The sequence below is a fragment of the Colwellia sp. MEBiC06753 genome (assembly GCF_053470325.1).
On record NZ_JBQMTM010000026.1, the window covers coordinates 1 to 55161 of the forward strand.

51 protein-coding genes are annotated in these 55161 nt (G+C 39.1%); 9 read left to right on the forward strand and 42 right to left on the reverse strand.

Annotation, left to right across the window (positions count from 1 at the left end; translation table 11 throughout):
• On the reverse strand, positions 1–13360 hold a 13360-nt coding region (locus ACOB82_RS16460; RefSeq protein WP_448214082.1), incomplete at its 3' end, for a calcium-binding protein.
• A 190-nt stretch (positions 13361–13550) separates the two neighbouring features.
• Here ACOB82_RS16460 and ACOB82_RS16465 point away from each other — a divergent pair.
• Together ACOB82_RS16465 and ACOB82_RS16470 are read left to right on the forward strand one after the other, a co-directional pair.
• Positions 13551–14126, forward strand: coding sequence for a tetratricopeptide repeat protein (locus ACOB82_RS16465; RefSeq protein WP_448214083.1), 576 nt, complete (start codon positions 13551–13553; stop codon positions 14124–14126).
• Positions 14126–14455 carry a hypothetical protein gene (locus ACOB82_RS16470; RefSeq protein ID WP_448214084.1) on the forward strand — a complete coding sequence of 110 codons (330 nt, stop codon included), beginning with the start codon at positions 14126–14128 and terminating at the stop codon, positions 14453–14455. The genes ACOB82_RS16465 and ACOB82_RS16470 overlap by 1 nt, the downstream gene beginning before the upstream one ends.
• A 30-nt stretch (positions 14456–14485) precedes the next feature.
• Here the strand turns inward: ACOB82_RS16470 and ACOB82_RS16475 are convergent, their stop codons facing one another.
• The 29 genes from ACOB82_RS16475 to ACOB82_RS16615 all read right to left on the reverse strand — a co-directional run bounded on the left by ACOB82_RS16475 (position 14486) and on the right by ACOB82_RS16615 (position 37655).
• Positions 14486–15169 (reverse strand): sigma-70 family RNA polymerase sigma factor, encoded by a 684-nt coding sequence (locus tag ACOB82_RS16475; RefSeq protein ID WP_448214085.1) that lies wholly within the window; start codon positions 15167–15169, stop codon positions 14486–14488.
• 12 nt (positions 15170–15181) lie between these two features.
• Positions 15182–15913 (reverse strand): flagellar type III secretion system pore protein FliP, encoded by a 732-nt coding sequence (fliP, locus tag ACOB82_RS16480; RefSeq protein WP_448214086.1) that lies wholly within the window; start codon positions 15911–15913, stop codon positions 15182–15184.
• Between the two features lie 3 nt (positions 15914–15916).
• Positions 15917–16216 (reverse strand): hypothetical protein, encoded by a 300-nt coding sequence (locus ACOB82_RS16485; protein ID WP_448214087.1) that lies wholly within the window; start codon positions 16214–16216, stop codon positions 15917–15919.
• Positions 16217–16528, reverse strand: coding sequence for a FliM/FliN family flagellar motor switch protein (locus ACOB82_RS16490; protein ID WP_448214088.1), 312 nt, complete (start codon positions 16526–16528; stop codon positions 16217–16219).
• Positions 16529–16530: 2 nt separating this feature from the next.
• Positions 16531–17271: a FliM/FliN family flagellar motor C-terminal domain-containing protein gene (locus tag ACOB82_RS16495; protein WP_448214089.1), complete on the reverse strand. Its 741-nt coding sequence runs from the start codon at positions 17269–17271 to the stop codon at positions 16531–16533.
• 1 nt (position 17272) lies between these two features.
• Entirely contained in the window at positions 17273–18448 is a 1176-nt protein-coding gene (flgF, locus tag ACOB82_RS16500; protein WP_448214090.1) for a flagellar basal-body rod protein FlgF, read from the reverse strand.
• Positions 18449–18457: 9 nt separating this feature from the next.
• Positions 18458–18871: a flagellar hook assembly protein FlgD gene (locus ACOB82_RS16505; protein ID WP_448214091.1), complete on the reverse strand. Its 414-nt coding sequence runs from the start codon at positions 18869–18871 to the stop codon at positions 18458–18460.
• A gap of 8 nt (positions 18872–18879) precedes the next feature.
• Positions 18880–19728: a hypothetical protein gene (locus tag ACOB82_RS16510; protein WP_448214092.1), complete on the reverse strand. Its 849-nt coding sequence runs from the start codon at positions 19726–19728 to the stop codon at positions 18880–18882.
• Between the two features lie 10 nt (positions 19729–19738).
• A complete protein-coding gene (locus tag ACOB82_RS16515; RefSeq protein ID WP_448214093.1) occupies positions 19739–20176 on the reverse strand; it encodes a hypothetical protein in 438 nt (145 codons plus the stop codon).
• Positions 20169–21494, reverse strand: a complete 1326-nt coding sequence (locus ACOB82_RS16520; protein ID WP_448214094.1) for a FliI/YscN family ATPase — start codon at positions 21492–21494, stop codon at positions 20169–20171. Before ACOB82_RS16520 ends, ACOB82_RS16515 begins: the two co-directional genes overlap by 8 nt.
• A 2-nt stretch (positions 21495–21496) precedes the next feature.
• Positions 21497–22189, reverse strand: a complete 693-nt coding sequence (locus ACOB82_RS16525; RefSeq protein ID WP_448214095.1) for a FliH/SctL family protein — start codon at positions 22187–22189, stop codon at positions 21497–21499.
• On the reverse strand, positions 22179–22523 hold the full coding sequence (locus ACOB82_RS16530; protein ID WP_448214096.1) for a hypothetical protein: 345 nt from the start codon (positions 22521–22523) through the stop codon (positions 22179–22181). Before ACOB82_RS16530 ends, ACOB82_RS16525 begins: the two co-directional genes overlap by 11 nt.
• Before the next feature lie 26 nt (positions 22524–22549).
• Positions 22550–23923: a flagellar basal-body MS-ring/collar protein FliF gene (gene fliF, locus ACOB82_RS16535; RefSeq protein ID WP_448214097.1), complete on the reverse strand. Its 1374-nt coding sequence runs from the start codon at positions 23921–23923 to the stop codon at positions 22550–22552.
• 20 nt (positions 23924–23943) lie between these two features.
• Positions 23944–24267 carry a flagellar hook-basal body complex protein FliE gene (fliE, locus tag ACOB82_RS16540; RefSeq protein ID WP_448214098.1) on the reverse strand — a complete coding sequence of 108 codons (324 nt, stop codon included), beginning with the start codon at positions 24265–24267 and terminating at the stop codon, positions 23944–23946.
• A 12-nt stretch (positions 24268–24279) separates the two neighbouring features.
• A complete protein-coding gene (locus ACOB82_RS16545) occupies positions 24280–24690 on the reverse strand; it encodes a flagellar basal body rod C-terminal domain-containing protein (protein ID WP_448214099.1) in 411 nt (136 codons plus the stop codon).
• A gap of 1 nt (position 24691) precedes the next feature.
• Entirely contained in the window at positions 24692–25054 is a 363-nt protein-coding gene (locus ACOB82_RS16550; RefSeq protein ID WP_448214100.1) for a hypothetical protein, read from the reverse strand.
• A 12-nt stretch (positions 25055–25066) separates the two neighbouring features.
• A complete protein-coding gene (locus ACOB82_RS16555; protein WP_448214101.1) occupies positions 25067–26191 on the reverse strand; it encodes a flagellar basal body P-ring protein FlgI in 1125 nt (374 codons plus the stop codon).
• Positions 26191–26763 (reverse strand): flagellar basal body L-ring protein FlgH, encoded by a 573-nt coding sequence (locus tag ACOB82_RS16560; RefSeq protein ID WP_448214102.1) that lies wholly within the window; start codon positions 26761–26763, stop codon positions 26191–26193. Before ACOB82_RS16560 ends, ACOB82_RS16555 begins: the two co-directional genes overlap by 1 nt.
• Positions 26756–27649: a flagellar basal body P-ring formation chaperone FlgA gene (flgA, locus tag ACOB82_RS16565; RefSeq protein WP_448214103.1), complete on the reverse strand. Its 894-nt coding sequence runs from the start codon at positions 27647–27649 to the stop codon at positions 26756–26758. The genes ACOB82_RS16560 and flgA overlap by 8 nt, the downstream gene beginning before the upstream one ends.
• A 7-nt stretch (positions 27650–27656) precedes the next feature.
• Positions 27657–28430 (reverse strand): flagellar hook-basal body protein, encoded by a 774-nt coding sequence (locus ACOB82_RS16570; RefSeq protein WP_448214104.1) that lies wholly within the window; start codon positions 28428–28430, stop codon positions 27657–27659.
• A 2-nt stretch (positions 28431–28432) separates the two neighbouring features.
• Positions 28433–29119 carry a flagellar hook-basal body complex protein gene (locus ACOB82_RS16575; RefSeq protein WP_448214105.1) on the reverse strand — a complete coding sequence of 229 codons (687 nt, stop codon included), beginning with the start codon at positions 29117–29119 and terminating at the stop codon, positions 28433–28435.
• Positions 29116–31167: a flagellar biosynthesis protein FlhA gene (locus ACOB82_RS16580; RefSeq protein ID WP_448214106.1), complete on the reverse strand. Its 2052-nt coding sequence runs from the start codon at positions 31165–31167 to the stop codon at positions 29116–29118. The genes ACOB82_RS16575 and ACOB82_RS16580 overlap by 4 nt, the downstream gene beginning before the upstream one ends.
• Positions 31167–32234, reverse strand: a complete 1068-nt coding sequence (locus tag ACOB82_RS16585) for an EscU/YscU/HrcU family type III secretion system export apparatus switch protein (RefSeq protein ID WP_448214107.1) — start codon at positions 32232–32234, stop codon at positions 31167–31169. Before ACOB82_RS16585 ends, ACOB82_RS16580 begins: the two co-directional genes overlap by 1 nt.
• 4 nt (positions 32235–32238) lie before the next feature.
• Positions 32239–32985, reverse strand: coding sequence for a flagellar biosynthetic protein FliR (locus tag ACOB82_RS16590; protein ID WP_448214108.1), 747 nt, complete (start codon positions 32983–32985; stop codon positions 32239–32241).
• Complete coding sequence (locus tag ACOB82_RS16595) at positions 32985–33245, reverse strand: flagellar biosynthetic protein FliQ (protein WP_448214109.1); 261 nt, start codon at positions 33243–33245, stop codon at positions 32985–32987. Before ACOB82_RS16595 ends, ACOB82_RS16590 begins: the two co-directional genes overlap by 1 nt.
• A 1-nt stretch (position 33246) precedes the next feature.
• On the reverse strand, positions 33247–34368 hold the full coding sequence (locus ACOB82_RS16600; RefSeq protein WP_448214110.1) for a tetratricopeptide repeat protein: 1122 nt from the start codon (positions 34366–34368) through the stop codon (positions 33247–33249).
• Positions 34369–34779: 411 nt separating this feature from the next.
• Positions 34780–35754, reverse strand: a complete 975-nt coding sequence (locus ACOB82_RS16605) for an acyltransferase (RefSeq protein ID WP_448214111.1) — start codon at positions 35752–35754, stop codon at positions 34780–34782.
• 161 nt (positions 35755–35915) lie between these two features.
• Entirely contained in the window at positions 35916–36545 is a 630-nt protein-coding gene (locus tag ACOB82_RS16610; protein WP_448214112.1) for a class I SAM-dependent methyltransferase, read from the reverse strand.
• Between the two features lie 216 nt (positions 36546–36761).
• Positions 36762–37655, reverse strand: a complete 894-nt coding sequence (locus ACOB82_RS16615) for an IS3 family transposase (protein ID WP_448214133.1) — start codon at positions 37653–37655, stop codon at positions 36762–36764.
• A 55-nt stretch (positions 37656–37710) separates the two neighbouring features.
• Between ACOB82_RS16615 and ACOB82_RS16620 the strand changes: the two genes are divergently transcribed.
• Entirely contained in the window at positions 37711–38871 is a 1161-nt protein-coding gene (locus ACOB82_RS16620) for an IS30 family transposase (protein WP_448214113.1), read from the forward strand.
• On the opposite strand, the gene ACOB82_RS16625 is transcribed toward ACOB82_RS16620, so the two are convergent.
• Positions 38833–39141, reverse strand: a complete 309-nt coding sequence (locus ACOB82_RS16625) for a transposase (protein WP_448214114.1) — start codon at positions 39139–39141, stop codon at positions 38833–38835. The genes ACOB82_RS16620 and ACOB82_RS16625 overlap by 39 nt on opposite strands.
• Positions 39142–39193: 52 nt before the next feature.
• A complete protein-coding gene (locus ACOB82_RS16630) occupies positions 39194–39826 on the reverse strand; it encodes a putative Ig domain-containing protein (protein WP_448214134.1) in 633 nt (210 codons plus the stop codon).
• Positions 39827–40100: 274 nt separating this feature from the next.
• Here ACOB82_RS16630 and ACOB82_RS16635 point away from each other — a divergent pair, with 274 nt between their 5' ends.
• Positions 40101–40451, forward strand: coding sequence for a hypothetical protein (locus ACOB82_RS16635; protein WP_448214115.1), 351 nt, complete (start codon positions 40101–40103; stop codon positions 40449–40451).
• Between the two features lie 2 nt (positions 40452–40453).
• On the opposite strand, the gene ACOB82_RS16640 is transcribed toward ACOB82_RS16635, so the two are convergent.
• The 6 genes from ACOB82_RS16640 to ACOB82_RS16665 all read right to left on the reverse strand — a co-directional run bounded on the left by ACOB82_RS16640 (position 40454) and on the right by ACOB82_RS16665 (position 47639).
• Complete coding sequence (locus ACOB82_RS16640; RefSeq protein WP_448214116.1) at positions 40454–43021, reverse strand: protein kinase domain-containing protein; 2568 nt, start codon at positions 43019–43021, stop codon at positions 40454–40456.
• Positions 43014–44030 (reverse strand): FHA domain-containing protein, encoded by a 1017-nt coding sequence (locus ACOB82_RS16645; protein ID WP_448214117.1) that lies wholly within the window; start codon positions 44028–44030, stop codon positions 43014–43016. Before ACOB82_RS16645 ends, ACOB82_RS16640 begins: the two co-directional genes overlap by 8 nt.
• A 316-nt stretch (positions 44031–44346) precedes the next feature.
• Complete coding sequence (locus ACOB82_RS16650) at positions 44347–44790, reverse strand: hypothetical protein (RefSeq protein ID WP_448214118.1); 444 nt, start codon at positions 44788–44790, stop codon at positions 44347–44349.
• A gap of 110 nt (positions 44791–44900) precedes the next feature.
• Complete coding sequence (locus tag ACOB82_RS16655) at positions 44901–45371, reverse strand: hypothetical protein (protein WP_448214119.1); 471 nt, start codon at positions 45369–45371, stop codon at positions 44901–44903.
• 26 nt (positions 45372–45397) lie between these two features.
• Positions 45398–45907, reverse strand: coding sequence for an Lcl C-terminal domain-containing protein (locus ACOB82_RS16660; protein ID WP_448214120.1), 510 nt, complete (start codon positions 45905–45907; stop codon positions 45398–45400).
• 16 nt (positions 45908–45923) lie between these two features.
• Complete coding sequence (locus ACOB82_RS16665) at positions 45924–47639, reverse strand: PKD domain-containing protein (protein ID WP_448214121.1); 1716 nt, start codon at positions 47637–47639, stop codon at positions 45924–45926.
• Between the two features lie 282 nt (positions 47640–47921).
• Here ACOB82_RS16665 and ACOB82_RS16670 point away from each other — a divergent pair, with 282 nt between their 5' ends.
• Entirely contained in the window at positions 47922–48167 is a 246-nt protein-coding gene (locus ACOB82_RS16670; RefSeq protein ID WP_448214122.1) for a helix-turn-helix domain-containing protein, read from the forward strand.
• Positions 48168–48188: 21 nt separating this feature from the next.
• On the opposite strand, the gene ACOB82_RS16675 is transcribed toward ACOB82_RS16670, so the two are convergent.
• The gene (locus tag ACOB82_RS16675; RefSeq protein ID WP_448214124.1) at positions 48189–48425 is read right to left on the reverse strand and encodes a hypothetical protein; all 237 of its coding nucleotides are present in this window, start codon (positions 48423–48425) and stop codon (positions 48189–48191) included.
• A gap of 907 nt (positions 48426–49332) precedes the next feature.
• Between ACOB82_RS16675 and ACOB82_RS16680 the strand changes: the two genes are divergently transcribed.
• Both ACOB82_RS16680 and ACOB82_RS16685 read left to right on the forward strand, forming a co-directional pair.
• Entirely contained in the window at positions 49333–49746 is a 414-nt protein-coding gene (locus ACOB82_RS16680; protein ID WP_448214125.1) for a hypothetical protein, read from the forward strand.
• A 2-nt stretch (positions 49747–49748) separates the two neighbouring features.
• Positions 49749–50810, forward strand: coding sequence for a hypothetical protein (locus tag ACOB82_RS16685; RefSeq protein ID WP_448214126.1), 1062 nt, complete (start codon positions 49749–49751; stop codon positions 50808–50810).
• A 435-nt stretch (positions 50811–51245) separates the two neighbouring features.
• Here ACOB82_RS16685 and ACOB82_RS16690 read toward each other — a convergent pair whose 3' ends face one another.
• Complete coding sequence (locus tag ACOB82_RS16690) at positions 51246–51590, reverse strand: hypothetical protein (RefSeq protein WP_448214127.1); 345 nt, start codon at positions 51588–51590, stop codon at positions 51246–51248.
• A 77-nt stretch (positions 51591–51667) separates the two neighbouring features.
• On the opposite strand from ACOB82_RS16690, the gene ACOB82_RS16695 reads away from it, so the two are divergent.
• On the forward strand, positions 51668–51823 hold the full coding sequence (locus ACOB82_RS16695; protein ID WP_448214128.1) for a hypothetical protein: 156 nt from the start codon (positions 51668–51670) through the stop codon (positions 51821–51823).
• Between the two features lie 289 nt (positions 51824–52112).
• Here the strand turns inward: ACOB82_RS16695 and ACOB82_RS16700 are convergent, their stop codons facing one another.
• Positions 52113–52421, reverse strand: a complete 309-nt coding sequence (locus ACOB82_RS16700) for a helix-turn-helix transcriptional regulator (protein WP_448214129.1) — start codon at positions 52419–52421, stop codon at positions 52113–52115.
• Positions 52422–52648: 227 nt separating this feature from the next.
• Here ACOB82_RS16700 and ACOB82_RS16705 point away from each other — a divergent pair, with 227 nt between their 5' ends.
• The gene (locus ACOB82_RS16705; RefSeq protein ID WP_448214130.1) at positions 52649–52876 is read left to right on the forward strand and encodes an AbrB/MazE/SpoVT family DNA-binding domain-containing protein; all 228 of its coding nucleotides are present in this window, start codon (positions 52649–52651) and stop codon (positions 52874–52876) included.
• Between the two features lie 126 nt (positions 52877–53002).
• Here the strand turns inward: ACOB82_RS16705 and ACOB82_RS16710 are convergent, their stop codons facing one another.
• The gene (locus ACOB82_RS16710) at positions 53003–53560 is read right to left on the reverse strand and encodes a hypothetical protein (RefSeq protein ID WP_448214132.1); all 558 of its coding nucleotides are present in this window, start codon (positions 53558–53560) and stop codon (positions 53003–53005) included.
• Positions 53561–55161 lie beyond the last annotated feature (1601 nt).

A 55161-nucleotide genomic window follows, 5' to 3' on the forward strand; every position in this document is an offset into this window, starting at 1 on the left:
TGGCAGAATACCAACCTTTAACTGTAATTGAGTCGCTACTGGAAATCTTGAGTGTTAAGTCTTCACCGTGTACTTCAGCTACTACATTTTCAGGTAATATCCCTTCACCTAAAATAATTCTATCGTTCAAGTCCCCTTGGTCATCAATCACATCATGACCATCACCGAGGTTGAAGTAGTAAGTAGTGGTGTTCTCACCGCCTATAATCGTGTCATTGCCTTTACCGCCCAAATAGCTAATTGGGGTGGTCATTGCACTGTGATCCCAATTATCATCTCCATCTGTACCAATAATAGTTGTGCGATTTCCTAAGGTTGTTTGCCCCCATGTGGTTCCGTCAGCAAAGTCAATATATTCAATTCGATGTTCCCATCCATTGGCAGAATACCAACCTTTAACTGTAATTGAGTCGCTACTGGAAATCTTGAGTGTTAAGTCTTCACCGTGTACTTCAGCTACTACATTTTCAGGTAATATCCCTTCACCTAAAATAATTCTATCGTTAAAGTCCCCTTGGTCATCAATCACATCATGACCATCACCGAGATTAAAATAGTACGTTGTCGTGCTTCCACCGCCTATGAACGTGTCATTCCCTTTACCACCTAAATAGCTAATTGGCGTGGTCATTGCACTGTGATCCCAAGTGTCATCACCGTCTGTACCAACAATTTCAATTGTCTCAGCAGATACTGGTTCGGACATAGATTGTGTCGAACCTTCTTGAATCGTTGATTCTTCTATCGAAAAAGAGGAGAACACAGTTGGCGATTGAGCTAATGAAGCTTCCGTGGAGTTAGCTAGTAAATCATCTCCACCAAAGCTACTATTGAGGGGTATTCCGCCTTTATCTTCAAATAACAAAGTTAATGTAATGTCAGTACTCTGGAACTCTTGGCCATTATTAAGTGGATCATAAGAATCCGTAGCCCTAATCGTTAAAGTACCTTGTCCACCATTACTGACATTTTCAATTTTAATTGTATTTGATGCTGTATAATCTATAACCGTAACGCCACCAGGAATACTTTTACTGACAATATAATAAGTTAGGTTACTGTCCCCCCCATCGTCTTCAAAAAGAGAGTTTAAATATATCGTAGTACCGCTACTGGCTTCTCCTTGAGGGATATTTATAGTAGTGCTAGCCCCGCTTTGTAATTTTGGTGGTGTATCCATATGCATTACTACGGTGGCAGATGTTTTAAGTCCATCTTCATCTTCCACTACAACAGTGAAATCATGGCTGCCTGAACTGAAATCAGTACTCGTACCAATGACTCTATCTCTAGCAGCGTTAATACTTAAACTGGAGTGAGTTACACTGACAATTTTAATTTTAGAAGGATCACCATCAACATCTGTAAAATAAGCAGGAATATTCATTGAAATATTAGTACTATGGCTTTGATATCTGATAATTTTGCCACTTTCAATTTTGCCTCGCCCTACAACTTCGCCATTAGCACGTAAACTTGGCGCCACTAATAGCTCTCTAACGTCAAATTCAAAACCACCTGAAAGCTCAGCTCCTTGGTCATCTTCAATGACATAACTAACGTAATAATTATTAACAACTGTTGGTTCACCAAATATCCTCAATGCATATTCAATCGGCTCTCCAGCAGGAGTATTCAACTTATAAAAGTTATAATTTAGCCCTGTTGGTAAGCCACTTATCGATTTGAGATTTAATGATGAAGAATTAGGGTCTACGAAAGTAAACAGCTTATCGTATGGTTCGTTTTTGAAAACAGACTGTTTAGGTATTCCACTACCAATAGGAGGCACATTAACGTTAAACACTAATGTTTTTGTAGCAAAGTTACCGTCGGGGTCAGTGACTTTGACAGCTACGTGAATCTGCTTATCTGTGCCGCCATCACTAATTGCCGTAATAGTATTTCCCTGCACCGAATATTCAGCGTTTGATGCAGACTCAACTTCAAAAATCAATGTATTAATAGAATCATCATCATTTACATAGAGGTCATTGATATTTAATGTAAAAGGCTTATCCTTTTCAACACTATTGTATTTATATCCATTAATAACGGGAATGGCGCTTCTTATCTCAAAATTTATTGTTCCTGTAAGAACACCACCTTGTAAATCTGAAACGGTATAGCTAACACTTGGACTACCTTTTACTTCAGGCGTACCTGAAATATTAAGAGCCCATTCATTTGGCTCAGAGCCATACTTATTCCATGAAGCGGTAAGTCCTTGTGGCAACGAGTTATTAATTTGTTGCAAATTTATAGATAAATTGTCAGGTGATGTATCATAGAAATACCATGTTTGATTGAAGTCCTCTCCAACTCTTCCTAAACCACTTGCAGGAATACTAATTCTAGGAGGAGTATTGACACGAAATGTTGCTGTATCAGACTTACTAGCACCAAAGCTGTCTTCTACATATAAATTAACTGTAACAAAAGAACTTGTCGTTGTTACCGTAACAGTATTTCCAGTTCGAGTGTAACCACTACCATCTAGAACTGTAACCGTATACGGGGCAGTAAAACCATCATCAACAATGACAAACGAATTAGCACTTAATGTCGTAGCGATACCTTTTTGTATATCCCTAGACACTGGTTCAATTACATCAGGCACTGGATTATTTACATTAATTGTATAACTAATTTCACCAGATTCATCCGCCATATCAGTTGCAGCAATACGAATAATATTGTTAATACTTATATGTTGACCCGAAGTTGGCCTTCCACTAAAGCTGATAATATAGCTTTTGCCAGAGCCATTTGTATTAAATGGTGTTAGCGTATAGTTCAACCAACTTGGTTTCTCGATTTCTAATGCTAATTCTTCAACTTGTGCACTATCAAGGTCGCTTACGAGAATTTCAAATGCTACTGATTGACCAATGTCAATATTATTTGGCACAGAGCCACTGTACAAAGACACAACTGGTTTATTATTTGCGATAGGATGAGCAGTAACAGTGAATGTATCTCCATTATTAAGAAACTCATTCTTAATTTGATCATCACCTATTACCTCAACAAAGAACTCTTGTACAATGGACTGACCACCGTTAAAAATAGAATGTAAAAAATCAATGGTAACATCCCCGTTGTTGCTAATCATGAGCCAATCTATTGAGTCGCCTAGTGATTTTGGTGGGCCTGCATTAATTGCTTTAACATTTATTTTTGTAATAGTACCTTCGTAGTCAATATTAGAAATAATTGACACACTACTACTTCCCGACCCAGTCTCATGAATCGTAAAGCTAGTACCAGATACAATTGGCGGAGTATCTTGTTGAACGTTTATAACATGTGTTTCACTTATAGGTACATCCGTTATTGATTCACCTTCTTTTAATTTTTGCTGAGCATATATTTCGAAACGACCATTGTTGGCATTCGACAATATCGGATAATTAACATGCATATTACCATTTTCAAAGTATACACCTGAACCGCCACCGATTATTGGCGAATCACTCATAGGAATCACAATGGGTTCTTCAGATAAATTACTACTGAAATATTTAACAATATAGATTAATTCATCATTATTAATATCTTCGAATGGTGGAAAGGTAAATGAACCAACCCCATTAAATTTAACGGTTAAATTAGTCAATATATCACTAGGGATTCGGGGCTTAGCATCCAAACTTAAAGCTATTTGAAACTCTCGAAGTAACTCGCGATTTCCTGCTTCTTCCGATAAATAAACATTTACGCTCAATTCACGAATTGGAATATCAATATTTGCTGATTCAACTATTGATATTATGTTGTTTACACTTTCACTTCTCAACAATTGACCACCAAACTCTAAAACAGGCTGAGAGCTGTTTACCATGGTGTTATCAATCACTTCAAAAATGATATTTTCTGTGTCTCCTTCGATTAAGCTGAATAGGTCTAGCTCATCAATACCATTTTGTCGAAGAAAAATATTACTATCTGGAATATTAATTTCAAATGGCATCGATTTGATGTTCAATTTAAATATCCCTTCTTTTACCCCGTCAAATGCGCGTATCGTAATGGTGGCTTGTTCACCAAAAATCTCTTTAGGTACTTTTACTCCATCAGGGGTTCTTACAATAAGCTCTGTCGTCAAGCTATTATATTCAACAACTAACCAATTGCTTATATCGGGAACAATGTTACCTTCCACATTATTAGAAAGCGTTATGGAACTGACCTCAAAAGATAATTTCTTTTCTTCTGGGTCTTCTATGAGTGATTTTAAGTCGAATATTAGCGGTCCGTATGCTTCTCCTCCCACAAACCTTGGAACATCCCCAAAGTCATTTCCTTCTTTAAAGCGAGGACTTAAATCTTTTCGAACTGGAACAACAATTGGCAATAATGTGAAATGCCCGTCAGCAGTTTTTGATTCCGTAGCTTTTATTGCAAAATAAACGTCTTTATCTGCAAGCGAGTCTGATACGTTCCCTATTGACTCAACTACAAGTTTAGCTGGACTGCCTTGTAGATAACTTTCATTTAATCGAAAGTATGGAACTACGCTAATGTCATCAGGATCCACAACAGGATTTTGAACTCCATTTTCAGGTAAGCTCTCTCCTATTCCCAAAGGATAAGCGACTAACTCAAAGTTCAGTTCATCTCCTTCTGCATCAAAAAATACATTTGCTACTTCACCTAAGTCATATTCATATCGAAAACCTGTAGAAGCAGGATAATATTCAAGGCCTTCAAACGCAGGATTCAAAGTTGGCGCAGTATTTTCATTTAATACAATGCTACCGGTGTAACCATTAAGTACGCGCATACTGCGGCGGTTACCCATTTCGTCATAGCTATATTCGATACCCGACAGGACTTTGTTCTCGTTCTCGACTCGACCATCAAGCACCAGTACTTGATGCAATCGGTTATTTGAGTCGTAGAACATACGCGTTTCTTCGTGAGTTAACTCACCAATGGCATTAACAACATAACGCTCTTCGGTTTTGACTTTACCCGTCGCGTCATAAGTAAACTCGGTATAACTTTTGTTTTCTGAATTTGTTATACGTTTTACCTTGCCATTAGCGTAATATGTATAGGAAATAACACCTTCTGGGTTGGCATTATCATCGTTACCTAAATCGATGCTTTGTGATATTTGCTGACCATTTTCATAGCGATAATCGTACTTATTCCCCCCTAAATCATTAACCGTTACTAAACGCCCGAAGTAATCGTAAATACGTGAAATATTACCAAGTTCACCGTTGCTTAGTTTGTCATAGCTTAAACTTGTTTGATTACCCCTGACATCATACTCGTAACTCATGCCAACACCTTCCGGCGAACGAGTAAATATAACCTGACCTTGGCTATTAAATTGGCTGTAGTACTCATTCCCTAACGCATTGCGCTGTAAGATTCGGTTGCCTAATGAATCATATTCATAGTCATTGAGTTTTTGATAAGCTAATTGGTTGGATACATCAAGACGGATATCTCCCGTCTCAATCACTTGACCCAATAAATTAACTTTATTGGAAGTGACATAGCCGTTAGCATGTTGTGTTGCGACTTGCTCGCCATAGACGTTATATGCACGTGACGTGACGTTGCCAAGCTCATCAAATGACTGGGATAATTGACCTACTGCTGTGTATTGGTGGATTTTAAAGTGGCCTAACGAATCTTCAGAGGCAATTAGGCGCCCTTTAACATCGTAATAATTTTTAAATGTTGGCCGTAAAGTGAAAGTATCTCCCTGCTCATCCACCGCATTAACTAACGGCCTGATTTCTTGTTCTAATAAATTTTGCGCATTGTATTCGTAATTTATCGTGTAACCGTTGGCATCAGTGCGGCTGGTTAAGTTACCCCAACGGTCAAACGTTTGATTAATGGTTGTACGACTATCTCCAACATAATAACCTGCTTGATGTTGCGTTTCCATACGTCCAAGCTTGTCATAACTAAAGCTTGTCGCCCCTTCGGTCACACTAGATTGCTGGACAACATTTCCTTGTAAGTCATAGCGGTAATATGTCGCTACGCCATTTCCCGAATTACTTTCAATCAGCTGACCTGCTGCATTATATTTAAAGTACTCTTGTAAAGGTTGGGCTTGAGTTGCCGTAAATAAACTATCAGCGCTATCACCTCTAAAAATTAATTCACCATAGCCGTTATAAAGAGACTCTTGACGTGCATCAACTCCAATCACTTGTCGCTGGTTATCTAAGCGGAAACGCTCTACGCTAACTTGTTGCCCCGCATCATCATAAAGAAATTTGCTGACCGCTGTTTTATCATCACCATTAACAGACGCAAACGCCCAATTAGCGTATTGTTTATTTACCGTTTGCCCGTCTGTTAGGTAAAACTGTCCATAGCTTTTGATTAAATTACCATCTTTGTCAGAAACACTTAATAAAACAGACATTTCGTCGTAACCATTAAATGACACTGCTTTCGTACTAGTTAGTATTCCCGATTGACTATCAAAACTTAGCCAATCTGGTAATGTTACAGTTTCACTTCTAACCCCAAAGCCATCATCAGAGAATGTTTTAACAAGCTGTAAGCTATAGACATAATCCAATGGAGCTTCTTGATAGATATTTTCTTGGCGGATTAACCGCCCTGCATGGTCGTACTCATAATTGGCCTGATGACCTTGTGCATCTATCGTTGATACCAACTGCCCTCTAGCATTAAAGAACTGCTGATTAACGCGATTCTCACCCACCTCAAGTGAGAGTGTAGCTTCATCGCCTGTGCCTACGATGCTATTTCCGCTAACCACACGTGCAACATTGCCATACACGTCATAATGCTTCTCGGTCGTTAACTGCGTTTGATGAAAATCTCCAGCACTCCAACCATTGTGCAGTTGGGTATCGCTTATTAATGTTTCTGTTTGCGGGCCTGACATTGACACCACACGCCCCATGGCATCAAGTTTATAACCTGTCACATCACCTTTATCGGTGACTTTAACGATATTGCCCGCTCCGTCATATTCAGTCACTAATAATGCCGTCGCTTGTGACTCACTAAGTTTACTAGTGCCATACACCGAAATGTCATTACCGGATGCGCCGCTGTTTTCCGTAAAAATAAAAACACTTAAATTAATTTGGCTCTCGTGGGTACGCTGACCTAATTTATCGTATTCATAGATCCATTGACGGTCGCTTTGACTCGCACGTGGGCTTAAGTCCTTTAAGGCACGATGAGTTACATCGGTCATCGCATCAGCGTATTCGATATAGCTCGCCACTTGATCAAACTCATCGTATTGCCACTCGCTGACATAACCTAACGCGTCGACCATATAACTGCGACGACCTAAATTATCGTAAAAATACTGAGTAATCGCGCTTTCTTGAGTTGAAATCGCTTCTGTTACCGTTGCTAATTCTCCATATTGAGTGTACGTATATGTTGTTACAGGTGATGCATTGTACGAAGTTACAGAGCCATCATTTTGTATTCTACTGACCGAAACTTGCGGCTGCGTGACCGCCATTTTTTGGCCCAAAGCATTGTATTCAGTAATGATGGTGCGTTTATCATTGATTGTATCCAATTGCATAGCTATATCAGCGAGTGACAATGCATTACCTGCTTGCCAGTTGGCAATCGCGTCTAAATCAAGTGGTTGACCATAGCGCGTGATCGCAACCTGCTGATCTAGCGCGTCATACGTATACTCAGTAACATATCCTAATGCATCGATATCATGGGTAAGCATGCCTAACGCATCATAGATCTTATACGTATAGATGCTGCCGTCACCCGTAATGATTTGATTGACCACCGCATTTCCTAAACCATCAAATGTAACCACTGATGATGTACTAGGACTACCTACAGCTTCTGGTTGACCAGAAAAAATTTGGCGACCGAGTGAGTCGTAAGTAAACGTATGTATCATTGGTGCAAGTACTGTAACTGTTGCAAAATCAGCTACAGCGCTGTCAGTAATATACCCTGACGTGCTCGTACTAACATTACCCATCGCATCATAGGTAAACGATTTAACCAAACGAACATTATTTAAGGTTTGGTATTGGTTGTTACCTGCATCGACTAACACTTCCTTAAGTGACGGCCCCACTTCACGCGCTAATTGACCTTCAGCGTCGTAGGTATAATGCCAAGTTTCACCTCTTTTATCGGTGTAACTGGCCTTTAAGCCGTTATCAAAGTACGCCCAACTTTCGGTATGCTCTAATGCATCAGTGATACGTTTGATTTGACCGGCACCTGTGTATACCGTATTCGTAATACGATCGTCTGCTGACTCTACCGGTAGATAAGTATCTAACTGAGCCGTTGTCATTGTGCCTGAGCTAAAGCTATCACGCAGCGTGGTAGGCATCTCTGAAACTGAGCTCAGTGGTACTTTATAATCAATTTGTCTGATCAGTTGCCCTGCACTGTTATAGGTATTTTCCGTCAGGTAACCTTGCTCGTTTACACTATAACGCACACGTCCCGCACCATCATACAATAGCCATGACTGGCGATCTTTATCACTGCGATATTGGGTTAAGTCCGTACTGGCATCAATCTCTGCGAGAGTTAATGCCACAGGTTGCGCATAAGCGCGTGTGGCCATCAATCGGCCCGCTTCATCGTATTGACTTTCTTTAATTCTGACCTTACCCGTTTGCATGTGCTCAACGCTAAACTGGGCAAGACCTAATGCATTGTAAAACGTTTTCGTGTGTCTATCGGCATCACTCGTCGTGATAGCCGGCAAGCTCGTTAACTGACCAGTTTTTAATTGGGTTTGTGTAGCGTTATCCAAGCTAATTGGCGTGGCGTAACGCACCTGCTCAATCACTAAACCGCGCGCATCATAGACATTGTGAGTGACACCACCTTCTGCATCAATTACATAAGTCTGACGCCCAAAGTCATCTAAAATCGTGTAATTAGTCACTTGGGCATTAGCGTTAGCTAGCAACCAGTCATCAATGTCAGCTTGGCTCAGTGGAATAGTTAATTTGCTATGATCAGTACCATTGGCCTGATTATATTGACTGATAAAGGCCGATAGCTCTGAAGTGACTAACGTTGTCAGTTGAGTCGTCGCCACTTGTCGACCTGCACTATCGTAATAGTATATGGTTAAGCTGTTATCAGCGGCCAACACAAACGTCTGCTGCCCCGAACCATCATAGCCATAACGAGACACGCTGCCGTCAGCGTTTTGCACAGCACTTAAATGACCTGCATCATCGTAATAATACTGCGTGGTCAACTCTCTCTCACCGGATAAGGTTTGGCTGATACGCTGGTTTTCATCGTTGTATTGATAGGTCATGGTTATTTGGTTATCTAGCCCTTCCACCACCGTCAGCTGATTACCGTTTTTATCAAACGTATATCGGGTATAAGCCTCAACATTAGCATCGGTAATATCTAACTCACTGCCATCTTGTGCGACCGACGTATCAGTAATTTTACCTTTACGCATTTCAACCAGCTCACCAAAGCCATTAAAGCTCAAACGCGTACCTTGCTCGCGACTGCCGTGCTCTATCAGTTGTGTTTTTTGGCTATCGTCATAACGGTAAGTTGTGGTGCGATTACTTGCGTCTGTAATTATTACTTCTCGGCCAAAGACATCATAGGCAACACTGCTCTGTTCTGTTCCATTCGCTGAAACAGAAAGTGTCACGACTTGCCCCAACGCATCATTATATTCGTAATGCGTTGTTGTGCTTTGTTGATTGGTCGATGACTTCACACGACCAAAGGCATCAAATGTGTGTACTGTACTCAGCGCTAATGTGTTGCTATCGACAGTGGTTAAGGTCAAGTGCCCGCGATTGTCATAACCGTAATTATCTACTCTGGTATTATTACTCGATAGTTGCGATGTTTGTTGTGACAACTCACCAAAAGCGTTGTAATCATTGTCGGTATAAGATTGACCGCCCTTATCAACTGTATCGACTAAACCGCGTTTGGTATACGTCGTCTGTACCTGATTCGCCTCACCTAGGCTATTGATTAGCGATACGATACTGGTGTGATGAGCATTGCCATTAATGGCGGTGATATCTAATGTGTTAACGGCATTTACTGCTAAGCTAATATAGGCTTTAGTACTTGTGACTTGGTCAAAGGCATTGTACTCATAAGCTTTGACTTGACCGGCTGAATTTATCGTCGCGGTTAACCTGTCTTTAACATCGTAGAAAAAGTACGTTACCCTTCCTTCATTATCCGTTTCTGATAATAGGCGACCATTATTGGCAAATACATACGAAGTACCATCATTGATTAAAGTCGAGGCAATCGTATCGACACTGACGCTATCCCATACAAGGTTTGCGTCATCGAAATTTTTACCGTTTAGCTCACCAACAACACGCCCTAAAGCATCACGACCAACCAGGTTATGTCGCGTGTCAGTTTCTGTACGAAGGCCAGAATTATCACTGGACTGCTCACTGACTTGCGTACCAATTAACTGGCCTTTATCGTCATAGTTAAACGACGTGATGGTTACAAGACCAGTGCTATCGGCATTAATGATTAGGGCGCGCGTCCCTTGGGTTTGGCTCTCAACTTTGCCTAAGCCGTTGTAGCTGTATTGCGTTACTCTATCCTCAAGAGAAGTGCTCGGTAACGTCAGGATTCCCGTGGTACTTTGATTGATTTGACGGGTGCGATATTCAATAGTTTGTGACAGTTGACCGTTGATATCGTATTGATATTGGCTCGCCTTACCTTGACCGTCAATATATGCGCTCAGCAACCCTGCACCGTTATAAGCGAAGCGTTCAATTTTATCGGCGGCGCTAGTTATCACCGCAAAATCGATATCACTTACAAGTGCAATCAGTTGAGCTGTTGAGGCAGAACTACCACTAACAGTAATGGCGTTGGCATACTGTCGGATTGCCACTTTTTGCCCTGCGCCATCGTATTGATATTCGCTGGCATAGCCATCACCGTCTATCACCCAGCTCACTAAACCGTCTTGGTTATACAGCTGACGCTCAACACGTGCACCGTCAATGCTGTGTATGGTTGCGTGACCAGCGCCATTAAAGCTCACATCGGATGGTTTTGCGTATGCGATAGTATGGGTGACTTGACCTAGGCCATTGTATTTAAGCTCAGTGACAAAACCCGCTGCGTCTTGCCTAAAGGCAACTTGTCCGGCATCGTTATAATAAGTGTACTCTACTCTGTCCTTAGCAGCATCACTGCTAGCAAGACTAATGGCTTGCTCGGCAAGCGCTTGATTAAAGACTTGAGTGTCTGTGCTATACCAGCTACTAGTGTCTAATAATGTCGCATACGCATGTCGAGATGTTTCGCGATTTGCACTGTCGTATTCATAGGCAATCATAGCACCAGTTTGGTCGACCGTGTGGCTAATTCTGCCCGCGTTATCATAGAAGGTGTAACTGATAGCCCCATTGGCATGGTGGTGAACAATCTCGCGTCCTACACCGTCGTATTCAAATGATTCACGGCCTAAATTACTTTCACCTATCAGGTCACCTTGTACTTGGCTGAGCACCCGACCTGCACTATCATAGGTGGTTGTTATATATGCGCCATTTTGGCCTGACGAGAGGCCAATACGACTTTGTCCGTCTTGATAAACGTAGTTTTCTTGAAAGACAATCTCACTCACAGGGGCGGGGTTGTCAGCCGTAACAAATGCCGTTTGGCTGATGGACTTTTGTGTTAAGCGATTAAGCGGATCGTAGACATACGAAGTCACCGACTCGACTGTCTCATTGCGCATGGTTTCAGTGCGTAATCTGCCGTGTAAGTCATACTGAAACTGTGTTGTCACGGTATTGTCTTCGTCAAACACACCTGCAGCACTGACACTTTGATATTGCCTAACTTGTGCAACTTGCCCTCTAAAGTCATAGGTGTACTGCGTTTTTTGTGCCCAGTCATCGCTATGACCGGTTAATGCGTTTTGCCAGCTAGTTAAAGACGCGTGAGTAAAATCATTACTCTTATACGTCGCTTTTGTATAGCTTAAGGTATTATCAAGTAAGCCAAAATTATCGTACTGGTAAGCCGTCACGCGCCCCTGTTCTGAAATCACATAGGTAAGGCGCTTATTGTCATAGACATAGTATGTCGTTTGTGGCTCACTAGCGCTTTGGCCTTGTTCATAACCATCAGGGTCTGCCATCGCAAAGCGCGTCTCGGTTAAAATTTGGTTATCGTCGTTGTACGTTCGCTCTACGCGGTAGCCCTCTGCATTCTGCTCACTTTCAATCAGGCCATTGTGATAAGTGTAATGGGTAGTTTGTCCTAAATCGTTGGTGACTGTTTCCACATTGCCTTGATCATCATAGGTATACGATATCGAGATCTGTTGGTTATCGACTACTGATGTTTGGCTTAATAGGCGCTCATCATCGTTAAAGGTTAGCTCAATTTCTTGCTCGTACTGCCCGTTATTCTGCTTACCAAGCAGTAATTTGGTAGTGTCCTCGTTTGTATAGTCAAAACGCGTAGTTTGAGCGTCATCACCGATGCCATTGGTAACAGTTGTCACACGGCTTTGTACATCATATTCAAATTCAATGTAGGTGTTATCCGACTGCTCAATTGATTTTAGGCGATCTGTTGTGCCGTAATACGTATAGGTTACATTGTAAAAAGATTGGTCAGTGTCATCCTCTGGTGTTAGATCGAATTGAACGTGTTCAAGACGCCCCTGAGCATCGTAAAGGTAGGTATATTTATCGCCATTGGCAATAGATAACTCAGACAGTCTGTCATTGCCATCATACACAAAGGTCAGTGTTTCTATTCCTGTGTCTGTATCAATATCAATCGTTGAGAGCGTGTTGCCTTGGTAGTTGTAGTGATAGCCGTGGCTGTCTCTATCAAGTTTGCTAGTTACGCGGCCTGTACTTCGAATATCACTGTAGGTGGTGTCAACCAGAGAAGATCCTTCAGTGTAAGTTGCCGTGCCCGTTAGCGCATTGACAACAATGTAATCATCAGCGCCAGCCCCTTGGGTGCTTTCATAACGTTGTGATTCGCTGTTATACGTAAAGGATTGTTCGCTGCCATCACCTGTTATTCGGGTCAATAGGCTACCTTGAGTGTTGATACTTCCAGCACTAAGCCTAAGCTCACTTAAAAAACCTAAGCGCCAGTTATCGTTGCCCACGTCATCGCCAAAATCCCCCAAACTGTTATAGGTACGTAGATTGGCAAAATCAGCCCCTAAACCAGCGATATTTGAATCTTGGCCTTGCATCACCAAATTACCCGTGGCGGCATTAACATAAACTCCTTGGCTTGCTTGTCCATGACTTGCTGAGCCCAACATTAGCTGTGATGCGTGAAATAAACCTGAAAACTGACCAGCGACAACTGCAACCATTTTATTATTCCTTTCATTCCGTTGGAAATTTCTCTCTCTGACTGGCTATATCCAAGCAAATAAATATTTGTTTAGCGTTTTTTTAATTTTTTTAACGTTGTTTAATTACCTGATAAAGCCCTTTAAAACACTGGATTTTAAGGCTGTTTTCACATAGCATCCTGTCAATGTCTCACAAAGGATGAAATGTATGTTTGCAACAGAAGAACAAGCTAAAAAGGCATTGATTGAGCTATTAAATGGGACTACTCGCGATAATGACCTTGTCCCTCTGGCTGTTACCCAGTTCCCAGATAGTGCATTGATTCAATTTTTAGCGGGCTCTTATTATGCAAGTCATGACGAAGTCGATGTGGCACTAGATCTCATGGGTAAATCAGTACAGTTGGCGCCTACTTTTTATTTGGCTCAATTTCAACTGGGTTTTTTATCGTTAACGGCAGGCCATATCGAACTGGCACAGCAGCAGTTAACGGAGTTGTTATCTAAAATTAAGCAAGGTTACCTTTGTGAATTTGCGCAAGGCTTAATGGCGCTGATTGAAGGTGATGAGCCAAACGCAATAAGGCATATAGAGCAAGGGATTGTGTTAAATGAGGAGGTAGCGCCGCTCAACACTGATATGCGCCATGTTATATCGACACTATCCTTAACGGCTGAGCGTGATAGCGCCTCTTTGCCTGAGATAGAAGCGCCTCACTCGCCATTAGACTCGGCGTTATCCAGTAATGCCCTACTGCATATTTATAACAAGCCGTCGTCATAATGGATAAACTAAGTCGCTCTTCTCATCACAATACAAGTTCGACAAAGTGGAGGGCATCAACAAAGCCGAAGGGAAAAAGCGCGAAAAGCACAGGCGACGATACGCAATCCAAGCAAGCTAAGCAAAAGGGGGGTGCACATCACATTGATGAAAACGCATCAATAGTGGTGCTCAGGCGACAAGCAATCACTAAAATATTAGTGGAAAAATTTGGAGAGCATATCTTATTAGAGCCCAAATTCGAGGACTTGATGCGCCACGTTGAAACGCGATTTGAGGAAAATGCTGAGCTACAAACGTTGGTTAGAAAAGCCGTTGTAAAGAAGTAGCTAAGTGTCTGTATAAAGTACCTTAATATATTACCAGTTTAATTTAAGCTTTAGTGATGATATTGCTTTTGTATGAATTTGGCTAACACGCCCTTTGCTTAAATCTAAAGCCTCTGCAATTTGTTGAAAATTAAACCCTAAATGATAATAAAGCGTTAATATCGTTTGCTCTGTTTCACTGAGTTGTTTAGTTTTGGTTTTTACTGAGCCAAGTAGTATATCGTGCTCACTAGAGTCATAATTTGTCATAGGCAGTGCTTGCTTTATATCTTGCTCACCTACATCAGCTGCAAGAAAATACTCTAAGGTCATTTCAATAACCGTAGATTCAAACGAGCTTTCATTTTCCAAGGCTATTTGTTTAATGTAGCTATTGATATATTCATCACTGATTGCTTGTCGTTTTTGATAGATAGCAGCAGCCTCTGAAAACTTAAATACCTTATTTAGTATCGCACCTCTCACCCTATAAACTGCGTAGCTGGTAAATTTAATACAAAGATCTTTATAGCCTTCTATTGCTTCAAGTAAACCAATATGACCATAGTGAAAATAATCGTCCAACTCAACTGAGGCAAAAGCCGTTTTAAAGTATAAATTCTTCGCTTCGTATTCGACCCAACCCTTATACAGCTCAAAAAGTTGATTTCGAATAGCAAGTTGCCGTGAGTCTAGCCAACTCTCCCATAACTTTCTTTCAATGATGACATCCATGTAACAAGCCAGTTATGTAAAACTGGTTATTAGGGATTGAGTGAGCAATGCCCAGCCATCGACTAGCACAAATAACATTATTTTTAATGGCAATGCGATAGTAATAGGTGGCACCATAATCATCCCTAAAGACATCAATGTACTTGCCACAACCAAGTCAATTAATAAAAAGGGAATGAAAATAACAAACGCAATTTTAAACGCTACTGTTAACTCGCTTAATAAAAATGCAGGTATTAAATGCAGAGTTTTGATCTCATCAACAGAATTAGGAATGGGCTGATTCGCCATGTTTAAAACAGCTGCAACGTCAGACTCTCTCGTTTGACTAATCATAAAGCCACGAAGAGCACCTAAGGAGCGACTTAATGCTTCTGATAAATTTATCGTTTCATTCATATACAGTGAAAATGCGTTAGTATTTATTTGCGTGATTACTGGCTCCATAACGAATAGAGTCAGAAATAAGGCAAGAGTGATTAGCACCATATTAGGGGGCGTCTGTTGTAAGCCTAATGCATGCCGTAACATAGACAACACAATAACAATTCGCGTAAACGCTGTTGTTGCAATGAGTATTGCTGGCAATAATGACAAACTAGTCAATACCGCGACAATTTTTAATTCAGGGGCTAGTGAATCCGTCAATGCTGATATGGATTCGACCGAATATTCATACGCAGAAACTTGACTAGGTAATAGAATTAAACATAAGAAAAAAATACTGCTAATTAATTTTTTCATGATTTACTTGTTTACTACTTTTTGAACAAAATCTGTGTTTACTTGCGCGATTCCTGATTTGGTTTCAATAAAATAAACGGTCTGTTGCTCTATTTTCAAAGTGATCAAACGTGTGGTTCGATCTAAATTAACCGATTTATATGCTGTGACTTCTGATATTGGATTAAAACGCTTCAACGCTGTTGCTAAACTCTTCTTTCTCAGTGATAAAGAAAGCAACCCAATAGACAGAATAAAACCTAACGCGATAAGTACTTCAGACACAGGGAAGACAAACTCGGGCTTAAATGGACTTTGCTCCATCTAAAGCTCCAACGTATTCAGATGTGTCACTTGCAATGCATACTTGCCATCTTGTGCAACCAACCGACCTTCCGCCACAACGGTATCTTCAACACAAAGTGCTACGGATTGATCAACATCGGTATCTAGAGACACTATTTCCCCCATCTTGAGTTGATAGAGCTCTTCTATTGTGAGTATCCGACCACCAATTTTTGCAACGAGTGCAACTTCTACATTTTTTACAAATGCAAACTGAGGTTTTACAGCGCTACCTTCTTGTTTTTGTTCTTCTACTTTAGATAGTTCTATTTCTTGTATATTTGAAATCATTCTTAATCTCCATTTATCAATACCGCTTTTGCGCTATTTTGATTAACTAAATACCCTTTAAACAAAGGTTTTTTATCGACAGTGACATCGATTGGTTTTGAAATTTCTTGCTCAAGCGGAACAATATCACCCAACTTTAATGAACAAAGCTGAGCAAAAGTCATTTTTTTTGCAGGGACAGATAGCAATAGAGATAACGCATGGTTAGCTGACAAATGCCTCACATTAACCACTTTTTTGGGAGTGTTTAATACCTCGGCAAACTGGCTTAAAACAAAACTTGCATCAACACCAATAGTCAGAGATGTAGTTCCCATGAGCCATTGAATAACGACGACAGGTTGCTTGTTCTCTAATTCAAACGCTATTTGCTCACTTGATGCAAATACCCCCTCCTTAATAACGTTTACCGATAAACGTTCAAGAAATTCTGGTTCAATATCATCTAACTGACTTTCCTCTCCTAAGATACTTAGTCCAAGCTCATTCGCATTAGCCAATTTGATACTGATAACATTGGTACCTTCAAGGTAAACGACATTACTGTTTGTGTCATATAAGTTATCGGTGTGTGCTGGCTGCCCAAAAAGTACATCTGCAAAGTAATAGTTAACATTCAAAATTAACTTTTTTTCAGGTGTTGTAAACCAGTGCTCATTAAAGTCACTGACCAAGCTATTGAACAACTGTTCAACAAGAATTTTTTGACGATTAGACAATACGCCATGTTGTAACACTGGCATGTTATCTTCCTCTTGTGCTCTCATACAGTTGCTCTAATAGTTGATTAGCAACATTTAATATACGAGAGCTCGCTTGATACCCCCTTTGAATGATTAACATATCAGCAAACTCTTTAGACAAATCGACATTGGATAATTCTATATTTTGGCCAAGGACATTACCTGCTCCGCCATCACCAGCACCAAAAGTTGCTTGGCCTGCAGCATCGGGAGCTATATAGATTGATCCCTCAATATTTTTCAGCTGACTTTGATCGGCAAACGTGGCTATCGCCAGACGAGGACCTGTTTGCGTTTCACCGTTGGCATAAGTTAACTTAACTGTGCCATCACTGTTAAAACTAACACCTGTCAGTGCTGAAACCGAAGCGCCATCATCGACTTTAGCTGTCATCGAAGATGTTGTTCCCGTATCTATTGAGGTTGAACCGCTAAAGTTACCTACCTCTCCAAAATCTATGGTGATATTGCTAGTACCTAAAAGCGAGTCTTCTACGGTAAATTGAACCGAGTTAAAACCTGCTTGCGGCGTACCATCCACTCCATACCTAACCTCGCCATTACCGAGCACATTGCCATCTAGATCTTGAATTTCGACTAGCCAACTCCCCGTTGCGACGGCGTTGTTATTGGTAAACTTCAATGAGACTTCAATCTCTTCCCCTAGCGCATTAAATACAGTTAAACCATTTATTTCATGTGAAGTCGCGCCAGACGACAAATTTCCTGACAAGGATATTTGAGATGTGGCTTTTGGTGGCAAGACTCTTAAGTTACTTATATCAAACGCTTGCACTTGACCTGATTCATTGATTGCGCCGACGGAGTTCCCGGTACTTTTATCGATTAACAGACCATCCTGATTAATTTCAAATTGTCCTGCTCGAGTAAACTGTTGTCCGTTAGCGCCCAGTAACACAAAAAAACCTTCGCCGCTGATGGCCAAGTCAGTGTTTTTAGACGATTGCTGAATATCACCTGCTTGAAAGCGAATACTAGGATCGCCTACCTGAGTACCCACTCCGGTATTACCATCACCACCAGTTAAGCTTTTATAAAACGTATCAGCGCCTTTGTAACCTGGCGTATTCATATTGGCGATATTATTACTGACCGTGTCTAAATTTTTCGAAAATGAAAATAAACCGGATAACCCTGTAAAAAATGACTGCAACATATTATTCCCTTAATTTTGGACAACTCTAATTTGTGATAATGAGACATTAGATATAAAGTCTCCTAAGGAACTTCTCACCGTAAACAATGAACCTTGGCTTGAGTAATTGATTGACTCAATAGTTCCGTTAAAAGGTGAAGAGCTTGTCGATACTTCGACTTCTTTACCTAACAAAGACAACGCTTGGTTCGAAGATGTCATCGCCAACAAGTTGTTCAAATTATCGTTAGATAAACGCGTTTGCTCCAACGAAGAAAATTGCGCCAGCTGTGCAAGAAACTCCCGATTATTCAATGGCTCTAATGGATCTTGATAGTTTAATTGAGCTAAAAACAGTTTGATAAAGTCTTCTTGATCTATCGTGCTATTACTTGCATCTATGGCGCTCGTTGTTAAATTTTGCCCTATTGCTTCGACTTCCATAACTTCCCTTATTTTTTCCAAATGACATGACCGTTTAAAGCTACTTGCCCTATGGATTTAGACAACTTTGTTATTTGTGTTAGTAGTTCTTTGGGTAAACTTTCTGCATCAAACTTTCGAATCCAAACCTTGATATTACTTTCATCAAACGTTTGACTGATATTTTCTAGTTTGAACCTTTGATTTAGCATGACAGGCATAGCAGTTAGTTCTTTGGACATTTGCAATTGATTACTTGATATATTTTTAATTTGAGAGATTTGCTCAGCATACCCGGCATTGACTTTGTTTAGGCTCAGTTGAATAGCTGAATGATTGCTTTCTATGTAGCCTTTAAAAACAGTATTGCTATACAAACTAGGCACAGGATTGACATTAAACAATACCTGGCTGTTTAGCGGCTTATCATGACTTAACGATATTTTTACTGCCGTTGCTTCTGAGCCATTGGCAAAACTCGTCATTAAAAATGGTTGCCAAATCGTTTTATCTGTCGCGCTCTCATACGCAGACTGTGAGCGACTATTAACATCAAGTTGTGAAAAAGATGCTTGCGAAGTTTTAGTTGAGCCTGTCGTAAGTGCTGTAGTATTGGCGCTTTCATTAAGGGGGAGATGTTTCGAAAACAGAAATTGTTTAAATACCATTAGTTCACTAGGCGAATTGTCGCTATTGGTGACATCGTCATGCTCTTGGTTAGCATTTTGCTGTAACGCTTCTATAGCACCATTTATCGATGATTCAACGCCTTTTGCCAGGGCATTGTAAAACGTAGCAGTGCTATTAATATGAGATGTTTGCTGATTACTATTAGCATTTGCACCAACCAGTAATCCATTCGGTATATTAGTAATCAATTCAATTTCCTTAAATATTCGTGCTACTTTGAAGCAGACTTAGTTTTTTGAACTCTTTTTTGGCGAGCTCTTTATTCATTCCTAAATAACATTTTTCCGTTTTAGCTTGGGTTAATCGAATTTTTCTCTCGACTGTCGCTAACTCATTTTCTAATGTTTCGAGGTGTTTCTTTTTAGCCTCAATGATTTCTTGCTCTGCGGCGACTTTCACCAGTAATTGATTAATAAACTGGCTCGTAGACTGATAAGCCACTAAATCCACTGTTTTTTGGTAACTATACGCCGACTCTAATTTGTCATTTTTAAGTAAAATACTGTTTTCAAGCTCTCTTAAGCTCTCAAGCACTTGGGCATACGCGAATAAAACATTGCTTTTAGCAAGCGCTAAACCACGCTCGACAGTGTTAAATGACTGTTTTTTCTTGCGCAGCATAGTCAATTTATTCATCGTGAACTCTCACTTCTTTCGCCAAAGTTGCTAACTTCAAACGTGTATCTTCTAATGATACTAGTTCACTGCTTTCCTGAGTTAAGAAGCGATTAATCCGATTAATTGACGTCATTAACGTTTTATTTTTTTCACTTAGCTTATCGCCTGAAAACTGAATGAGATCTTTGTTTTCTTCATAACTAGCAACGAGTTTTTTGATTTCCCTTGCTGTTGTAAGTTGTTCTTTGGTATTCAAGCTTGTAAATAAGCGGCTAACGCTTTTTAGAATATCAATTGCGGGGTAGTGGCCTTTCTCAGCCAGCTCTCTCGACAAAATAATATGACCATCTAATATCGCTCTAAGGGCATCAACAACAGGCTCATCAAAGTCCCCTCCTTCTACTAAAACTGTCAGGACAGCAGTAATAGCCCCTCTATCTTTAAAAGAGCCACACCGCTCGACTATGCTTGGAAGTAAAGTAAACACTGATGGGGTGTAGCCACCAAGTGTAGAAGGCTCTCCTATTGCTAAGCCTAAATCCCTTTGTGCTATAGCTAAGCGAGTTATTGAGTCAATGGTTAGTAAGACATTTTTACCTTGTTCAGAAAAGTATTCAGCAATAGCAATCGCCGCATGGGCGCAATGTGTTTTAGTTAAAGGGGACTGTTCTGCAGTTGCGACAATAACAACAGAGTTTGCCAATTTTTCTTTGCCTAAGGTGTCTTCAACAAACTCAACAACTTCTCTTCCCCTCTCTCCTAACAAAACAAGGATATTTATGTCGTCATCCAGCGACTGACACATTTGTGAAAGCAAGGTGCTTTTGCCAACACCAGAGCCTGAAAACACACCAATCCTTTGACCTTTACCTATCGACGTAAAACTATCAATCGCTTTAATACCTGTGGTTAACTGATCCGATATATTTTTACGTTGCATAGGATTAATTGCATCTTTGAATAATGGGACGTGTTCATGACAGTGAATCTTGCCATATTCGTCAAGCGGCTGAGAAAACGCGTCGATAACCCGCCCTAATAAAGCTTCACCTACGGGAACTTTGGCAACATCATTTTTTGCAACAACCTTACTACCATACGTTAAGCCTTGCACTTTTTCGTACGGCATAAGTAGTGTTTTATCGTCTTTAAACCCAACAACTTCAGCAAGAATAGGCTTTGATGAAAACTTAGGCGTCAGCTCACATAGTTCTCCTATAAAAACATTAGGACAATGAGCTTCTATCACTAAGCCTACACTTTTAATCACTTTGCCTGATTTTTTAAAGCTTGAAATTGAGTCAATAGCTGATTCAACCCGTGCTAAATGAGACATAATTACTCCTGCTGCCCCAATGCACTTAAGCAAAGCTTAATGTTGTCTTCGACATTTGATGCCAATTGACCAAGAGGTGTATTAACCACAATACTACCGTTTGTTAATGACGGGTTTTCCTTGATCTGAACACCGTCAGAGCAGCTCACTCTCTCTTTATTATCTAAGTATGTTTGATAAAATTGGCTAGGTAGTTCAATTGTCAGGCCATTTTCAACAACAAAATCCTGCATTACCGAGTTCAATTGCTGCATCACCAATTCAGGTTCATTGAGTTTAACTGCCAATATTTTGAATAAACATTTTTCAATTACCGCGACGACCTGTTGCTCTGATTCAATCATGATTTGAGGCTTTAACTGTTTGATCTGCTCTATCAATTCCGACAAATTTTGTTGAGACGTTTCCAGTTCTCTTTTCATAGTGAGACGTTGTGTTTCAGCCTCTTGCTGGGCTTGAGTCAAACCGTCTTGATATCCTGATTGCTTTGCTAAAACCGTTTCTTGCTCAAGGATTTGTTTGATGTCTTTTTCAAAAATGCGAGACAATAACGACTTCGCTTGCTCAGAATCAAGTAATTCCAACCTAGACTCTATGTCTTTTAATACGTCAAATTCACTTGTTTTAAGTTGGTCGTCATTCACAACCTTAGGTGTAAAACTAGGGACTTTTAACACTTCACGATTAGCTTGCATTAGCTTGACCCTCTTTAGCTAATATTTCTGCCGCGGTATCCTTAATTGCGCCAGCTAATTTAGGGGAATATGACATTTCTCCAGCGTCAATTTTCGCCATCAATCGCTGAATGGACTCTGGAAACTGCTTAGTATCTCTAGCATAATTTGCTAAGCTGGCTTTAGCTGATAACTGATTGTTTAGTTGCGCAAACAAGCTCTTTGCTTCGGCTTTAGATAATCCTTTCAAAAGCTTAAGTTTACTTTTTACAATCTGCCTATCTTCTGAGTTTAATTGACCAAGAGCCCATTTTTTATCCCAAAATGATAAGGTTGATAATTTTAATGAAATCACTGTATAGCGACAAATGGTACTATGCACTATTTAACTTCCTTATCCGTTAGCCATTGATTGATTTCAACCAAGAGCTGTTCTTTTTGTTTGTTTGACAGAGCGTACTTTTTTCGCTTATATAAAAATAAAGGCAGTAATAGCACGACTAATACAGCTGAAACCACCCCAAAATAATGATTTGAAGTGAACAGATGAACATTATTGCTAGGTTGTTCTACTTCTGGGTTTTTAAGCACAGCTTTTGACTCGAGACTAGGGTATGAAGGTATCAATGAGTTATTTATCGACTGATTACCTTTGGTCAAAGGTGTTAGTACCTCAAATGCATAACTATCTCCTCTGCTCTCATCGATATCTGAAAGCGATTTAACTAAGTTTTGTAACTTAGTTGCATCCTCTCCGGATATATCAGCGAGAATAGCGACTGCTACAGATACACGCTCGATCTCATAATTGTCATAGGTAACTTCTTCAAGCTTTTTACCATGTGCGTAATCTAGTTCAAGTAGCTCCTCTTGAGGTTGAATATCTCTAGCGCCAGTATTTGATTCAACTAAGCGTTTTTTCTCTTTTACAACCTGACCAAGGCCATTTTTGTCAACAATTAGAGAGTGAGTTACTTCTTTTCTTTTATCTCTATTAAACGAGATATTGACGCTGACCGCGTATTCACTACTAGCCAAGTAAAGACCTAAAATATTTTCAATTTTTTGAGACAGTTTTTTATCGGCGCTATTAGACTCTTCAAAAAGGACTGTTGGCTCTTCATCTAGCTCCCCTGTAATACTAAGTAAGCGGCCAGAAGAAGAAATAACTTTAACGTGTTCAGGCGCCAAATTCTCAACGGAAGACGCGACGAGTTGTTGTATGCCAAAGATCAACGATTGATTTGGCGTGTTTTCACTCTCTGGCGTTACAGTTACTGAAGCTTTCGCCATCTTTTTATCAGATGTAAATAACTTTTTAGTTGCAAACGTTATATGAACTCTCGCATTTTTTACGCCATCAAAATGAGAAATAGTTCGTTCCAGTTCGCCTTGAATAGCTCTCTTGTAAGTGACCTCTTGAGCATGCTCAGTCATGCTGTAATCAGTGTTTTCGTATATTTCTAAACCTTTACTTTCAAAGATATTCTTCGGCTCTGCAATACCGACTAAAATGTCGTTATATTCATGCTCTAAAACCTTTATCGTTGCCCCACCATTTGACAACTTGTACTGATAACCATTTTCTTTAAGCTGTTCAATGAGCCTTGCACTTTCTTCAAGCGAGGTTTGATTGGTTAATGTTTTATACTTAGGTACAAACAACCAAAACATCATAAGTAAAGTTGCTATTATCAACATACCAATAGCGATAATTAATCCCATTTTCTTGGGCGAATTTTTAAGTGAAAACATGGTACGACTCAACTCCATAACTACAGTTGCATTCTCATAACGTCATGGTAACCTTCTAGGACTTTGTTACGTACTTCAACAGTAAGTTGCAAAGAGAGTTTTGCGGTTTCTAAGGCCAAAACAAGCTCATGTGTATTAACGTCTTTACCTAACGCTTTTTGTTGTAATAAGTTGTCTGCTGCGACAATTTCTTGATTGATGTTATCAACCTTTTCGAGTAAAGCTTGACCGAAAGGCGCTATTTCAAGGTCATTGTTACTCTTAGATAAATTAGTACTCTTTGATAAACCCTCTAAAGTTGAACTATTTTGCAGAGAAACGCTTTGTATTGATTCAATTTCCATATTTATCTCTTTCTATTTACCTATTTCCAGTGCTTTGGCACTCATAGACTTATAAGCATTAAATGCTTTTACATTAGCTTCATATGCCCTCGTCGCGCTATTTAACTTCAACATTTGCTCAGCAACATTTATATCAAGCTTATAAACAAACCCATTGTCATCAGCGCCAGCATGCTCAGGCTTATACAAAGCCTTAATTTCCGGTTTATCAACATTTATATTTGTTGCGACACCGCTAAGTTGAGAGGCCTGCAATGCATCCCAAAAAGTATTTGATACGCCAACTAATTGGCTATTTGCTAACGCATCAGGCGAGCTAGCAATCCTATTGGCTTGAGCAATATTTGAGGTTGCTACTTCTAATCTGGCCTTTTCATAGCTCATCCCTAAAAGGCTTATTTCGTAAATACTATGTACCGCCATGCTATTTCTTCCCAATTGCGGTTTGCATTAAACCTAACTTTCTAGAAACACTATCAGCTAATGTTTTGTATTTCCCAGCAGCCATTAATGAATAGGCAACCTCTTTATCTAACTCAACATGCGCGATAGAGCTATAAATCGCTCTCTCACTTACTAAGTGCCAATCGTTGAGATTTTGGCTAACACTCTCAGCTCTATCCCCTTGTTCCATACTTGCTAAACTATCTAATAAATTAGAAAAGTCTACGCGTGACGCGTGCTGGCCTTTTACATTTGCTAAAGCAATATTTTGAGTGGCAATGTATTGCTCTTTTTGAGCAATATTCATGGCCAACTTTACTAACTCGACTGTTGAGTCACTCATCGCTACTTTTCCTTATTGAATAATGATTTCAGCATGCATTGCGCCAGCCTTTTTTAAAGCCTGTAACACTGAAATTATGTCTCTTGTCGATAGATTCATTTTCAGTAAACCATCGACAACGTCTGCTATGTTAGTCGGTTTATTATTGACATATAGCGCGGTATTGCTTTCATCAACACTAATATCGGTACGCGGTACAACTTTCGTTTCCGCACCTAAAACATTTCGTCCAAATAAATTCTCAGGCTGTGATACTTGAAACTCTGTATTGATGGCTATTTTTAACGATCCTTGTGTTATTACGACGCTATCAATACTGATATTGTCGCCTGAAACTATCGTGCCCGTTCTTTCATTAATGACGACTTTCGCATTGCTAGCAGGATTGACTACCGAGTTTTCTATCGTCGATATATAAGCAAATATATCGGCTCGTTTTTGAGAGTTCGTAAGAGGTGTTAGCTTAATTCTACTAGCATGAATAGGTTCAATATTAAAAGGTAAAGCTAATGCTGTTAATCTTTCGACGACTCTTGACGCTGTCGTAAAGTCAGGTGTGTTTAATAATAAATGAATAGAGCCATCTGGTTTTATAAATCTATTGTTAATCGATTGTTCAACAGTGGCACCATGTGGAACTTGCCCTACTGTTGGGTGGTTTTTTTGTGCGATATTGTCGTACTTTTCAAACTGATATCCTCCGACAGACAAAGCACCTTGAGCTAGCGCATAAACCTCTCCGTTTACCGCTTTTAGTGGCGTAACAATTAGCGAACCACCAACTAAGCTTTTAGCATCTCCAATTGATGACACTTGAACATCTAGCTTGTCACCAGCTTGTGCAAAAGGGGGAAGCGATGCTGTTACCATCACGGCAGCAACATTTCGGCTCGCGATATCATTAGTTGAAACAATTAAATCAAAATTCTCTAGCGTATTTTTAATTGATTGAATGGTGAATTTACTCCGATTTGAATCACCGCTACCGGCAAGACCAACGACTAAACCGTAACCAACGATAGCGTTATCTCTTACACCATCAAATCTAGCAATATCTTTAATTTTTACACTAGAGACTGACGCATTCGCGGCTAAACCAAAAATCGACAATAAGAATAACGGGATCACTTTAAGCATCATATTAACCCTAACCACTTGAAAAACTTATAAATGCTACTTGGGTCTTTACCATCAGACACCTCGCCTTGACCGATATACTTAATGTTGGCATCAAATAGTCGACTAGATAACAAGGTGTTATTGGAAAAAATATCCGCTTTTCTCGCTTTACCTGTTATTTCTATTTTTTGTGTTTCACCATCTATAGTTAACGTTTGCTGGCCCTGAAGAAGCAAATTTTCATTTTCGTCAACAGAAAGCACCACAGCAGTAATTTGAGATTTAATGAAGCCGTTTCTCGATGTCTGAGCGTCGCCTTTATTTGAGCCGTCAATACCAATTCCATAAGACCAACTCTTTTCTTCTACATTCGCCTTAGCATCCATATCAAATCCTGATTCCGATTTAATACCAGCACTAGAGCCTGCTTCAGAGCTTTCTATTACGATAATGGTGACCGTATCACCTACTTTAGTTGCTCTTTTATCTGACGTTAAAGAGCGGTAGTTTTCTTTGTTATACAAAGATGTAGCATGTGACTGCTTTGTGAAACTAAAAACCAACAGCACCATTAAACAGACTTTAAACACCGACGACTCCTTCGTTTACGACTTCAACCAACACCGATTTTTCTGCATTTTCGGGCTGGACTATTATTCGATCACCTATGTTTCCACTCGCTAAAGCGATGCCTTTGCTTTCAATACGGACCCCTCTATTTGAGTAAACAATTAACACTCTGTCGCCGTTTGAAATAACAGGTCTGATTTTAGTGTTGTGTGTTGATATGACTGAATCTACGGCTAGTTTTTTATTCGAAATCAAACGGCGCGGTAATTGATGATGAAAATAAGCATCAGGATTTTGCACATTGGAAGAAAGCCAAACAACGTCATTGTCGGATATCTCTTGTCCCAACTCTAAGTTAACAATCAGCTTAGGCACCTTCATTTGATAATTTACTGAAACCCAGGCTTTCGTTTTTTCACCATTTATATCTGTGACGCTTATTTGCTTTTTGGCGACAAGGTGTTCAGGGTTTAATACTTCAATCCTTCTTACGTTTGACTTAAAACAAATATCTTTATTGATAAACTCGGCGTTACTTATACTTACCTCAGTACTTTTTGGTAAAAACTCACCTTTTATCAGAAGCTTAACGATGTGCTCTTTTACGCCCGATTGACATAAATCAAACAGTAAGTAATTCGCACTGTTTAACGTCACTTCACGCTTTAGTTGCTTTTGTAGAAAAAGTTGAAAATCCTCCTTTGCAACCCATCTACCGTCAAATTGTTTTAAATCTAACGTTATGTCACTGGTATTCATGACCGAATTTATTGGGTTATTCTGCGACACCAACTGACTTAATGGCTGCAAGTAGTCGCCATTAATTTTATTGCTGCTGATTTCAAGCTCTATTGCATATGTTAAACATGATAAAGCGCAAGTAAGTAGTAAAAGTAAACGCTTCATTTAAACACTATCTCCTCAAATTATTGATCGTTTCCATAACTTGATCAGTTACTTGAATTATTCTGGCATTGAGTTGATAGCCTCTTTGTGCAAGCATTAAGTTAACCATCTCTGCGTTTAGCGATACATTTGACATTTCAGTGAACCCTTGAAGAATATCCACTTGATTGTCACCATTTTGTCCTTGGTAAATCGCAAAACCACTTTCTTCTGTCGCTCGGTATAAGTTTTCTCCAGCACTAACTAAGCCATCGGTATTGGTAAAGTGCGCTACTTCGATTTTCCCTAACTCTATAAGTTGACCACTGCTATCTAGTTGGGCTGATACCACGCCGGACTTGTCGATAAACAAATTTTGAGAGTCAGGCGGGAGCTGAATATTAGCGGAAAGGCGATTTCCTTCTGACGTTGTCAGGTATCCATCTTGATCTAATCTCAGCCGTCCAGCTCTCGTATATCCATAGTCGCCATTTGAAGATGTTACCTCCAAAAAACCATTACCGTTTAACGCAATGTCAAAAGGATTCCCTGTTTGCTTAATACTGCCCAGTGAAAAATCGACTTGAGTACTTTTGATCATTGAGCCTGCACCAATGGCATTATTACCAGTCAAGTGCTCTTGCCCATCGATTTGCTGACCACCGTAGACTAGATCAACAAAATGAGCTTCAGTACGTTTAAAAGACGGTGTCGTATTGTTAGCAATATTATTTGAAATAATTTCAATCAATTTCTGCTGAGAATTTAAGCCACTTTCGGCAATGTATAACGATTCAATCACACTTATTTCCCTATTTCACTTATACCTGTATTTAGCATTTGCTGATAGGCATTGGCCGCTTTTTGTAGCGTTTGCACATGCCTACTTACCTCTATCATTTTCACCATTTCCTCACTGGCACTAACGTTTGATGTATTCAATGCGCCAGACATTATTGTTGATGAACTTTCGATTAATTTAGCTTTGTTGACCTTGTACAAGCCTTCTCCAGCAGGGTGTAATTCAGCGTCCCTTTCTGGCTCAACGATTAGTAGCCTTCCGAAGCTTCCACCAGCTAGTAAGACTTCACCTGTCTCACTAATTTTGAAATTGCTATTTATATTGACGCCACTTGGAGAGTAAATAGCACCATTTTCAGATAACACTAAACCGCCACTAATATGCTGAAGAGCACCATCATTACGCCATGAAAACTTGCCATTTCTCGTAATGTACGTGCTTTGGCCTTTTTCTATCACAAAAAAACCTCTGCCCTTAACTGCGATGTCTAACTCATTGTTAGTTTGATTGATCCCTCCTTGATTCAAATTTAACACCAAGGATGCTTTTTCTTGATTGGAATTATTTTTGGCGATAACTTGTGTGCTCAAATAGCCAGAAGTATTCACATTCGCGACGTTTACGCTAATCACTTCGAGCTGCTTCAAATCTGAGTTTATGGCCTGAGCCAAAATAGCTTCAACTATCATGCGCTAACCTTTTCTTGCATATACACAACACCCGCTGTTTGAACATTTATATTATTAGGCACTTCATTAACCGAAATAACATTAAGCTGAGGCAAAACACGTTCTATTAAGTTTTTCAATGGAAAGCGAATTGAAGAACTACAAATTAGAACTGGCTCTAACCTTTTTGAAATAAGCGCTTCAGTATGGGTTGCTAGCTGCTTTAGCATTGCATCTGTAATTTGCGGTTCCATAGCTATTGATGAGCTTCCCTCATGGTTATGAATACCAGAAATAACGGTTTGCTCTAACCTCGTATCCAACATTATTACGTTTAAGGAATTATCTTTACTGACAAGGCGCTGACATAACTGATGTTTTAAACGCTCTCTAACCCTCTCTGTCAGGAAAGATACTTTTTTGTTTTGTTTGCCTTGATCAACGAGAACTTCAAGAATCAATTCAATATTTTGTATTGATATTTTTTCTTTTAGGAGGTTTTGTAGTACTTTCTGAATATCACTATATGAAAGTACACTTGGAATAAGTTCATCCAAGAGAGAAGCATGAGATTTTTGTATTCTATTAGTTAACTTTTCAGCTTCAGCCCTCGTTAACAGTTCGTAGCTGTATGACTTCAAGATCTCACAGATATGGGTCATTAATGTCGTTTCAGCATCCACTACTGTATATGCTCGGCGAATATCTTCGGTAACGTCACTTGGCTCAATCCAAACTGCCGGCAAACCATACGTAGGCTCCTTGCCTGAAACGCCATTTATTGATTGAAATTTACCCGATGGATCGATAAGTAATGTTTTCTTGAAATGAATTTCGGCTTCCGCGATTTTTGCATTGAATAAATAAATTCCGTACGCATTATCCTCGTGAGCTCTATCTGTCACTAACTTAATTTCAGGTATGACAAAACCATATTCCTTGGCGAACCGACTACGAAAAGCTTGTAACTTTGTCAGCAATATTTCGCCATTCGATTTTACCTGATTATGAAGCTCAGTACCCATTCTAATTTCAACAGGGGAGACCGATAACAAGGTTTCAAGAGTGTCCTGTTGATCGCTTTCTTCTTCAACAATTTCATCTGATGTTTTATCTAAGACTTCATTACTAACCTTAGTAGCGAAAATTCCTCCAACCAAAAACAAAGTTGTCAAAACTAAAATAGGCACTACCGGTAGACCTGGAATAAATAAAGTTAAAGATAAAGTAAAGGCTACTACGAATAATACTTTAGGTGACGAAAGTAGTTGCTTTATTACCTCTGAGCCAAGTTGTGCATCAGATGCAGCTCTGGTAATGATTATCCCTGTAGCCGTTGCAATAATAAGTGAAGGTATTTGCGTAACGATACCATCACCAACTGTAAGTAAAGTATATGTATGAAGCGCCTGTTCCCAACTTAATCCATGCTGCGCAACACCAATTGATAGCCCACCTATAATATCAATTAAGATAATTATTATGCCTGCAATAGCATCGCCTTTTACAAACTTTGTCGCACCATCCATAGCACCATAAAAGTTCGACTCTTTTTCTACTTCCTGTCGTCTTTCTCTTGCACTATGCTCATCGATTAAGCCCATGTTGAGATCAGCGTCAATACTCATTTGCTTGCCTGGCATTGAATCTAAGGTAAACCTAGCCGCAACTTCGGCTACACGTTGAGCACCATTTGTAACAACAACATACTGCACCACAACTAAAATAAAGAAGACAACTAAACCAATAACGTAGTTACCACCAACAACATAAGCTCCCACACTTTCGATAACTTGCCCAGCTTCACCACCATCAAGGATAAGCCTCGTAGCCGAAATATTTAGACCCAGTCGAAATAGTGTTGTAATTAATAACAAGGAAGGAAACGTGGAAAAACTCAGCGGCTTATCACTGTAAAAAGTCAGTAATAAAATGAGAAGTGCAACACTAAAGTTTAAAATAAGTAACATATCCAGAATAACGGGAGGCAATGGTACAAACAACATCATCAAAATTGCGATGACCAGAAGTACCAGAATTAGATCACTTTTCCCTTTAAACAACGACATTAATGGGCATTCCTTGTTTGCTCAGATTTCAGTATCTCTCTAAATAAAGGTACTAGTTCTGCGTAGCAACTAACGGGGACAAACCCCTCTAATTGCGTTTCTTTAAATAGCTTTCTTGCTAGCGGCTTGTTTTGGTGTACAGCAACGTTAAATTTATAGGCAAGCGACTTTATTTTTTGTGCAAAAGTGCCTTTTCCTAAAGCAACGACCTTAGGCGAGACCATAACGTTAGGGTCGTATTTCAATGCAACAGCTATATGCGTCGGGTTAGTGATGACAATATCTGCATTTTTTACTTGTGAAAGTGAGGCACTTTTTTCGAGCAACTCTTTTTGAATTTTTTTCCTTTTCTGCTTTATTTCAGGGTCACCTTCTTTCTTCTTCACCTCGTCTTTTACATCTTGCTTGCTCATCATCATTTTTTTAGTAAAATCAAAGCGCGTAAACATAAAATCAAGAAAAACGACCGGGATGTATAGCAGAATGAAGTAAAGCAACAGAATGAGGAGCGTGTATACCCAAATAGATAGTGGTGAATTTGCACTGTATTGATATTGCGACAACGCTCTTTCTAAAACCCATTCATACGACATGAAAAGCAAAACGGACAACAATGCCAATTTAAGTAAGCTTTTAAATAGCTCAAATAGCATTTTTTTTGAAAAAATACGTTTTAGGCCTTGGGTTGGATTGATACGACTAAAATCAGGCTTTAAAGGGTGTGTGCTTATTGCCCCGCCAGTTTGTGCCAACGTTAACAATAAGCTAATAAAACAAATTCCTAAAAGTATTGGACCTAACACCCATAATGTATTAACAGCTACATTGAGAAACAGAGAAGTTAAACCGTCTTTATTAAAGACGAGACGAGAAGAAGACAATAGAACCTGTTTAGTCGTATCGGTAAAGAAATGCACGATAGATTCATAAAACACGAAAAATGCGATACCAAAAAGTATAAAAGTCACTAAATTATTTAATTCAATACTTTTAGCTACTTGCCCTTTATTCTTGGCTTCCTTAAGTTTATGGGGCGTAGGCTTTTCTGTTTTATTTTGCTCTGTCATGCTCTTAACCCACAAACATCGAATAATAGTGACTAATATGAGAAAAAAGCTGCGTAAATATTCCGCCTGAATGCTTAATTGTTGCAGCAAGCACGCCTAACCCTATAAATATCTTCAAAGGCAAAGTAACAAAGTAGACATTCATCTGCGGCATTGTTTTTGAGACGAAGCCAATAAGCAGATCAAGACACCAAAGTACCAACATTACAGGCATAAATAGAAGCACCCCCAATGTAAATGAGGTACTCAAAAAAGTGATTATCGTACTGCTATCACTAAAGAAAGCAAACTGTCCTAATGGAATGTAATGCACGGATAAAACCAGGTACCCGATTAGTTCACTATGAAGCCCCAATAGAAAGAATAAAGTGGTAAAAGCTAATAAATAAGCACTTCCAATAAGTGGTTCATGGCTATTTGTACTAGGGTTTACAATACCCGCTGCGCCAAAGCCAATTTGCATGTCGACAACTTTACCTATAGTAACAATGGCACTATAGGTTGCCACGACCGCAAATGCCATAAGTGTTCCCAACAAGAACTCTTTAAGCATAGATATAAAAATATTGCCCTCCATAACAACACCTGTATTGTTAACCGAAACAACTACCAACGCGAAAACTATCATTATCAACAGTCGTACCATCATAGGAATATTGCTAAACGGGGTTAAACTACTACCAATGAAAAACGGCGTAAAACGACTAGCGACCAATATAAACATGTTGATTTTGTTTACATAGTCCATCATCAAAAAGTAGCTATTTGAGTAAATAAGGAGGTAGTAAATTCAATGAGTTGAGACAGCATCCAGTGCCCCATCATGCCTAATACCGCTAAAGATACAAGTATCTTAGGGACAAAAGTTAAAGTCATCTCTTGAATTTGAGTAACAACCTGTATAACACTAACTAGCAGACCTACTATCAACGTTGAAAATAAAATAGGACTAGCTATTTTCAAAGCCACATGAAACATTTCACCCAAGCTAAATAAAGTATAATCAATCATATCAACTATGTACCTGATAGTTTTTTACTGCGTTCAACATAGCCATAAAACCTATATCAACTTTTTCTGCCGTATCCTTATATTGTTCGGCAATATCTGCGCATTTTTCTCTTTTAGACTCCATCCTTAAACGAATAATAAAAAACTGGGCAAATTTAGCTGTTTCACTTTTAGGATTAAGCTTTAGAGCTAATTCATTAGATTTTTCTGCTAACTGCAAGTCACCAAACAATGCTTGAACAATGGCTAAAGCAGCATGTGAATCAGCGAAGTTTCTATCAATAAGTAGTGCGTTTTCAAAAGCTAATTTAGCATCGTGGATATTTTGCTCAAGTAGTTCGCACCAACCTAATATATGAAATGAACCAATATGGTCCCTCATAAAAGATATGGCTATTTTAATATTGTGCTTTGCAGACTTTACATCCCCCTCGACCATCGCAAGTTGTGCTTTAATGAGATAAATTCTGCCTTCCTTATTAGCACAAATTGATGCCCGTCCCACAATCTCCTTTGACACATCAAATTGACCTTTATTAAAGGCTATATTTGCAGTTACAATCAAGGCTTCAATCTGATTTGGACTCAGCTTAAGGGCTTTATTTGAAAGTATTTCGGCTTTATTATCCATTCCCAAATCCAAATATATAAGTGAGGCTAATCCGTTAACCTCAGCCAAATCATCATTCAGATTATCTAATGCTTTTAATGCTTCTCCATAACGCCTTTCAAAAAAATATGTTCTTGATATCAATAAATAAGTATCGTTTAAATGAGAAGTAATGCTTGAGCATTCATAGAGATAAATACATTTTAGAAAATCTCGTTCTAAAAAATGTATTAAAATATTCAAATATGAAAGTTGTTTATAAAAGCTATCATGACGCTTAAGTTCGGTAAGTAAACTTTTGGCTTGCAGGAAATCATTGGTACCCACGAAAAGTTGAATGGAGGCTACAATGATTTCTGGCTTGCATTTTAATTCACTAGGCAAACTAGAACAAACTGAAAGGCCTAACTTAAATCGATGTTTTTCCAAACATAAATTTAAAATGGAAATCGCTAGTTGGTAATTACTTGTGTCTTTTGACAAATAAAATATTAATTTGCTTACAGCATCCATTGCAATACGACTTAATTAAATTCCTTTAATTATTGTTATCATAGCATACCTATAAATGCAACACCCTACCAAGTGAAAAACTTTAATAATTCAACAAACTAACTATCCCCTTAGATTATTATCACTTCTTCATGAAGCTAATGCATTAACCTAGTGAGATAGCAGCCAATTTACAAATGAAATAAAACGAATAGAATCATAAGATAAGCATTAACTCCCATTTATAAATAAAGTAAGACAAAATCGCTTGTTCTTAACACTTTAGCAAGCACTAGCTCATATCTTACAACTTTAATAAATAGGTTATTATTTTACCTGATAGGCTACTATGTAGACTAAAATAGAAGCGAAGCTACGCAGCCTACGCGTTTATTTCCCAATTAGTTTGCTAGCAACTAAGGCTGTGTGTTATTAGCGTTTCAACCGAAAATTTCCGTAGAGTAAACTATACAAGAAAGGAACTCTTTTGTTCAAGACAGATATGAACAGCCACGATGAAAGAAAGGTCAAAACTAATACCGGAATGGTTTTGGGTAATGGAAAATTTGAGAATGTTTTATTGAAAATATGTAAAAATAAAGGGTGTACTAAGTAAATTCCAAGCGAGTACTTTTTACCCGCTTCTGAAAATATTGAATCTTTAATACTTATTTTTAAACAAATAAGCATTATTGAAATTGTCACCAAAGCTGTAAAAGCAGGAAACTGACGTTTCATTGTATCAGAACCAATTAACCATTCTACTACAAAAGGTTCTATGAAATACGCTAAAAATATGCAAAAAATAGTCATTAGTAATAATCTGGTATGGGGGAGTCGTTCAATCTCATAACGAGCAATCTTATAACCGACTATTATGAAAGCTAACGACATTGAATGTCGAATTGTGCCGTGGAAGTTTCTAAAGAAGTTTTCGGTTTCCAAGTACGAAGCTATATCCGTTATTAAATATGCTAAAATCAATCCAATCGAAACTATAAGTAATGAACTCTGATATGTTTTATGTAAAACCTGAAAGGACAATAAACCAATCGCAAATGAAGATAAAAACCATAGATGAAAGTATGTACCATATTTGACAAAGCCCTTTATAGATATAGACTCTAAGTAGATGGGATCTTTTAGCAAGCAATATGGTAAATACATGACCGAAGATATTATGAATATTTTGATAACACGAAATGCTTGTAAATGGCATTCATTTTCTTTCTCTTGAGAACCAATAAAATAACCTGATACTACAAAGAAGAAAGGAACCGCCCACCGACCCGATAATCTAGCTACCTCCCCAAAAATGTATGATACATCCTGATAATAGCCAACATGAAGTGTAATCACAAAGAATGCCGCAATTAATCTCGCAAAATCAATAGTGCTATTTCTCATTCACAGTCCTTTTTATAAATCCTAAATGCACGTATCTGCTAACAACTTCCAAAAATTCGGAACACAGCGGAAATTTGTCCATTAATAGCACATATTTATTTACTGGAGCTTTTCCCTGAATTTTAATCATTGGCTAAGATTCAGGGAAAAGGTCATATGTCTTATAATTTCTGTGCGACCATAACCATGCTCTTCCATAGATATGGAACTCTTCCTACACCTGAAAAACTCACCTCTTTGAAGCCATTTTCTTTTAAAAGTTGCCTTAGTGTATTTCTGCTCCAGAATTTAATATGACCGCCGTGCCATAAAGGGGTGTGGTGGTGATCCCACTTATTAAACAAAGACAGAGCTAAATTTTTTAAGTATCCATGATATGGAGTTGTAATTACAATATATCCATTTTCTTTTAAAACGCCTTTTGCGTAGACAGGAAGTAGGTGAGGAGAAAAAAGATGCTCAATTACCTCTGTTGAAACAACGATATCAAATAATTCTTCATCAATGAGTAGCTTTTTGGGGTCATCTTGTACACCATAGTTATAAAAGTTAACATTTGGATATAGGCTCTTAGCGATTTCAACACCTTTCTGATCGTACTCTACGCCTACTGTTTCATAACCTGATTGACTAATTTCAGAGCAGAGTTTCCCATTTCCAGCACCTATATCTAGGACTCGACTGGGAGCAATTTCACTTAAAATTTTTAAAATGCGAGGAGCTATATATCCGCATGAGTGAGGCCCTTCATTTGATGACCATCCATAATCTTCTACAACATTATCGTTCACAATATATCCTTTTCAAAAAGCATGCTCCCACGAGGCTCTAATCCATTATAGTGGTTTAACGTAAATATGAGAGCCATAATTTGTTTTAACATCGGTGGCTACTGTGAACAACAATAACATAGTTTTCACTGACTTAGGTGATAACAAATCAGAAATTGCCGTTTTTAAAACCAATCAGTTATGTTTTGTAACGGGCAAATAAACTTGGAGACTTCTTTAGGCACTTTTTCTTAATTTCATCTCATATTCTGCTGGTGAGATGTTCCCTAATTTGCAATGTCGCCGTTTTTGATTATAAAACGACTCGATGTAATCAATAATATCGGCCATAGCTTCACGCCTTGTCTGATAACGACGATAGTTAATTCGTTCTGACTTTAAGCTGCGGAAAAAGCGTTCAGTGACGGCATTATCTAAACAATTTCCTGCACGAATCATACTTGAGATCAACCCGTGTTCTTTCAATGAACGTTGAAATGCTTCACATGTATATTGAACACCCTGATCTGAGTGGAACAATACTCCATCAGTTGGCTGTCGTTTATTTACGGCTAACCGTAATGCACGTGTTGTTAGTTCGCTGTTGGGTTTATCCGAGAACGCCCAGCTAATCACTTTACGGGAGCATAAATCCATAATCACAGCTAAATACAGCCAGCCTTGCTGCGTGCGTATATACGTAATATCGCCAGACCACAGTCTGTTTAGTCTTTGAGGGTTAAACTGGCGATTTAAGTAGTTAGGTGCAATAACCGACGGCTTACCACCCACAGGATATTTATGTTGCTTAGGCCGTTTAGCAACTAACCCTAATCGTTTCATCGACGTACGAACACGATGAAGGCCAATATCAAAGCCTAATGCTTGTAACTCACCGCGCATACGTACTTTGCCGTAAGTAGCATCCATATCGACATGAATTTGTTTCATCGCAGCATCAAGCTTTACACGCTCAGCACAAATAGGTTTTGGTTTAGCTCGATAATAAAACGAGCTAAACGGTATCGATAAACAGCGGCATATTTGCTGAACCTTACTTCCTGCCTTTTTCAGCTTGGCAGCTACTTGCTGCCGTTGCTCATTTCCATAGCGAAAAAGGCTGATGTAGATTCAAATGGTCAATGCAACAGTTTTACTAAAATACTGATTTGCATTGGAAGATTTGATGAAACGACCAAAACGAACATTCACACTGGCTGAAAAAGAATTAGTTTTTGATTTATGGAAACAAGGAACAGGCTTTAGCGATATTGGTAAAGTGCTAGATGCTGCTCCCGGTACTGTATTTACTGCACTTCGTCAAACGGGTGGTATAAAACCACAGCCTAGGAAAAGAAATACAAAACACTTAACGCTAGCAGAGCGAGAAGAAATTAGAGTAGCGTTATCTGCTAAGATGTCCTTAAGGGCTATAGCTCGCATGCTCAACCGCTCCCCTTCAACAATTTCCAGAGAAGTATCTCGTAATCGTGGCCGACGATATTACAAAGCTGTTGATGCCGATAATAGAGCAAAACGTATGGCTAAAAGGCCTAAGCTAGGAGCTATCGAGCTTAACCCTGAATTAAAGCAACTCATTCTGAACAAGCTTGAATTAAAGTGGTCACCAGAGCAAATATCTGGCTGGTTACGTGTCGAATATCCTCGCCGAAAGTGTATGCAGGTATCACACGAGACGATTTATAAATCAATGTATGTGAGAGCTAAAAGCATCATTCACTATTCGTTCACTCAGCACTTACGCCGTGGTCGCCCCATGCGGCATAGCCGTTACCACCGCCGAAGTGGGGATAGAAGTTTTACCAGCATAGTAAACGGTGTTTCCATTCATGAACGTTCTAAGAATATTGATAACCGTAAGTCCGTTGGCCATTGGGAAGGTGATCTTGTTTCTGGCTCGAAAAATACACATATTGCCACGTTAGTTGACAGAAAATCTCGCTTCACCATTATCCTAAAGCTGGCGGGGAAAGATGCTGAATCAGTCCATACTGCACTGGTAGCAGCATTTAAGAAAATGCCTTCTGAATACTGTAAATCATTAACGTGGGATAGAGGCATGGAGCTAGCTAAACACGCTGAACTAACTAAAGAGGTTGGTATTCCTGTTTATTTTTGTGATCCGCAGTGTCCTTGGCAGCGAGGTACAAATGAAAATACTAACAGTTTAATCCGTCAATATTTACCAAGAAAAACTGACCTATCTCCTCATTCTCAGCAAAAATTAAATTATATTGCTACTCAATTAAATGAACGTCCAAGGAAAACATTGAAATTTAAGACACCATCACACATGATTGAGAAGAGTGTTGCGATGATCACTTGAATCTACAGAAGCTTTTTTTAACAGCGCATTATCACTTTTTAGCTGTTTAACTTGTTTTTCTAATTCTTGGATACGGATTTGCTCTGGCGTTAGTGCGCTAGCTTTGGGTGTATAACCTTTTTGCTCTTTTCGGTATTGGCTTACCCAGCGCTGAATTGATGATAATCCGACATTCATCGCTGCGGCTGCATCTTTATGTTTATAACCGTGAATAATCACTAGCTCCGCGCACTCACGTTTAAATTCTGCTGTTAATGTTTTCTTTGGCATTTTGACCTCGTTAGTTAATTGAATTTTACCTCTAACGAAGTCTCTAGTTAAATCATACTGTTACAGTTTGATCTGCCAAACCAATTGAGCGTGGTGGTTGGTTCACGTCAATATGCACCTCAGTGCGTGCGGTGCGCCCCCATTCATCAGTAGCAATAATGGCAATGCGGTAATGGTTAGGGTAATTCAGGTGCCCTGATAACACGCCAGTTTGCGCATCAATACTCATTCCCTGCGGTAATGGTAAGTCAATATCACTGCCAGTTTGATCGGTTTTCACCAAGTAAGCTTGATAGGTCAAGCCATTAACCGAATTAAAGCCAGCAGAGGTATCTAGCTGAATAGGCTCGCCAGTTTTAACTTGTAACCCCGCTAGCGGCAATGCTTGTGGTGCTAACGAGCCGTCGGTTACAGATAAGACAAAGTCAACTTGCGTATGATTATTAGCTTGGTCGCGCACGCCAACGGTTACCGTATAGGCGCCTTGTTGTGCGGTTGTTGGGCTACCTGATAACTGACCGCTATTATTTAGTTTCAGCCAATCTGGGCCTGACAATAACGTGTATTTGATTTGGTCATTTTCGTTGTCATCAAATACTGGCAACTGATAACTGCTGTTTTCACCACCTTCAAAGGTAATTGGTGGGATCTCGCCTACCGGCGCCTCATTTGGCGCAATATAAATAGACTCGAAAACAGAAAAAACACATTACATACCATTACACACTTTATTATTAACCTAAGTCGTCTATTCCCCACTATGTTGAAAGTTTAAGTTAAAAATTTAGCGCTAGTTAACAGTGCACAGCTGACTTTTATCGCCCTACGTAACCCTGTGTCATGGTTTACAAGCATTGCTCCCCTTAAATTTAGCCTCTGAAAATCAATTGTTCTGTGCTGCCAAATCACTTGCTGTAAGCACCGAACGGTAGCCATCAACATACTTATGAGGCCCCAAAATGATGAAACGTTACAATAAAGTTGTATCTATATTCTTGATATTACTAACGACAACTCTGACTGTAAAAGCAAATGATTCAATAGAGATTTTGCTTACGCTTGCCGAGAGTGATCCTGTGCTATTAGAGCGTATGAATTACCTAGCCGTAAATGAGCCTAAAGTAAGTGCAGCCATATTAAACCTCGCCAATAACAATGTAGAGTTATTAACCCGTTTAATTGACTTAGCGGAAATAAACCCTTTGGCTTTGCAGCAAGTGATAACGATTGAGCAAACTCGTGAAGCACAAAGTGAGGAATTGCTTGTGGGGACTATGGGTGGTATTGAAAATGATGATATCATTTACTAAGGTCAACTTTTAAAGCAGCGCTTGGCGTTTCCTTTTTCAGACATAAGCTCTAAAAACTGTTTATTCTCACACAATTTATCAAACCAAGGAAGGTTAAACCATACCACTCCCATCCCGCTTTCCAAAGAAGCTTTAACACTATAAATTGCAGATACTTCCTCACCCAATATACTTGAGACAATAGCATATGAGTATGCTAGTTCCCCACTATAATTATTTAGTGATTTAGCATTTTCTAAAGCTTCTAGCGCTCTATGTTCTTCCCCTGTGTGAATATAGGCTTGCGCCAAATACATCCAGTTTTTTATCTTATTATTATCATCTGGTGCTACGATTACTTGCTGATAATAGTCAAGAGCTTTCTGTTTATGTCCTAAAAACATTTCAATATCAGCTAAATTTAAAAGTCTCACTTTGCTGGTTGGTGCTTTAGTTAAAGCTAATTCCGCATACTTTAAGGCTTTTTGATAAGAGCCATTAAGTGTATATGCCAAAGCTAAATTATTTAAATCTCGAATAGCATCAGACTCAATGACTAGCTGTTGATAAATATTAATAGCGTTCTCCAAGTCTCCATTCGCCATGCTCACCTGTGCATCTAAACGTTTAAATCTTATATTTTGAGGTAATATATTTCTCAGCTTAGATATTTGCTCACTCGCCAATTTAAAAGCACCTACCCTCAAATATGATACTGCTAAATTATATTGTAACGTTATGCTTGGCCTTAGCTTTAATGCTTCCTTATACTTCTCAATTGCTTGAGCATATTCAGATTGTTGAAAATAATAATAACCTTCAAGCTCAAGCACCGTAAAAGCATAAGCGCCTTGAGCTTTTACATCTTTCAACCTATGAGCCACTTCATCGAGTTTTTTTTGATAACTTGCCAGCCAAAATCGATCTATAGCGTGGTATTTTGAAGCCTTATAGACACTTGGTGCATTATCAAGTACGACTTCAAAACGCTCTAAAAAATTAGCATCTGATAAATTAACAAATAAATGAAGTGCGACCTCTCCATATAAAGGATATAACGCATAGAAATAAGGCGACTTTTGAATTAAGTGTTCAAGCGCTTGTAGGTTTTCATTAGTGAACTCTCCTTGTTCTCTTACCCGATAATACAAATCTATATACTGTTGATAATCTTCTTCTCTAACTGCGCGTTGTATTAACTGCCCGTCATTAATGTCATTATTCTCAGGAAAAATCATGGCAAATTGAGTTTGGCTGGTACTGAAAATATCATTGAACTTTTCAATGGGCATCACCCAATGTTGCTCTTTTTTTACTGTTAATTGTGTTGGGTGATTAGGGGTAGAGGCAAGACGACTAAATATTGCATTACAACGATTATTATTACAATCAAGCTCTGTTTTAATAACATCAGTAGCGCCAACAGCTTGTTTAAGTATATTTAATTCTTCCGCTCCGAATTGCTTAACTCTATTTATTTCCTTATGTGAAATTAAATACATACTGTTGGTATTAATTACCGATTGACGAAGCGCATCTTCGATTGTGTATAACACTTGCTCTTTTTGCATCACAGTGATGTGTTCTTCGTTTAACATTTCAGGTTTTAACACCAAAACATATTTCGTTTCAGGTTTTTTCAGGTAGTGCCAAGACACAGCACCAGCAACAATAGCAACTAATAAAGTAAAACCTGCCAATAGCTTTTTTGATAATTTAGTTGGTTTAGTAGCGATGCTCTGCTCAACTATTGGTACGGTTTGCTGAGCAATTAAATCAGAATGAATTAATGCCTTTTGAATATGCTTTAATCGATGTGCAATTTCTTTTGCCGAGATAATACGTTCAGTAGTTTTTTTACTGAGCATCAACAACATTAATTCAGCTAAATTTGATGGTATATCTTTTAAAAGTTGCTGAGGAGGAATGACTTCTTGGTTGCAAATTGCAGTAGCCAAATCACTTGTTGAGCCAGCACTAAAAGGATGGCTGCCAACAATCAATTCATAAGCAATAATGCCTAACGAAAAGATATCGGTACGATAATCGACGGGCTGGTGTGTTATCTGCTCAGGAGACATATAACTTAAACAACCAAACTGTACGCGATAGTTTTCTTGTTCAGACTCAGATGCAAGTTGAGCAATGCCAAAATCGGTTATTTTCAATTGACCTTGTTCATCTACCAAAATATTACTCGGTTTAAGATCGCAATGAATTACTTCGTTTTTATGTGCTGTAGCCAACCCTTCACTGAGCTGTATTAACAGTGTTAATTTTTGTTCTATAGTAAGAATTTTTTCGCGATAATATTGAGAAAGGCTTTTACCATTAAAATATTCCATCACTAATGAAAGCTGATGTTTTTCTTCAAATACATGATATATTTGAATAATATTATTATGATTAACTCGAGCGAGCATACGAGCTTCTTGTAACGAGCTTTCTGTGCTACTTGCTAGTCTATTACAAGTTAGAAGTTTAATTGCAACATGCCGATTGAGCTGATTATCTTTAGCTAAAAATACCTTGCCCATACCACCTTCGCCTAATAACTTCAGGCGAGTATATTTGTCTACATCACTACCCATTCGATACAGCTATAGATAAGTTTGCTTTACCTTGATTAACTTCCAAATTGCCGCCCTTATAGATCGAATAGAATATACCGGAGAATCGAATATTCTTCCCTTCACGTTCAATAAGATCTTCCGCTATGCAAGCCCCTTCTAATGTTTTAACAAACTGGGCTTTGGCTCGACAAATTAAAATATTTAAATGATTCATATCATAACCAAGGGTTTGAGTTAAAAGTTCGCGGGAAACCCAGCCCTGAGTCTGTTCGTTATAACCTTGCTTTGCATGCTGTGCTTTTATTCTTGCAAGGTGTAACGTTAGATAATGGTGGGTATTATCTGACAAGTAATACTCTTCATACGGAGTTTCTATATACAGCTTTGCATTTTCTTCGTCTTGGCTTAACTCAAAACGAAATTGAAGCTCAGAACGCTTTAATAAAGGTTTGGCAACTTTTACCGTCGTCTCTTCAGATTGAGCTAATCTTAGTTGCCATTTTTGTTGTGAAAATGTCACGTAATCTAAATGATTAACAGGGAATACTTGTCCAAATTCATCATCTAGATGCTCCTGATACCACTGTCCTTTGCTCGGCACATAAAATAATGAAAGTTCACCGTCATCTTGTGATGGCAATATATTATTCTCCGTCAAAACAATATGTGCACATTCATTAAATCTATTTTGCTCAGATAAAATAAGAATATTCTCTGGCGCGGCAAGATCTTTTACTTCATAGCCATGAGTATTTTGTTTAGCAAAAAATATTTTATCGCCCACACGAAGTTTGTATTGTTTGTTTTTCTCAAGCTTTGTTTGATTTAGCCATGTACCGTTTGTACTCAAATCTTTTATAAGCCATTCATCGTTTAACCACTCAATAATTGCATGTACTCTAGATATTTCAGAAGCTGAAATTTCAGTATCAACATTTAACATTAAACGACCAAAAACATGATGGTGATTCAAATAGCAAGCACTCTGATCGTTATTACTTTTATCAATTGGAATTAAAAAAGCCATAGAACGTTACCTAGTCGAACGGTTAACAATAATTTATAAAACAAGTTGTTTATAAAGAATTGAATAAATTACTTTTAATAGTCAACCATACATAATAACCAAATTTTTTGAGTACAGACATAAAAAACGAAGCTCTTAACATATTTACACGCTTTATTTAACACTGCATTAACTTTGAAGATAAAATAAAGCTACAAGAAGCAATAAGAACCAATGATGATAAGGGCTCAATAGCATTATTAATAATAACTTAAACGAGAAAATTTAAGTTATACCCTACGAACCATATGAGTAGCAAAAAGAAGAATTAAGTAATCTAAACCAAACCTTCATTCTCCAAAATCCATTTTTCTATATTTTTAGCTATTTCAGCCAAGGGCGTCTGTCTATCAAGTTCAATATCAAAAAATGACATTGCATCATCAATTTGTTTTTCCAGCGGATCTTGATAATTAGCTACTGCAATACCAAACGCTAATCCTCGATAATCATCTTCAGCGTTGTCATTCATCATCGTATTTCGTTGCAAAAGCCACTTAGTCGCCTCGTCAGTGCTCGCAAAACGTGGTTTTCGAATGATATGAAATGAATCTGGTACCTGTAACTGCCGGCCATCTTCATAATAAGCCACGATGTAACTCTCTATTTCAGGTAGGTAGGCTTCATCTGAGTAGATAGCATTAAGTGCGGCTAAAACGGTTGGAAAAGGAGCCTCAAAACGATTTCTAAAATCAAATGCACGATAACAATAAGGTTTCATCTCGCCCTCCCCTCAGTGATTCAAGTACTGACCAAAAGATACAATCAATTAGCGTATTGAACGGGCACCTAGTGGTATAGGTGCCTTATTTGGATAATGGATAGTGTGGGCTATAAATCCTTACCATCTACTACACATAATTTATCTTGAGTAAACGCTGCTTCAAACTCTTGCTGCGTTCTCAAAAATAGTTCGCTAACGTTAGGCACACCAAAGCGGATGCTGTGCTTTAACTCAATAAAGCTCACTGAGCCATTTGCAAAGGTAGCATCAAGCTCTTTTTCAATCGCAAACATACCAACACCATTTGGCTCGATGTTAAAAGTGCCGCCGTTGACCACATGACGCACAACACAATCAGGCATTGTGTCCAGTTCTTTTTCTCCAATATCAATAGTTGTTACCTGCGCTTTGTGATCAGACTCTTTAGTGCGATAAACATATAACACGGCCTGATTTTCCACCGGATTAAATGCCATCAATTCGTTATACGCCGCTGAATCTTTTTCCACACTTGGGATAGATGTACACGCAGATAACGCTACAACAGACATTATCGTTATTAACATTTTAGTTTTCATAAATTACCTATTATTAACTCTACAATTTAGTTTCTTACTAGCCTAACGAGCTTGGTGTTACTTTTTACTTCGGTTGAGGTGTTACCTGAGGCCATGGTTATTGCCCAAGCACCGTGGTTATTTTCTTTGGAATATAAGCTGGCAGACCAGTATTGCGGGTTTGAATTACTGGCTTGTGGGAAAATGTTGACATTAACCGCAGGCGCGTAGCAGGCAAATTCGATAATCGATTGCAGCTCTTTAATGTTAGGTAAACGCCAATTACTATGGCCCGCTAAATTGCTGTCTTGTGCATTGTCTAACGCTTGTTGCCAGTTATAGGTTTGTGCATTTCCGGTACACGAAGTGCCATCCCAGGTTTCACCTAAGGTACAACGCATCCACGTCAGTCCGGTTTTCCTATCGGTCACGGTACCATCAAGATTATCCACAAACTGACTTGTTGGCGCAGTTGCAGTGATGGCGTTATTACAGCTTTGTGCCGCTTGCGTTGAGAGCGTTGTGGCCACTAGGGCTAGACCAATTAACTTTTTCATGTTGTGTTTCCTTAAATTAATGACTGGCGACTAAGCGAACAAAGCGTGCTTTATACTTACCAGCGCCCGATGAGCTACTAACGCCTTCGGTAAAATCGATAAGCCATGCGTTATTACTTGAAAAGTAAGGGGTGGATGTCCAATAAAAACCCGATTGAGTTTGTGGAAAGTAACTTGTGTCAATCGCTGGCAGTCGGTGGCTAAAATCAAGCAGTGAATTGAGTTCGTGATGTGTGGGTAAGCGCCAAGTATTGATACCACATAATGCTTGTTGATTGACTTGCGCCGTAAATTTTTCAGTATCACAATCAGTGGTATTACTACAAAAGCCGCCATTTTCAGCCCCTGCATTACCGCCATCATTCGTGCCACTACTGTTAAACCACGAATAGGTATATTGCGTATCACGCATGGTCATGGCATTTGCTTCGTTTTTTACTTCCCAGATAAGGCCAGTGACATTATCAAGTACACACGACCATGCCGTTGCACTTTGTGGTAATGGCTCACCTTGCTCATCTAACTTAGTCAATGAGAAGCCGTGACGACCATCGGCGCTATCATTGGCAGTAATATCACGACCATAATCAGCGTCCTGTCCTTCTGGAATAATGTCAGTATCAACATCAATCGTATCGGCACAGTTTTCAGTATTACTATGATTGCCACTACCGTTATAAGCATAATCTGCACATAACGTTAGGCCAGTGTCGTTCATCGACTCGGTAATAACTGGCGCAATAGCGATACGCACTTGCTCGGTATCGGTTAGGCCGTGCTCATCGGTTACCAATAATTCTACAGTCACGGTTTCTGCTGCGGTGACGTCATTGGCCACAAAACTTGCTTGCGCGCTTTGGTTATCATTAATCGTTAACTTGACTTGCGTGTCATCAATCTGCGTCCATTGATAACGCAATGTATTTGATTCGGTATCAAAAGAGTTATCCCCATCAAGCACAACGTTATCGCCTGATGTCACAAATTGAGAGGCAACTTTACTCCCTTCTAACTCACCTATGACTGCGACCGGTGGGTAATTCGGGTTAATCGTCACAGTGACTTCATCAGTTGATACGCCACCCTCATTATCTGTGACCGTAATCATAAAAGTGACATTTTCAATGCCGGTAATATCTGGACTGATAAACTCGGCATTCGCTTGATGTTCATTGATGAGCGTCACCGCCATGCCTTGCGTTTGCCCCCACTGATAACTTGTGATTTCACCATCAGTGTCTGTTGCTAGCGCACTTAATTCGACTTCGATTTGCTCATAAACAGTGACATCATCCATCGCGGTGACCGTTGGTAATGCATTAACAGGTAAAATGGTGACACTAAGCGAGTCACTTGCCGTAGCACCGTCATTGTCGGTAGCCGACAATGAAAAAGTTAACACCGTTTGTTCGGTCACTGTCGGCGCGATAAAGCTTGCGTTTAAGCTATCACTATTTTCTAGGGGTACCTGTACGCCACTGGTCTGTGTCCACAGCGTACTTTCAATGGTGCCATCACTATCATTTGCCGTGGCGGAGAGAGCGACGATTTGTTGCTCATCAACAGAGAGGTCGTTTCCTACTGATACGACAGGGGCTTGATTGACTGGTGGCGGCACGGGTGCTTTGTCATCACCACCAGTGCTATCACTACCGCCACCACAAGCAGCCAGTTGTAAGATGACAACAGCAGAGGCTACAGCTTTAACGCCGCTACATTGGGTAAACTTCATACGTACAGGTTCCTTTTAGTTAACAATAAAAAATCCCTGACGACGCAAATGAGGATTAAAAAACTGCAGCTAATAAAAGGAAGTGCTCAATTATCTGCAATCCCTCAACCTGTCTTCACGTGCGGTCAGAGACTTTGCGCGTAAGGATTTCTCACTTACTTGCCCTTTCAAATTGAATTGATAAATGTATAGATTTCATTCAAACATGCGCAAGTGTACTCATTTTGAGTACAAAGAGTCAACTGCCCTATCGTTACGCCATCTTTACTACGATGCAAAACGATGAAAAAAACCATATTCAGTGCTGAGAACACCAAACTTGTCGAGTGGCTAAAAGCACAACGAGAGGCCGCGGGCCTGTCAATGCGAGACTTAGGTAAAATATTAGGCTCGTCTCATTCCCTGGTTGAAAGAGTAGAGCTTCAAGAAAGGCGATTAGATGTGTGTGAGTACATCATCTATTGCGAGGCATTAAATATCGACCCTATCGAAGGGATTAAACTTATCCAAAGCATTAAGAAGAAGTAGTAACGTTGTAATTGAAGGCGCTTAACTGCTGTTTTCATTGATTAATTGATGTTTAAGTGTGTTAAAACAACGCTGACAATCTGACAGCTCAGCGTTGAGCTGTCTTACTAACCGCTCTGCACCGACAGTATCAATGTCATTTTCTGACAATGAACATAAAGCCAATAACGCATTCATGACAAACGCTTGTTTTGACATCGCACAATCAAATTTATCTTCTATTCGGGCGAGCTCTTTGATGAGCTGTTGCTTATCCATCTAACGACTTACCTGGAAGTGTTGGGCTTTCGCCTCATTTATTTATTTCAATACGTAGTATTAAATTATCATGGTTTTAAAGGCGCGCCATTTCACAAATATCACCTCTGGGTTACACCACCGGAATTCCCCGTCTCCCCATATAGTTAGCTTGCTAGCGCTAAGTTGCAGATAAATTTCTCACGCAAACCTTATGTCTCAAGCAAAAATTTTTTAACATAAAAAACGTTGACCGCTGGCGAACAGGAAAATAGAATGAAAGTGAAAATTGCATTGAGTATCACATCGGTACTTACCATTATTTGGTACCTTCCCATAGGTAGTGCATTTCCCTCTTCGGATATCGATTCCGCAATGAAGCTGCGCGAGGGTAACTTTCCCTCTCAAAAGCGCAAATGTGTACGTTTTGATAAGAAACACGGAGCACATTAGGGCTGGGGAACAATTAACGGAATAAGGCAAAAGCCCATCTTATGCGGCGAAAGCCAAACTTAAGGCCTACGAGAGCTCACCTAAAGTAGGCAAACAAAAAATGCTGAAAAACAGCTTAATTTTAGATGCATAAGAAATAATTGATTTTTTCTTTGCCGGTTAGTGCTGTAACATTATTAGGTTAAGTAATAAGGGTGGCTGGCCCTCTGAACGACCGAATTAGATGGCAACTTGTTTAAAAGATTATTTTAGCCAGAAATAATCTTATGGTTGACCAATGGTAAATTGACAGATTAAGTGCTGACGAGCCATGTTGTCGCTGCTGTAGCGGGTAGAAATCTTAAAAATCCAGCCATTTTCGAAAAAATATAGGCAATTCCCACCGATTATCTCGTGTTCGGCCAATAATCCGCAGCAGTCAACATGACTTGCTGGGGTAAAATTTCTTCGTTTGTAACCAATGAGAAACGAAGAAATGAAGCAACTTGAACACCACGAAAACTTTATTAAAGCATCTCTGCTCGCAGGCCTTAGTGTCGCGAGTATTGCTAAGATACTGAATAAATCCAAACACCAAGCGACATATTACGAGGTTAATAAGTTTATTAACGCACAACGAGCAATCTGGGCGAGCGACTTGTTAAATTCACCTGTTGAGCAATACATAATTACGCAAGCCCTTGAGAACAAGCAAATCAAACGAAAACCTAGCCCATCTCGTAGCCCTATTCCGAGTTTTTTAGTGGCTAGAGCTTTAAATATTGTTCAAAAAAATGGCGTTGTTAGCCAAAGTCTTACAGGTGTAAACAAATTACTCGAGCGTGAAGGACACGAACCGATCAACTATGAGCAACTTTGCCGTGTTGTCAGAAGGTGGCGAGGTTGCTAGACATGAATGCAAACCCAAAAAACAACGTAAATCTAAATCTTGAATATACTTCCCTACGCGCCGACATTAATCGAGCATTCGGCAAAATGCATAAATCAGGGGTCATTAGCTCTATAAGAACAGCGCAAAATAAAGCGCAGGCGATATACCAATGGGGTGTTTTTATAATCGAGAATAAATTTCTACTTGATGGCGTCGACGACCACTTTGTCTCCATCAACTACCTTATTAACTATATTGATCGGGAAATGGGCATTCTCTACCTCAATCAACTTGCTCTTGATAAGAAATCGACGTCTACACTTAATATCCATCGCAATGCAATTAATACCTGGCTGAGTCACTGCCTTTATTTAATCAAGAACGGCAAATCCAAAGTTCACAAGAATAAACGAAAACATTTAAATAAAATCGCCTCAAGGTATCTGCCAATTGCACCTAATGAAGTATCCATTAGACGCCCAGCATCCTCAATGTCAAGAACTTACACCGTTGAACAAGTTAAGTTATTAATGAGCAATATAAGTGAGCGTAATAAGCTTTCGATTGAACTTTGCTTACATTGCAATTTGCGCGTTCACGAACTGTTTACGTTACTTCCGCTAGAAGAGCGCGCACCAACAGACGTTGAATTAACGGGCTCAAAGCTAAAAGCCCAACACTTGAAATTTTTTTGTGGTCTAACGGGCAAACGCAAACTCGGTGTTGTTTATACAGTGATAGGAAAAGGCGGTTTAATTCGAGAAGTGCTTATCCCTTATTTTCTTCATGAAAAGCTCATCTTGCGGCGCAGAAAAAAAGCAAAACGTATTGTTGATAGAGGCTGTAACTTCTACAAAAGTCATTATGACATTAATGGTGGTAATGCATTATCAGCGTGCTTTACTCGAGCAAGCCAAAATAACCTCGGCTGGAGTACCGGCATTCACAGCCTTCGTCACGATTACGCAAAAACTCGCCTGAAGGAGTTATTTGGCTATTTTAACGATTTTGAGTTAGCGCGGTTAATCGTGTCGCAAGAATTGGGACATTATCGTCCTCAAGTCACCAATACCTACCTGTAACATCAATGACAAATGCTTGGTTTAAGAGCTCTACCGGTAAACTTTAGAGCTCTTTTTTTTGCACTTTTAAATGACAACGTATTTATTATCAGCTCCTCAGGACGCCCTCAGGCGTCTTAACATCATCAATAACGCATTAGTAAACTTAAGTTAATGCTCGTCATGACGCCTAGAGGCGCCCAGCAAATGATTTCGCCTGTATATTTAACCCTTTAAGACGCCCGCAGGCGTCTTAACATCATCAATAATGCATTAGTAAACTTAAGTTGATTCCAGTTATGACGCCTAGAGGCGTCATACAAGGCATTTAATTAACGTTAAACCAAGCAAAATGACATGAAAAATTCCACAAGACGCTTACAAGGCGCCAAACGGACACTAACAATTACTATAAACCCCTAACCTAAAACATCATAACTTAACCATTTGACGTTCTTAGCTATTTAAGTATGCTTTTGCTTGTTCTATTTGACCAAAAATGCGCTCAATGTTCGCTTGAATTAACTGCTTACGAACCTCACTGATATCTGTACACTCAAGCAATTCAAGCCATGTCTTTATTAACGCTTTGGGTGGTAATTCTGCATGCATGGAGCACCGTCCCTGATTTACACATGAATTATCAGCATAGTAAACAAACAACAATGTTGTCGAAACCATGAGCAGAAAATGCATTTGCGCTCGGTCAACGATATGCGCTTCAAGGTGTGTATACTCTATTGCACCAACACCGGAAACACGTGCTAGTGAAATCAATACAAAGCGAATTAAAACAACCATCACCGCGTTAATTGTGGCGAATATGCCACAATTAACATACGCTATTAAACATCCTTTTTACTTAGCAAATTATCTCAATGGTCATCGCGTCAATTGAAACTAACCAAGATTATAAAAATGCACTTAAACGGGTTGATGAGCTTTGGGCGTCTAAGCCTAATACCCCTGAAGGCAATGAGCTAGATGCACTGGTTACTATAATTGAAGAATACGAAATGGGGATCGTGCAATAGCCACCGGTAAACCGACCTACTCATACACTTTTACCTATCTATGCATTAATCATACACTAGATTTAAGCCCCGCCGCATCGTTAAGGGCGCTAGACATGCTAAGTTATAGTGCGTAAACTGATTAAAGATGACAATTAATCATACAATATTTAAAGGCAATATTATGGTAGGCCCAAAACTCGATTAATAGTATTCTCAATGAAAATAAAGTGAATACAGTGGACACAAACGGGAATTAATTTTAGTGTCTACAAAAGACAGCTTTGTGCCTGTATTCTTGACTGGCAAGTTAATCGCATTCACTTTGTGATGAGATGATATATAAATCGTAATGACGTTGATAAGTTATCCATACGTCAGCACCTATACCAGAGTATAACGCTATTCGCTCAGCTAGATTGTCATCCAAGTCAAGTCGGCAATTGATAAAGCCATCAAACTCCTGCACAGATAACCCTATCCGACGGGCTATTTCTTCTGTACTTACAATCTCACCAGATAAACACCGACGTTTAAAAACCGAACCAGGGTGAGGCCGAAATAGCGCATTATCTCTATTTGCCTCGTCAGATTTGGCAACAAAACTTGGTTCCATCATACCTTTTCCAATACCTATTCTCAAAACTCACACCTATAAATTATAACGTTAAATGCCACCACGAACGGTTAACTATCCAATCTATTTACCAAGCCAGCAACACCGATCGCTTTATTATGCCTTTGGTGGAAATTGAGATTACAGGCGGTAATACTATGTTTGCAATATCGTGCGTTAAGTGAATCTGTGTATAATTTAAGTAACATTAACCGCTAAGGTGATTCCCCATGATTGTGACAATTGGTAAAAATGGCGCTATACCGCTACCTGACGAACTAAGCGAAGAGAGTAAACTAGACATCGGTGATATTTTGCTATGCACCGTCATGAAAGATAAACGTTCAATTAAACTTGAAAAGTATGATGACCAAACGTTAAGTGATGAACAAATACAAGCGCATGGTTTATTGACTCGTGTTGAGGCGCTCAATCCAAAAGAGTTTGATAACCTTTAAAGCATTTATTATTCACTATGCCCTTCTACAATTCCTGCCGAAAAGTGCCAAACTCGGACGGTGGTAACGCTTCAATAAAGGGCGCACTGAAAGCGCGTCAAGCCGAATGCGACTTTGATTGACTTGTTAGAGATCATTTTCTCCAACCTGAGATACTATTTCTTGAGGCATATTGCGAGGATTTATTATTGCCCCAAGTTTTTCTCTTAAAATAGCAACTAAGGCCCATACTTTTAAGCGCATATTTGTGATTACATCTATGAAAGGAAGATATTCTTTGCTTCCCATATTTATAGATTGACCTCCGAGCTTTTCGGCTTCAGTGCAAGTTTCAGCTAGCACATGTAAAATTTCTTGGATAATAACCTCGCAGGAAGGATTTGCCCAAACTCCTTTAATTTGATCTCTTATAGAATTTCTGGCTTCGTATAAGCTCTGCATTGCATAATGTGGCATTTCATCTTCGCCGCAGGCATAAAATAACCTACGAGTATCAATATCTGTAACTATCCCATGAACTCGATTGAGATCAGAATCTTGAAGTTTTATGCCACCAAAGGAAAAATTTCCATTAGCCGCTGCTTGCCGGAAGCTAGCGACAAAGTTTTTAATAAATCCAGATGAGCGATTTAGTAATTGTTCTTCCGACACATTGCCGTCAGCGTGAAAATTTTTAATGCTCACGTACTCTCCTGATGATCTCTAACTTGTTTATAGCGAGCTAATCGCGCGTTTTTCTACCACACTATCGCTCACATTTGTGATTTATCTACTTCTATCAAAATCACTAACTAATTGCTAGTTAAAAGAAAATTAGATTGAAACGCAATTTGAGGTCGGACAAAAGCGAGCGATTTGGTCGTTTTCCTGACTATGCAAACAATTTGATTTGTACTGAGACAGATAACAGAGATTTGTTAAGGCAAACGTCCGCTTCGGAGCTTTACCAATAAATATAAAGAACAACACCAACGACCGCAGTTCGCTCTCAACCGAACTTCGCAAAAGTGCCAATGCCGACGTCTGGCACTTCCGTTTCCATTGACCTTAAGAACGCGAACAACTCATTAAGAGCTACATAGTTTTCTCAAATGAAGAAGCATAATTTTTTATATTTTCATATCTCATTTTCGAGTTAAAAAACGACTTATTGTGTAGCCGACATTCACCTTACATCAGCTCAAATAGGTGTATTAGCAAAAAATTTTTTTAATTTTTATTTGTACAACTTCACATACAACGCGCGTAATAAAATCGATAATTGTGCTGCAAAAACTTCAAAAAATCTCATTTGTACAACTTCACATACAACGCGCGTAATAAAATTAAATTTTATCAATATATGTGGTTGGGCCAACCACATACAAGCATGTAATATGTGGGAGCACACAAATCAAAAATGTTGATTAATTGAGGCAACATGGCTTAACGCCCCATTAAAAACACCAAAATTACTGCCCACTCTCCCTCTAAAATCAAACAGAAAAATCCGTATTGCTGACTTAACATTTACTCGCAAAGAAATGCCGATTAACGACTAAGTTGCCCAGATGAAAGCTTAAGTTAAATTAGCATTCTTTAATCATCTCAGAAGCAACCCAATGATAAACTCCTTTTGCTATTTCGAAGTCTCTTTTACGAACATTGATGTCTTTAAGTGGCTTTTGCTTGCCACTTTTTCAACGATTGTGCGGGTAGGTTAAATTATGCTTACCATTAGTCTTTTAGTATTACTTATCTTGTTAATTGGGCTTGTCATTGCGAACAGGAGGTTTAAACGAATTAAAGGGAGGGTTTCTATGCACGAATTAGATTTGAGCGTCCTCCTGTTTTGTTTAAGCGTCTTAAGCACCCTATCGGCGTGTTACCTGTTGCTTAACACGTTATGGTCGCTCTATGGCGTAAAAATAACCTTTGATTCCATAAACAACCAAAAGCTTGTGCCCTTTTTCTTAAGTTATGCAACGCATCTTTCAGTCACAGTTTGGCTACTTGTTGGGAAGCGACACAATCAAGCGCGCATCAATACGCTGAATAAATACTTAATTCTTTTTACTATTAGTTATTTGTCGATAGCGGCGTGCTGGTTAGGGCTGCTGGTTAAGTAGCGCCACGATGTTGGCCTTGAACATTGGTGACAAAAAAGCCCTCATTAAGAGGTAATACCGATCAGTTAGGCATTTATTTACAGATCAATTGAACGATCTTCTGAGTATGTAAAAATCCGATAAACATTGTTTATCGGATTTTTTATGCTCGTTTCTCAAGCCCTAGATGTCATTAAT

Coding starts and splice junctions, on each gene's coding strand:
- ACOB82_RS16465 (WP_448214083.1), top strand. CDS start 13,551: ATGTTTGCAACAGAAGAACAAGCTAAAAAGGCATTGATTGAGCTATTA.
- ACOB82_RS16470 (WP_448214084.1), top strand. CDS start 14,126: ATGGATAAACTAAGTCGCTCTTCTCATCACAATACAAGTTCGACAAAG.
- ACOB82_RS16475 (WP_448214085.1), bottom strand. CDS start 15,169: ATGGATGTCATCATTGAAAGAAAGTTATGGGAGAGTTGGCTAGACTCA.
- fliP (WP_448214086.1), bottom strand. CDS start 15,913: ATGAAAAAATTAATTAGCAGTATTTTTTTCTTATGTTTAATTCTATTA.
- ACOB82_RS16485 (WP_448214087.1), bottom strand. CDS start 16,216: ATGGAGCAAAGTCCATTTAAGCCCGAGTTTGTCTTCCCTGTGTCTGAA.
- ACOB82_RS16490 (WP_448214088.1), bottom strand. CDS start 16,528: ATGATTTCAAATATACAAGAAATAGAACTATCTAAAGTAGAAGAACAA.
- ACOB82_RS16495 (WP_448214089.1), bottom strand. CDS start 17,271: ATGCCAGTGTTACAACATGGCGTATTGTCTAATCGTCAAAAAATTCTT.
- flgF (WP_448214090.1), bottom strand. CDS start 18,448: ATGTTGCAGTCATTTTTTACAGGGTTATCCGGTTTATTTTCATTTTCG.
- ACOB82_RS16505 (WP_448214091.1), bottom strand. CDS start 18,871: ATGGAAGTCGAAGCAATAGGGCAAAATTTAACAACGAGCGCCATAGAT.
- ACOB82_RS16515 (WP_448214093.1), bottom strand. CDS start 20,176: ATGAATAAATTGACTATGCTGCGCAAGAAAAAACAGTCATTTAACACT.
- ACOB82_RS16520 (WP_448214094.1), bottom strand. CDS start 21,494: ATGTCTCATTTAGCACGGGTTGAATCAGCTATTGACTCAATTTCAAGC.
- ACOB82_RS16525 (WP_448214095.1), bottom strand. CDS start 22,189: ATGCAAGCTAATCGTGAAGTGTTAAAAGTCCCTAGTTTTACACCTAAG.
- fliF (WP_448214097.1), bottom strand. CDS start 23,923: ATGTTTTCACTTAAAAATTCGCCCAAGAAAATGGGATTAATTATCGCT.
- fliE (WP_448214098.1), bottom strand. CDS start 24,267: ATGGAAATTGAATCAATACAAAGCGTTTCTCTGCAAAATAGTTCAACT.
- ACOB82_RS16545 (WP_448214099.1), bottom strand. CDS start 24,690: ATGGCGGTACATAGTATTTACGAAATAAGCCTTTTAGGGATGAGCTAT.
- ACOB82_RS16550 (WP_448214100.1), bottom strand. CDS start 25,054: ATGAGTGACTCAACAGTCGAGTTAGTAAAGTTGGCCATGAATATTGCT.
- ACOB82_RS16555 (WP_448214101.1), bottom strand. CDS start 26,191: ATGCTTAAAGTGATCCCGTTATTCTTATTGTCGATTTTTGGTTTAGCC.
- flgA (WP_448214103.1), bottom strand. CDS start 27,649: ATGAAGCGTTTACTTTTACTACTTACTTGCGCTTTATCATGTTTAACA.
- ACOB82_RS16575 (WP_448214105.1), bottom strand. CDS start 29,119: ATGATAGTTGAAGCTATTTTGGCTCAGGCCATAAACTCAGATTTGAAG.
- ACOB82_RS16580 (WP_448214106.1), bottom strand. CDS start 31,167: ATGTCGTTGTTTAAAGGGAAAAGTGATCTAATTCTGGTACTTCTGGTC.
- ACOB82_RS16585 (WP_448214107.1), bottom strand. CDS start 32,234: ATGACAGAGCAAAATAAAACAGAAAAGCCTACGCCCCATAAACTTAAG.
- ACOB82_RS16590 (WP_448214108.1), bottom strand. CDS start 32,985: ATGATGGACTATGTAAACAAAATCAACATGTTTATATTGGTCGCTAGT.
- ACOB82_RS16595 (WP_448214109.1), bottom strand. CDS start 33,245: ATGATTGATTATACTTTATTTAGCTTGGGTGAAATGTTTCATGTGGCT.
- ACOB82_RS16600 (WP_448214110.1), bottom strand. CDS start 34,368: ATGGATGCTGTAAGCAAATTAATATTTTATTTGTCAAAAGACACAAGT.
- ACOB82_RS16605 (WP_448214111.1), bottom strand. CDS start 35,754: ATGAGAAATAGCACTATTGATTTTGCGAGATTAATTGCGGCATTCTTT.
- ACOB82_RS16620 (WP_448214113.1), top strand. CDS start 37,711: ATGAAACGACCAAAACGAACATTCACACTGGCTGAAAAAGAATTAGTT.
- ACOB82_RS16625 (WP_448214114.1), bottom strand. CDS start 39,141: ATGCCAAAGAAAACATTAACAGCAGAATTTAAACGTGAGTGCGCGGAG.
- ACOB82_RS16635 (WP_448214115.1), top strand. CDS start 40,101: ATGATGAAACGTTACAATAAAGTTGTATCTATATTCTTGATATTACTA.
- ACOB82_RS16640 (WP_448214116.1), bottom strand. CDS start 43,021: ATGGGTAGTGATGTAGACAAATATACTCGCCTGAAGTTATTAGGCGAA.
- ACOB82_RS16645 (WP_448214117.1), bottom strand. CDS start 44,030: ATGGCTTTTTTAATTCCAATTGATAAAAGTAATAACGATCAGAGTGCT.
- ACOB82_RS16650 (WP_448214118.1), bottom strand. CDS start 44,790: ATGAAACCTTATTGTTATCGTGCATTTGATTTTAGAAATCGTTTTGAG.
- ACOB82_RS16655 (WP_448214119.1), bottom strand. CDS start 45,371: ATGAAAACTAAAATGTTAATAACGATAATGTCTGTTGTAGCGTTATCT.
- ACOB82_RS16660 (WP_448214120.1), bottom strand. CDS start 45,907: ATGAAAAAGTTAATTGGTCTAGCCCTAGTGGCCACAACGCTCTCAACG.
- ACOB82_RS16665 (WP_448214121.1), bottom strand. CDS start 47,639: ATGAAGTTTACCCAATGTAGCGGCGTTAAAGCTGTAGCCTCTGCTGTT.
- ACOB82_RS16670 (WP_448214122.1), top strand. CDS start 47,922: ATGAAAAAAACCATATTCAGTGCTGAGAACACCAAACTTGTCGAGTGG.
- ACOB82_RS16675 (WP_448214124.1), bottom strand. CDS start 48,425: ATGGATAAGCAACAGCTCATCAAAGAGCTCGCCCGAATAGAAGATAAA.
- ACOB82_RS16680 (WP_448214125.1), top strand. CDS start 49,333: ATGAAGCAACTTGAACACCACGAAAACTTTATTAAAGCATCTCTGCTC.
- ACOB82_RS16685 (WP_448214126.1), top strand. CDS start 49,749: ATGAATGCAAACCCAAAAAACAACGTAAATCTAAATCTTGAATATACT.
- ACOB82_RS16690 (WP_448214127.1), bottom strand. CDS start 51,590: ATGGTTGTTTTAATTCGCTTTGTATTGATTTCACTAGCACGTGTTTCC.
- ACOB82_RS16695 (WP_448214128.1), top strand. CDS start 51,668: ATGGTCATCGCGTCAATTGAAACTAACCAAGATTATAAAAATGCACTT.
- ACOB82_RS16700 (WP_448214129.1), bottom strand. CDS start 52,421: ATGATGGAACCAAGTTTTGTTGCCAAATCTGACGAGGCAAATAGAGAT.
- ACOB82_RS16705 (WP_448214130.1), top strand. CDS start 52,649: ATGATTGTGACAATTGGTAAAAATGGCGCTATACCGCTACCTGACGAA.